Annotated in this window: 54 protein-coding genes (1 of these 54 running past the window's edge); 31 read left to right on the forward strand and 23 right to left on the reverse strand. The window is 62.2% G+C overall.

Going from position 1 to position 57086, the window contains the following annotated elements:
- Positions 1-143 precede the first annotated feature (143 nt).
- Positions 144-608, reverse strand: a complete 465-nt coding sequence (locus EN955_RS12225; protein WP_024504297.1) for a hypothetical protein — start codon at positions 606-608, stop codon at positions 144-146.
- A 574-nt stretch (positions 609-1182) separates the two neighbouring features.
- On the opposite strand from EN955_RS12225, the gene EN955_RS12235 reads away from it, so the two are divergent.
- A complete protein-coding gene (locus tag EN955_RS12235; protein ID WP_013532486.1) occupies positions 1183-1494 on the forward strand; it encodes a transcriptional regulator in 312 nt (103 codons plus the stop codon).
- Positions 1495-1515: 21 nt separating this feature from the next.
- Here EN955_RS12235 and EN955_RS12240 read toward each other — a convergent pair whose 3' ends face one another.
- The 7 genes from EN955_RS12240 to EN955_RS35865 form a co-directional block, all read right to left on the reverse strand.
- Complete coding sequence (locus tag EN955_RS12240) at positions 1516-2130, reverse strand: LysE family translocator (RefSeq protein WP_013532487.1); 615 nt, start codon at positions 2128-2130, stop codon at positions 1516-1518.
- A 101-nt stretch (positions 2131-2231) separates the two neighbouring features.
- Positions 2232-3068 (reverse strand): DMT family transporter, encoded by an 837-nt coding sequence (locus tag EN955_RS12245; RefSeq protein ID WP_024504298.1) that lies wholly within the window; start codon positions 3066-3068, stop codon positions 2232-2234.
- The gene (locus EN955_RS12250; RefSeq protein WP_024504299.1) at positions 3065-3646 is read right to left on the reverse strand and encodes a TetR/AcrR family transcriptional regulator; all 582 of its coding nucleotides are present in this window, start codon (positions 3644-3646) and stop codon (positions 3065-3067) included. The genes EN955_RS12245 and EN955_RS12250 overlap by 4 nt, the downstream gene beginning before the upstream one ends.
- 134 nt (positions 3647-3780) lie before the next feature.
- On the reverse strand, positions 3781-4233 hold the full coding sequence (locus tag EN955_RS12255; protein ID WP_013532490.1) for a hypothetical protein: 453 nt from the start codon (positions 4231-4233) through the stop codon (positions 3781-3783).
- Positions 4234-4427: 194 nt separating this feature from the next.
- Positions 4428-5282 (reverse strand): 23S rRNA (adenine(2030)-N(6))-methyltransferase RlmJ, encoded by an 855-nt coding sequence (locus EN955_RS12260; protein ID WP_024504300.1) that lies wholly within the window; start codon positions 5280-5282, stop codon positions 4428-4430.
- A gap of 62 nt (positions 5283-5344) precedes the next feature.
- Complete coding sequence (locus tag EN955_RS12265; protein WP_013532492.1) at positions 5345-5950, reverse strand: hypothetical protein; 606 nt, start codon at positions 5948-5950, stop codon at positions 5345-5347.
- Between the two features lie 215 nt (positions 5951-6165).
- Positions 6166-6294, reverse strand: a complete 129-nt coding sequence (locus tag EN955_RS35865; protein ID WP_255337192.1) for a hypothetical protein — start codon at positions 6292-6294, stop codon at positions 6166-6168.
- 366 nt (positions 6295-6660) lie between these two features.
- Here EN955_RS35865 and EN955_RS12270 point away from each other — a divergent pair, with 366 nt between their 5' ends.
- Complete coding sequence (locus tag EN955_RS12270; RefSeq protein ID WP_024504301.1) at positions 6661-7698, forward strand: UDP-glucuronic acid decarboxylase family protein; 1038 nt, start codon at positions 6661-6663, stop codon at positions 7696-7698.
- A complete protein-coding gene (galE, locus tag EN955_RS12275; protein WP_024504302.1) occupies positions 7695-8777 on the forward strand; it encodes a UDP-glucose 4-epimerase GalE in 1083 nt (360 codons plus the stop codon). Before EN955_RS12270 ends, galE begins: the two co-directional genes overlap by 4 nt.
- Before the next feature lie 678 nt (positions 8778-9455).
- Here the strand turns inward: galE and EN955_RS12285 are convergent.
- Positions 9456-10073, reverse strand: coding sequence for a DUF995 domain-containing protein (locus EN955_RS12285; RefSeq protein ID WP_245462195.1), 618 nt, complete (start codon positions 10071-10073; stop codon positions 9456-9458).
- Positions 10074-10285: 212 nt separating this feature from the next.
- Between EN955_RS12285 and EN955_RS12290 the strand changes: the two genes are divergently transcribed.
- The 3 genes from EN955_RS12290 to EN955_RS12300 all read left to right on the forward strand — a co-directional run bounded on the left by EN955_RS12290 (position 10286) and on the right by EN955_RS12300 (position 14071).
- Entirely contained in the window at positions 10286-11914 is a 1629-nt protein-coding gene (locus EN955_RS12290; RefSeq protein ID WP_024504304.1) for a glycosyltransferase family 39 protein, read from the forward strand.
- A gap of 184 nt (positions 11915-12098) precedes the next feature.
- The gene (locus EN955_RS12295; RefSeq protein WP_024504305.1) at positions 12099-13025 is read left to right on the forward strand and encodes a lysylphosphatidylglycerol synthase transmembrane domain-containing protein; all 927 of its coding nucleotides are present in this window, start codon (positions 12099-12101) and stop codon (positions 13023-13025) included.
- A gap of 44 nt (positions 13026-13069) precedes the next feature.
- Positions 13070-14071: a glycosyltransferase family 2 protein gene (locus tag EN955_RS12300; RefSeq protein ID WP_245265361.1), complete on the forward strand. Its 1002-nt coding sequence runs from the start codon at positions 13070-13072 to the stop codon at positions 14069-14071.
- A 161-nt stretch (positions 14072-14232) separates the two neighbouring features.
- Here the strand turns inward: EN955_RS12300 and EN955_RS12305 are convergent, their stop codons facing one another.
- Together EN955_RS12305 and EN955_RS12310 are read right to left on the reverse strand one after the other, a co-directional pair.
- Positions 14233-14640, reverse strand: coding sequence for a hypothetical protein (locus tag EN955_RS12305; protein WP_013532500.1), 408 nt, complete (start codon positions 14638-14640; stop codon positions 14233-14235).
- 292 nt (positions 14641-14932) lie between these two features.
- On the reverse strand, positions 14933-16813 hold the full coding sequence (locus EN955_RS12310) for a cellulose synthase catalytic subunit (protein ID WP_024504307.1): 1881 nt from the start codon (positions 16811-16813) through the stop codon (positions 14933-14935).
- A 596-nt stretch (positions 16814-17409) separates the two neighbouring features.
- Here EN955_RS12310 and EN955_RS12315 point away from each other — a divergent pair.
- Both EN955_RS12315 and EN955_RS12320 read left to right on the forward strand, forming a co-directional pair.
- Complete coding sequence (locus EN955_RS12315) at positions 17410-18333, forward strand: glycoside hydrolase family 26 protein (protein WP_024504308.1); 924 nt, start codon at positions 17410-17412, stop codon at positions 18331-18333.
- Between the two features lie 128 nt (positions 18334-18461).
- A complete protein-coding gene (locus EN955_RS12320) occupies positions 18462-18947 on the forward strand; it encodes a DUF995 domain-containing protein (RefSeq protein ID WP_013532503.1) in 486 nt (161 codons plus the stop codon).
- Positions 18948-18976: 29 nt separating this feature from the next.
- Here the strand turns inward: EN955_RS12320 and EN955_RS12325 are convergent, their stop codons facing one another.
- Positions 18977-19426, reverse strand: coding sequence for a DNA polymerase III subunit chi (locus EN955_RS12325; protein WP_013532504.1), 450 nt, complete (start codon positions 19424-19426; stop codon positions 18977-18979).
- A gap of 28 nt (positions 19427-19454) precedes the next feature.
- A complete protein-coding gene (locus tag EN955_RS12330) occupies positions 19455-20966 on the reverse strand; it encodes a leucyl aminopeptidase (protein WP_024504310.1) in 1512 nt (503 codons plus the stop codon).
- A 351-nt stretch (positions 20967-21317) separates the two neighbouring features.
- On the opposite strand from EN955_RS12330, the gene lptF reads away from it, so the two are divergent.
- The 6 genes from lptF (at position 21318) to rsmA (ending at position 28949) form a co-directional block, all read left to right on the forward strand.
- Entirely contained in the window at positions 21318-22520 is a 1203-nt protein-coding gene (gene lptF, locus EN955_RS12335) for an LPS export ABC transporter permease LptF (RefSeq protein ID WP_013532506.1), read from the forward strand.
- Entirely contained in the window at positions 22517-23602 is a 1086-nt protein-coding gene (gene lptG, locus EN955_RS12340; RefSeq protein WP_024504311.1) for an LPS export ABC transporter permease LptG, read from the forward strand. The genes lptF and lptG overlap by 4 nt, the downstream gene beginning before the upstream one ends.
- Positions 23602-26040 (forward strand): LPS-assembly protein LptD, encoded by a 2439-nt coding sequence (locus EN955_RS12345; protein ID WP_024504312.1) that lies wholly within the window; start codon positions 23602-23604, stop codon positions 26038-26040. The genes lptG and EN955_RS12345 overlap by 1 nt, the downstream gene beginning before the upstream one ends.
- 90 nt (positions 26041-26130) lie before the next feature.
- Positions 26131-27069 (forward strand): peptidylprolyl isomerase, encoded by a 939-nt coding sequence (locus EN955_RS12350; protein WP_024504313.1) that lies wholly within the window; start codon positions 26131-26133, stop codon positions 27067-27069.
- Position 27070: 1 nt separating this feature from the next.
- Positions 27071-28099, forward strand: a complete 1029-nt coding sequence (pdxA, locus tag EN955_RS12355) for a 4-hydroxythreonine-4-phosphate dehydrogenase PdxA (RefSeq protein WP_024504314.1) — start codon at positions 27071-27073, stop codon at positions 28097-28099.
- A 10-nt stretch (positions 28100-28109) separates the two neighbouring features.
- Positions 28110-28949: a 16S rRNA (adenine(1518)-N(6)/adenine(1519)-N(6))-dimethyltransferase RsmA gene (gene rsmA, locus EN955_RS12360; RefSeq protein WP_024504315.1), complete on the forward strand. Its 840-nt coding sequence runs from the start codon at positions 28110-28112 to the stop codon at positions 28947-28949.
- Positions 28950-28997: 48 nt separating this feature from the next.
- Here rsmA and gmk read toward each other — a convergent pair whose 3' ends face one another.
- The 7 genes from gmk to fabD form a co-directional block, all read right to left on the reverse strand.
- The gene (gene gmk / locus EN955_RS12365) at positions 28998-29654 is read right to left on the reverse strand and encodes a guanylate kinase (protein WP_013532512.1); all 657 of its coding nucleotides are present in this window, start codon (positions 29652-29654) and stop codon (positions 28998-29000) included.
- 3 nt (positions 29655-29657) lie between these two features.
- Positions 29658-30548, reverse strand: a complete 891-nt coding sequence (locus tag EN955_RS12370) for a YicC/YloC family endoribonuclease (protein ID WP_013532513.1) — start codon at positions 30546-30548, stop codon at positions 29658-29660.
- A 157-nt stretch (positions 30549-30705) separates the two neighbouring features.
- Entirely contained in the window at positions 30706-31971 is a 1266-nt protein-coding gene (mltG, locus tag EN955_RS12375) for an endolytic transglycosylase MltG (RefSeq protein ID WP_024504316.1), read from the reverse strand.
- 102 nt (positions 31972-32073) lie between these two features.
- Positions 32074-33336 carry a beta-ketoacyl-ACP synthase II gene (gene fabF / locus EN955_RS12380; protein WP_013532515.1) on the reverse strand — a complete coding sequence of 421 codons (1263 nt, stop codon included), beginning with the start codon at positions 33334-33336 and terminating at the stop codon, positions 32074-32076.
- 34 nt (positions 33337-33370) lie between these two features.
- Entirely contained in the window at positions 33371-33607 is a 237-nt protein-coding gene (locus EN955_RS12385; RefSeq protein WP_006203723.1) for an acyl carrier protein, read from the reverse strand.
- 211 nt (positions 33608-33818) lie between these two features.
- Complete coding sequence (gene fabG / locus EN955_RS12390) at positions 33819-34556, reverse strand: 3-oxoacyl-[acyl-carrier-protein] reductase (RefSeq protein WP_024504317.1); 738 nt, start codon at positions 34554-34556, stop codon at positions 33819-33821.
- A gap of 59 nt (positions 34557-34615) precedes the next feature.
- Complete coding sequence (gene fabD, locus EN955_RS12395) at positions 34616-35557, reverse strand: ACP S-malonyltransferase (RefSeq protein WP_024504318.1); 942 nt, start codon at positions 35555-35557, stop codon at positions 34616-34618.
- Positions 35558-35834: 277 nt separating this feature from the next.
- Between fabD and EN955_RS12400 the strand changes: the two genes are divergently transcribed.
- On the forward strand, positions 35835-37766 hold the full coding sequence (locus EN955_RS12400; protein WP_024504319.1) for an LTA synthase family protein: 1932 nt from the start codon (positions 35835-35837) through the stop codon (positions 37764-37766).
- A gap of 47 nt (positions 37767-37813) precedes the next feature.
- Here the strand turns inward: EN955_RS12400 and EN955_RS12405 are convergent, their stop codons facing one another.
- Positions 37814-39475, reverse strand: coding sequence for a pilus assembly protein (locus tag EN955_RS12405; RefSeq protein ID WP_024504320.1), 1662 nt, complete (start codon positions 39473-39475; stop codon positions 37814-37816).
- A 452-nt stretch (positions 39476-39927) separates the two neighbouring features.
- On the opposite strand from EN955_RS12405, the gene rpsF reads away from it, so the two are divergent.
- The 13 genes from rpsF to EN955_RS12475 all read left to right on the forward strand — a co-directional run bounded on the left by rpsF (position 39928) and on the right by EN955_RS12475 (position 52066).
- Positions 39928-40428 (forward strand): 30S ribosomal protein S6, encoded by a 501-nt coding sequence (rpsF, locus tag EN955_RS12410; protein WP_013532520.1) that lies wholly within the window; start codon positions 39928-39930, stop codon positions 40426-40428.
- Positions 40428-40676: a 30S ribosomal protein S18 gene (gene rpsR / locus EN955_RS12415; protein ID WP_006203718.1), complete on the forward strand. Its 249-nt coding sequence runs from the start codon at positions 40428-40430 to the stop codon at positions 40674-40676. Before rpsF ends, rpsR begins: the two co-directional genes overlap by 1 nt.
- Positions 40677-40894: 218 nt before the next feature.
- Positions 40895-41479: a 50S ribosomal protein L9 gene (gene rplI, locus EN955_RS12420; protein WP_013532521.1), complete on the forward strand. Its 585-nt coding sequence runs from the start codon at positions 40895-40897 to the stop codon at positions 41477-41479.
- A 301-nt stretch (positions 41480-41780) separates the two neighbouring features.
- Entirely contained in the window at positions 41781-43085 is a 1305-nt protein-coding gene (locus tag EN955_RS12425; RefSeq protein ID WP_024504321.1) for a cyclopropane-fatty-acyl-phospholipid synthase family protein, read from the forward strand.
- A gap of 67 nt (positions 43086-43152) precedes the next feature.
- Positions 43153-43476 carry a YnfA family protein gene (locus EN955_RS12430; protein WP_013532523.1) on the forward strand — a complete coding sequence of 108 codons (324 nt, stop codon included), beginning with the start codon at positions 43153-43155 and terminating at the stop codon, positions 43474-43476.
- A gap of 1 nt (position 43477) precedes the next feature.
- Positions 43478-44455: a small ribosomal subunit Rsm22 family protein gene (locus tag EN955_RS12435; protein ID WP_024504322.1), complete on the forward strand. Its 978-nt coding sequence runs from the start codon at positions 43478-43480 to the stop codon at positions 44453-44455.
- A gap of 220 nt (positions 44456-44675) precedes the next feature.
- A complete protein-coding gene (locus EN955_RS12440; RefSeq protein WP_013532525.1) occupies positions 44676-46166 on the forward strand; it encodes a replicative DNA helicase in 1491 nt (496 codons plus the stop codon).
- 222 nt (positions 46167-46388) lie between these two features.
- Positions 46389-47792, forward strand: coding sequence for a DNA repair protein RadA (gene radA / locus EN955_RS12450; RefSeq protein ID WP_013532526.1), 1404 nt, complete (start codon positions 46389-46391; stop codon positions 47790-47792).
- Positions 47793-47855: 63 nt separating this feature from the next.
- Entirely contained in the window at positions 47856-48554 is a 699-nt protein-coding gene (locus EN955_RS12455) for a CvpA family protein (protein ID WP_024504323.1), read from the forward strand.
- A 105-nt stretch (positions 48555-48659) separates the two neighbouring features.
- Entirely contained in the window at positions 48660-50129 is a 1470-nt protein-coding gene (gene purF / locus EN955_RS12460) for an amidophosphoribosyltransferase (protein WP_013532528.1), read from the forward strand.
- A 43-nt stretch (positions 50130-50172) separates the two neighbouring features.
- The gene (locus tag EN955_RS12465; RefSeq protein ID WP_024504324.1) at positions 50173-50913 is read left to right on the forward strand and encodes an SDR family NAD(P)-dependent oxidoreductase; all 741 of its coding nucleotides are present in this window, start codon (positions 50173-50175) and stop codon (positions 50911-50913) included.
- Between the two features lie 133 nt (positions 50914-51046).
- Complete coding sequence (locus EN955_RS12470; protein WP_013532530.1) at positions 51047-51676, forward strand: hypothetical protein; 630 nt, start codon at positions 51047-51049, stop codon at positions 51674-51676.
- Between the two features lie 168 nt (positions 51677-51844).
- On the forward strand, positions 51845-52066 hold the full coding sequence (locus tag EN955_RS12475) for a hypothetical protein (RefSeq protein ID WP_013532531.1): 222 nt from the start codon (positions 51845-51847) through the stop codon (positions 52064-52066).
- A 3-nt stretch (positions 52067-52069) separates the two neighbouring features.
- On the opposite strand, the gene EN955_RS12480 is transcribed toward EN955_RS12475, so the two are convergent.
- A complete protein-coding gene (locus EN955_RS12480; RefSeq protein WP_013532532.1) occupies positions 52070-52576 on the reverse strand; it encodes an OsmC family protein in 507 nt (168 codons plus the stop codon).
- Positions 52577-52778: 202 nt separating this feature from the next.
- On the opposite strand from EN955_RS12480, the gene aguA reads away from it, so the two are divergent.
- Together aguA and EN955_RS12490 are read left to right on the forward strand one after the other, a co-directional pair.
- Complete coding sequence (gene aguA / locus EN955_RS12485; RefSeq protein ID WP_024504325.1) at positions 52779-53885, forward strand: agmatine deiminase; 1107 nt, start codon at positions 52779-52781, stop codon at positions 53883-53885.
- 45 nt (positions 53886-53930) lie between these two features.
- Positions 53931-55025, forward strand: a complete 1095-nt coding sequence (locus EN955_RS12490) for a polyamine ABC transporter substrate-binding protein (RefSeq protein WP_024504326.1) — start codon at positions 53931-53933, stop codon at positions 55023-55025.
- Between the two features lie 109 nt (positions 55026-55134).
- Here EN955_RS12490 and EN955_RS12495 read toward each other — a convergent pair whose 3' ends face one another.
- Entirely contained in the window at positions 55135-55884 is a 750-nt protein-coding gene (locus tag EN955_RS12495) for a LuxR family transcriptional regulator (RefSeq protein WP_024504327.1), read from the reverse strand.
- Positions 55885-56101: 217 nt separating this feature from the next.
- Between EN955_RS12495 and EN955_RS12500 the strand changes: the two genes are divergently transcribed.
- Positions 56102-57086: the 5' portion of a peptidase S10 gene (locus EN955_RS12500; protein ID WP_024504328.1), read on the forward strand. The gene runs 533 nt beyond the window's last position; 985 of the gene's 1518 nt are visible here — the first part of the coding sequence; the start codon lies at positions 56102-56104; its stop codon lies beyond the right edge, outside the window.

Raw genomic sequence — 57086 nt, forward strand, 5'->3', positions numbered from 1 at the left:
ATGGCGAAGTCCTGGGAGCTGCGAAAAGATATCCTCCGTCCGCCTCTGTTCTCGCCTTCCGACTGCCCAAACAACGAGCGGGGCGCCCTGTGAGGCACCCGCCCTTGACTGTTTCGGCACCGCCCCCGGCGAGGGAAGCGCGACTACTTCTTGCCGGCCTTCGCCGGCGCTGCCTTCGGCTTGGCCGCAGGTGCCGCTTTCTTCACCGGCGCTGAAGATTTCGCTGCCGCAGCCTTCTTTGCCGGAGCAGCCTTGGCAGCCGGCTTCTTGGCTGGTGCAGCCTTGGCAGCCGGTTTCTTGGCAGGTGCTGCCTTCTTCGCTGCGGGTTTCGCCGCGGCTTTCGCTGCAGGCTTCTTGGCCGGTGCCGCCTTGGCAGCCGGCTTTGCCGCTGCCTTGGCGGGTGCCGCCTTCTTCACTGCCGGTTTCGCCGCAGCTTTCGCTGCCGGCTTCTTGGCCGGTGCTGCTTTTGCCTTGGCCGCCGCGGCCTTCGGCTTGGCAGCGGGTGCTGCTTTCTTCACTGCAGCTGCGACCTTTGCCGTCGCTGCTTTTGCGGGTGCTTTCTTTGCCGGTGCCTTGGACGCCGGCGCTTTGGATGACTGCTTAGCCATGCGATGCCCCTTCCTTTGTGCCGACGGCCGTAATGACCCGGCGCGCTCATGCATATCTGACTCGCGGCTTGCTAGCCAGCGAAGCAATAGACTGATTTTCGCAGCTTAAATTTCGGTTACGATCGGCACATGATCGTGCTGATCGTCGCAGAAATTCACTTCTGATCTTCGACCATTGGCTAGAATGTGTCGCCGACATTCTCCACAGTCCGCGGAAGCGCTCCTCTCGTGAAGCTCCGAAGATCAGCGAGCAGCTTTGCGTGTCGATCGTCGGCCGCCGATATCATGACCGCTGCCTCATCGGTGCGATCATCTCGTGCAGGCGGACGATCTATACTGCAATGCGACAGCCGATCGGTGCATCGTCTTGTCAAGCACGAACGCAGATCGGCCTGCTCGTGAATTGACAGATAACTCTACATGGCAGAGTATTCTGTACAGCATGCTGGAGCATTTCAATGTCGATCGCACAGGAGCAAGCGGCGCTGTCGCCGTTCGAGATTGCCAAGACGGTCCGCCACGGCGGCAGCATGGTTGTCGGCGGCCTCCGGCTTGGCTGCGCCGGAGCCAATCGATGAGTGCCGACGAAATCATCCACCAGAGCACTCGGCTCAGGATCATGGCGGCGCTGAGCATGCTGGAAAGGCGGCAAACGCTGGATTTCACCGGGCTGAAAGCCATCGTGGACGTCACCGACGGCAATCTCGGTGCGCATCTCGATACGCTGGCCAGGGCTGGTTATGTCGACATCGAAAAGCTGTTCGTCGGCCGCCGGCCGCAGACGCGCGTCAGGGCGACGACGAGCGGACGGCGCGCGTTCCGCGGCCATGCCGCATTCCTGCGCAAGATCCTCGATCAGGCCGAGGCGGCGGCGCGCAGGAAATAGCGTGATGACTGGGCAATCCGCTCAGCGCGCGGCAACAACGGCAACGCCGGCGCCGATCATCACACCGCCCGCCGCGCGGTTCACCCGGCGTACGATCCTTGGTGTGCGCAACAGGCTGCGGGCGCGACCGGCGAGGACGACATGACCGCCGATCACCACGACCTCGACGGCCACGATCACCATCATCAGCACACCGAGATGACCTGCGTCGAGCGATGCGCCGACGACGCTAGGCAACAGCGCAATGTAGAACAACGGCATTTTCGGATTGCCAAGATTGAGCGCGATGCCGGTGGCAAAAATCATCAACAGCCCTCGCCGTCCTGAGATGGGCTGCAGTTCGGGAATGACGGGCGCCGCCATCCACAGCCTGATGCCCGTCCAGACCAGATAGGCCGCTCCACCATAGCGAAGCACCGTCATGACGATCGCCATCTTGGCGGCGACGATCGACAGGCCGAAGGCGGCGAGGATCAGGAAGATGAGGATGCCGACCACGGTGCCGGCACCGTAGGCGATGCCCGACGCGGCGCCATTGGAGATTGTGCGCGCGACGATCGTCATGTTGTCCGGACCCGGGCTGGCAGCGAACACGAAGAAGGCGGCCGCAAAGGCAAGCGAGGTCGCGAGATCCATGAAAACTCCCGAGGGTAATGCCGCTCTCGGGAGTCCAGACTAGCCGGTTTACCTGTCGGCGCCATCAGGAAAATCGAGAAACTGCGCGATGCGCATTTCCGTCACGGCTGATAGCCGAGGCAGATGGCGCCGAGCGCGACGATGGCGCAGGCGCCGACCCGCCGCGGCGTCAGCACCTCGCCGAGGAACAGACGTCCGATGAAGGCCGCGAAGACGACGCTGGTTTCGCGGATCGCGGTGATCGGACCGGCCGGTCCGAGCGCGAAGGCCGCGACCACGACACCGTAGGCCAGAAGTGCAAACAGGCCGCCGCCCAGCGCCTTCCAGGTTTCCGGCGCACCCAGGTCGACTGTGAGCCGGCCACGGCAGGCGACGAAGGCCGCCGGCAGCAACGCGCCGTAGATCAGCAGCACCCATGCGGTATAGGCGCCGGCGTTTCCCGCCGCCCGAACGCCGAGCGCATCGACCGTCGCATAAGCGGCGATGATCGCTCCCGTTGCCAGCGCATAGAGTATCGATGTCGTGGCGGCCCTGCCCCTTCCGAGAGAAAGGCCCATGATGCCGCCCGCGACCAGCGCGACACCGATGGTCTGCGGCAGAGTGAGCTGCTGGTTGGCCAGGAAGAACCCGCCGAGCGTGACGAGCAGCGGCACGCTGCCGCGAACGATCGGATAGACCTGTCCCAGCTCGCCATATCTGTAGGCGGCCACCAGAAACAAACTGTAGCCAACCTGCAGGCAGGCCGAGAGCACAATGTAGGACCAGGCCGGCGCGGCCGGAAGGGCGTGGAAGAAGGCTAAGGGGATGGCGAGCGCCGTACTGGAAAAGCTCATGACGGTGACGGTCCACAACCTGTCGGCCCCCGTGCGCAGGAACGCGTTCCAGGTTGCGTGCAGGATCGCCGCAAACAATGCGAGCCCGATGACCAGCGGGCTCATTGGGACTTACGCGAAGCAGCGACGATGCCCATGGCCGCCTTGCGGGCGTCGCGAATGGCGGCGTCGGCCGGCCCCATCTGCGCCAGCAAGGTCGCACCTTCGATCAGCATAAGCAGTGTCGCCGCCACGCTTTCGGCGCGGCCGCGCGGCATCATCTCTTCGAGGATAGACCGCATGCGCCGCTTGAGGCCGTTCTTCTGCCTGACAACGGCCTTGAAAACCGGATGCCCGGGATCGCCGAACTCGGCCAATGCATGAGCGAACAGACAGCCATGGAAATCGGCGCTGCGGAACCAGCGTGCATGCCAGTCAAAGATCCTTCCGATTTTCTGTTCCGGCGGAATGCCCTCCTGGGCGAGCCGGTCGAGCTGGCGGTCGAAACGCATAGCGCGATAGTCGAGCACCTCGACGATCAATTCGTCCTTGCTGGGGAAGTGGCGATACATCGTCATCTTGGCCACATCGGCTTCGGCGATGATCCGGTCGATACCCGTCGCATGGAAACCGGCGCGCTTGAACAGCACGTAGGCCGTTTCAACGACGTGCTGGCGCTTATCGGAAACGGGCGATGGTGTCACGGCGCATACCGAGTGATGAGACAGGTCTGTCTCATATCTATGCGACGGATCGCGCCAGCTGTCAACGCAGCACGAAAAACGCCTGCAGCCGATCAAGCCACAGGCGCGAAAGAGATTGGAAGGGGAAACCGGGTTTAGCGCAGAATGCGGCAGCGGCCGTTGTAGACCATCCAGCGGTCGAAGCCCGAGACGCAGAATTCGACATTGTCGCCGATCGAGGCAAAGCCCTGGCCTTCCTCGATCAGGTACCAGATGGTGCGATCGCGGCCGTCGGACAGGCTGACGGTGGCCCCGCAATAACGGCGACCGATCGGCCAGGTATCGTCGGCCGCCAGATAGCGATGCTGGTGAATGCGCCGGAAATCGGTGATCTGCACATCCGGCAGATGTGGCACGTGATGCACCTGATAGGAAAAGCGGCTGGTGATCTTGTTCAGTACCCAAGGCTGACCGCAGACCCCGCTGTCTTCATCGGAATAGACCGTAAGATCGGCGGCCTGCACGGTCTGGGTGATACCGAGAGGCGCGGCAAGCGGGGTGCAGAGCGAAATCAGGGCGGCAAGAGCGGATTTGGCGAAGCGAGTCATGGCAGCCTCTCAAGGTCGATTGTGCGCACTGTGCGGATTCGCTCGGCGGCGGTCAAGCGGTTGCGTTGACAATGGTTTCCCAGTTTGAAACTGCTTTTTGACCAAAGCCGAATTTACACGGCACCGGAATGGCTCTGGCACGTTCATGCCCGGATCCAAAAGAGCGCGGGTCCCGGGTCGTCAATGAGCCCGCCTCAAGCCTGCTCGCCGGCCAGCCATTCCAACGACCAGTGTGCCGGCCGCCCCACCGCAAGCAGCCTGTGCAGGGCCGGCAGCAGCGTCCGCAGCTCGCCCTCCAGCGTGAACGGCGGATTGACCACCAGCAGACCGCTGCCGTCGAGGCTGGGTTCCAAAGAGGCCGGCCTGATCTCGAATTCGATGTCGAGCAGCTTCGGGATGCCCGATTGCTTCAGCGCCTTGCGGAAAGCGATGATCGCCTTGCGGTCCTTGATCGGATACCAGAGCGCGTAGATGCCGCCTGGCCAGCGCTTGTGCGCCCTTATGAGCCCGTCGACGAGGCGATCGAACTCACCCGCTTCCTCGAATGGCGGATCGATGAGAACAAGGCCGCGCTTCTCCTTCGGCGGCAGATGGGCGCCGAGCGCGAGCCAGCCATCGAGTTCGATGATCCGGGCCTGGAAATCGCCGGCAAAGAACGTCCTCAGCCTCGCGGCATCCTTGGGGTGCAGCTCGATCGCGGTCAGCCTGTCCTGCTTGCGCATGAGATGGCGCGCAATCAACGGCGAGCCCGGGTATTTCTGGATGCCACCCTCAGGGTTGAGCGACCGTATTGTCTCCAGATAAGGCGCGAGCAGTGCTGCCACCGGCGCGGCAAACGGGGCATCGATCAGCCTGCCGATGCCGCCTTGCCACTCACCCGTCTTCTGCGCTTCGGCCGACGACAGATCGTAGCGGCCAATGCCGGCATGGGTGTCGACGACCCGAAACGCCTTGTCCTTCTGCTTCAGATACTCGAGCAAGCGCGTCAGCACGACATGCTTGACGACGTCGGCGAAATTCCCGGCATGGTAGGCGTGGCGGTAGTTCATCGTTTTGTGCCGTTATGCATGTCGTTGTCCCAAAACCGCTGCACACTTTTGGGCGACATGCATCAGCCCCTGCCCCAGCGCGGCGGTGGCGGCTGAGAGTTCGGATTTTCCGGCCGACCGCCTCGAGTGCGCAAGGTCAGCAAAAATCCGATCAGGCCGATCGCCATCAGCGCGAAGCCGACCGGCCGTGCACGGCTGTCGATCTCGCCTGCGCCGGAGCGCAGGATGAGATCGACAGCCCGCATCGGTATGTCGTCGGCATCACCCGGTCCGACGGTGAAGACGTAGGGACCCGGGCTGACGGTCGCGATGACGCCGGCCTCGTCGCGAAAGATCTTGTCGGGCAGTTGCGGGCTGGCCTGGCGAGGATTGTCGGAATGGTTGAACTGCAGCGTCGAGGCGAGCACCGTGCGGCCATTGCTGGCGGCGGTCAGCGTCAGCACGGTGCGCTGCTGCGAGACGATGCGCTCGGCTCTTGCGGTCAGGTCGACCAGCACCCGCACCGGCGCATCGCGGCCGGAGAGCGGCACCGTCAGCGGCTTGAAACGGCCTTGCTCATAGACCCGCCAGGTGCCGATCTCGTGCCCGGAGAAATTGCTCATCGCCCAGGGATAGATGACACCGACGCCGGCGCCGACAAGCAGGATCAGGACAAACAGAAAGCGCATTCACATCACCATGGCGTATCGTAACCTTGCCAATAGCGCCCCGACGGCCAAAAGGCGATGGCCAGTTGCGGCAGCCACCCTGGAGGTGGACCGTGCGGGGTGCGAGCGCAACCAGCTTGGCGGCGTGGCTGCGCAACAATGCCGATAACGTTCTACCTATGCGCTCAAAAATTAAGCCGTGTATTTCGCGCGCCGCGCTGAATATTGCTGTCGGCTCATTCTTGGCCGTTCTTGCTGTCAGGTTTTGATTCTACCTCAAGGGACAGCTTGCCGCGTCCGGCAACATATTGACGTCGATCGAGCCAATATGCTGATTCATAAACAGGATTTGCCTTGTGCGCCATGCTTCGGTCCGAGAGGCCGTAGCCGCTTTCATGATTAACCATTCGCGAGCGCATTTGGTTAAGGAATTGCTAATTTAGTTGACTATAATTTCCACAGGTATATTTTCGATGCGTTGGGATGTGCAATTTGGGCGAGCAATCGATGGTGACACCGGGCGTGTGATCGCGATTTCGGGGCGCGGAGAATGCTGAGCGGCAGCACGGAGGTTGTGTAGTCGCACCAGCTTCGCGAAAGCCAAGAACAATTGACGCACATCAGTGATGGCGGTTCCGCAGATGCGGAGGTTTGCCACGTTCTCAGGAACGTGGCCGGGCGATGCTTTGTCCCGGCCCGGCGGTAGCGTGTTCGGTGCGTATGAGGAAAGCATGACTAAGCTTGTCAAGGTTCTGAAACTGGAATCCGGCAGCCAAAAGGACGCCAGCCAAAGCCGACGACGCGCCCTTGTCGCCGGAGGAGCGGGATTTTTAGGTTCGCATCTGTGCGAACGTCTTTTGCGGGACGGATACGACGTTGTCGCGCTGGACAATTTCCACACCGGCAAAAGATACAATCTCAATGCCCTTCAGCGCAATCCGAGCTTCAGCTGCATCGAGCACGACATCGTCGATGCACTGCCTTCGGACCTTCAGTGCGACGAGATCTACAATCTCGCCTGCCCAGCCTCTCCGCCGCACTACCAGGCAGATCCGATCCACACCTTCAAGACAAGCGTGCTTGGCTCGCTGAACCTTCTGGAACTCGCGCGACAGAACAAGGCCAAGATATTCCAGGCCTCGACGTCCGAAGTCTATGGCGATCCCTTCGTGCATCCACAGCCCGAGAGCTACTTCGGCAACGTCAACACGCACGGGCCGCGCTCCTGCTACGATGAAGGCAAGCGCTCGGCCGAAACCCTGTTCTTCGATTATTCGAGAACCTATGGTCTCGATATTCGTGTCGCCCGCATTTTCAACACCTACGGTCGCCGCATGCAGCCCGACGATGGACGTGTGGTTTCGAACTTCATCGTCCAGGCGCTGCGCGGCGAGGACCTGACCGTCTATGGCAGCGGCCAGCAGACGCGCTCCTTCTGCTATGCCGACGACCTGATCGAGGGCTTTATCCGGCTGATGAATGCGCCGAACGCGCCCGCCCACCCGGTCAATCTCGGCAACCCTGCCGAATTCACCATCATGGAACTGGCGACGCTGGTCGTCGATTACACCAACGCCCGATCGAAGATCGTGCATCGGCCGCTGCCCGTCGACGATCCCAGGCAACGCAAGCCGGACATCTCCTTTGCCAGGGCCAATCTCGGCTGGGAGCCGAAAATCAGCTTGAGCCAGGGGCTCGCGCGTACCGTCGAGTATTTTGATACCCTGCTCTACGGAAGTCACACCGCCAGAGGAGCTGCTGCTTCATGAGCCGGCCGGCGGTCCTGGTGACGGGTGGAGCCGGCTTCATCGGCAGCCACACCTGCAAGCAGTTGGCCGCCGCCGGCTACATGCCGGTGGTTTTCGACAATCTGAGCCGCGGCAATGAGAGATCCGTCGCCTGGGGGCCGCTTGTCGTCGGCGATATCCGGGATCGGGATGCACTGCGGCGGGCGATGGAAACGCACCGGCCGACGGCCGTGATCCATTTTGCTGCGCTGGCCTATGTCGGAGAGTCCGTTCGCGAGCCGGCCGAATATTATTCGACCAATGTGACAGGCACCATCGCGGTGCTCGATGCCGCACGCGCGAGTTCGATCGAAAACATCATCTTCTCCAGCAGCTGTGCGACCTACGGCGTGCCGGAGGCGTTGCCGGTTCGCGAGACCTCCTCGCAAAATCCGATCAGCCCCTATGGGCGGCGCACCAAGCTGATCGGCGAACAGATCATCGGCGACTATGCGTCCGCATACGGAATGAAATTTGCGATCCTGCGCTATTTCAACGCTTGTGGCGCCGATCCCGATGGCGAGCTCGGTGAGTGGCATTCGCCGGAAACCCATCTGGTTCCCAGAGTGCTCATGGCCGCATCGGGCATCATCGACGCGATCGAGGTTTTCGGCACCGACTACGACACGTCGGACGGCACTTGCGTAAGGGATTATATCCACGTCACCGATCTGGCCCGCGCCCACCTGAAAGCGCTCATGCATCTCGAGGGTGGCGGGCGAAGCCTTGCGGTCAATCTCGGCACAGGGCGGGGCGTCTCCATCAAGGAGATTGTCAAGGCGGTCGGCCGAATGACGTCGAGGCCGGTTCCGGCAGTGTTCAGGAGCCGACGCCCCGGAGATCCGGCGGAGCTCTACGCCGATCCGGGAAGCGCACGCGAACATCTTGGCTTTGTGCCGGAGCTTTCAGACATCGATACGATTGTCAGGACGGCCGCTCCCTTTTTCGGACTGAAGACCAGGCCCATGAAACTGCCGCCAGTGAGGGCGGCAGCGCCGGTCGTCGCCCGACGGGTCAGAGATAGCGGGGGTGACAGCTCGCGCGCTGGCCAAATCCGCTAGGGCTGCAGATATAAGGCGAGCCGCCCGAGAACGTGCTGCCATCGCCCGGATTGAACGAGATGTTCACCGGCGCCGGCGTGCTGGCTTTGATCCGTTGCGGCGGTGCAAAGGCGTAGGCACTTTCGGTCCCTATTGTGCTTGTCATCTGGATCGGAAGGTCGGCCCGGAGCGAGCGCACGAGAAATCTGGCCTGCACGGGCTGGACCGCGGGCTGACTGCGGACCGGGTGGACGATGGGCCTGATAAGGACCGAACCGGTTTCAGTTGCGTCCATACCTTGACAACCTGCAACCATAGAGCTCAGCGCCACAGCCGCGGCAATAGACACGACATTCTTGCTTGAGCGAAATACGCTCGCGGAATTTCTCATCCTCTGTCCCTTGCTATCAAGTATAAGCCAGGGGCGCATTGCGACATACTATACTTGGGCCGCTTCCACGCCGCATGAGTGACCACTCGCACATCACACGTTATATTAGATATCACTAATTATTAAATTTCATCAAAACCGTATGGCAGGCCATCGTCTTGTCGTCCGGGCGATGCAGTTGAATGCGACTAAATGCGATCGGCGCGCCGATCGCGCCTGCCGAGCCACTCAACCATAAGCGATTCGCGGGTTCCACAACAGGCGCACGGGGAGAACAGCCAAGCCATCTCAGCGCGGCCGGAAGCGGCCTACTTTTTGGCATCGACCAGCTTGCGGGTCACTTCGAACTGCGCGCCCTTGGTGTCGCCTGCTTCGAATTTCTTGTATTCGTCGGAAGGATCCTCGGGAGATCGCTTGAAACCGTACCATTCCCCGTCCGGATCCTTGCGTTGCTCGATATTCCGGCCCTGAATGCGGTGGCTGTAGCAGGTGCGGTGCTGCTCGCCGGTGTAGCCCTTCGATCGCCAGGCGAGCTCCATGCACATCTTGCCGTCCTTGGTCACCAGCCATCTGCCCTCCGCGACAGACGCGGTGTCCTGCCCGGACGTCCAGGCCTGGAGACGTCGATTGCCCTGCGCGAAAAAGGCCGCGCCGTTTTTCCATATCCATGTGCGGTCGGCATAAAGAAGCTGCAGCTCGTAGGCAGTTGGAGCCGGTGCGATGACCATTCCCGCTGGTCTGCCGTCTTTGGCGGCAGCCGCATGCGCCGTTCCCGAAAGCGCCGTCTGGCCGCAGAGGGCCAGGAGAAACATGAGTTGCATACAAGTTGCGAACCCACAATGTTTGCGTCGACCGTCGACACCATGCGGTGGCAATCCGGTCAGAGCTGTCAGTACAATTGGCGTTCGCATGCCCGTTTTGCCCAAGGTAGCACTATCATCGCTCTGACAGCCGTATGAACTATTTAACAGTCGCGAGAACGGTGATGTCAACCTTTGCGAGCGGACGGACAACAACCGTTCCAGATGTGCGCATCCCGCTGTCGTCAAAATTAAGAAATGTGTCATATGCTCTGCCCAACTCTGACAATCGCACTCAAAAGCAACATCCGCAGACGTGAGGGAGGACGCGGTTTCAAATGGCGGGCGACCCGGAATTGAACCAGGCCGAAGGTCAGCAATACCGGCAGCAGTCGACCGTCCGGGAAACGACTGCTCGCAACACCGTGAGCCCCAACATGGCGATCTTGCTGGGGATACTGTTCATTGCGATCCTGTTCAGGTTCCACAACATAACCTTGCCGCTGGTCGATGCCTTCAGCTGGCGCGAAACAAGTACCGCGATGATGGCCGACAATTTCCAGCAGCGCAGCTGGAACATCTTCTTCCCCGAGGTCAGCTGGACCGGGCCCGGGCCAAGCTATCAGGGCCGCGAGTTCCAGATCGTCAGCTATCTGACCGCCATACTCTACCAACTCTTTGGCTGGCACGACTGGTTCGGCCGCATGATTGCGGCCCTTTTCGGCTTGGTGACGGTGTTTTCACTGCACAGACTAACGGCGCTATGCTGGGGCGAGACGCACGCCCACGCCGCGGCACTTGCCTATGCGCTGATGCCGGCGGCGATCATGATCGACAGCTCGTTCCTTCCCGACCCCTCGATGCTGGCTCTGGTAACCTTGGGCGTCTGGCTTTTCACGAAATACTGGACGGGAGGCAGCGCGTGGCTGCTCCCCTTCGCCACAGCCAGCTTTTCCCTCGGTGTGCTTGCAAAACCACCGGGTTTGGCTGCTGGAGGCGTCATATTCTATCTGATGGTTTGCTGGCTTTTGCAAAATCGGCGAAAGCATGCGGCCAAAGTATTCATAAGCGGACTGGTCAGCCTGTTCGTCATCGGCGCCTACTACAGCTGGGCCATTTATCTCGGGCGAACCTATCCGCCCTTTCATGTCGCGGGCAGCGGATACATCTGGGATTCTGGATTCTGGACGTTTTTCAACAACGATTTCTATTTCAAATCTGTTTGGAACACGTCGGTCTGGTGGTTTTATGGCTATCCGTTCATGATTTTGATGGCGGTCGGATTCTGGATGCCGCCCCAGCCAGTCGCGGAATCGAAAGAACGCGCTCTTTCGGCCATACCTTTCATATGGCTTGCAGCGGCCTCTGTTGTTTATCTCGCTGCGGCACGTGAGATCACGACCAATCCATGGAACTATCATATATTCCATGTGCCATTTGCGATGTTTTGCGGCCGTGGCGCGGTCGTCCTGGCGACGCTTGGAGCCAAAACCGTTCCGTCTCCTGGGGTAATTCTGCGGTCGATTTGCATCGCGGCCGCTATGCTTGTCTGGTCGACTTTTCCCCTCGTCCGGACCATGAAGGCGCCCTTCGCCATGAATGGAAAGTTGCTTGGCGACGAGTTGGCGCGCAGGGCCCAACCTGGCGATCTTGTCGTGGCCATCGCTCCGGAGGTGGGAGATCCTGTCGCAGTCTATTACAGCAGGGCGCGCGGGTGGGTGTTTCCGCCTGGTGGCGGCGACGTGGAGTGGTCCAGGTTCGTCGAGGACGATGCCATCGCGATAGCACAGCTTGAGGAACTTCGCACGCAAGGCGCGGATTGGTTCGGCGTGGCAAAGGATGCCGAAGACAGTCAGAAACGGCCGTTCATCGAGCATCATGACGGGGTGATCGACTATCTCAACAAGATCGGGACCAAGCGGCTGGATTCGGACAACCTCCTGATTTATGAAATCAGCCGGCCTTGATCTGGTCAGGCCGTTGGGCTTATGGGCTGGGGATCAGGCAAACGTTGGAAATCCGGCGACGGTCAGCGACCTTGCCGACCCGCCCTCGCCTGCCCAACGCAGCAAGCTAAGCGAGACAAGCCGGCCAGCAAGCTCAAATATCTCTATGGCTGGCGGAATTCGACGGTTGTGACCGGAGGAATTGTTGAAACGAGCGATTTCGATCATTGTGACGCTGGCCCTGCTGGCCTGGCTCGCCAGCGACTCGCGCTGGCGCATGGTCGGCGACGCCTTTGCCCGCATCACGCCCGGCACCTTCGCCGTGGCGACGATCGCGTTCTTCGTCACCTATGTCTTGCGTGCGCTGCGCGTCTGCGACGAGTTCCGCGACGAGGTGCATGGCCGCTTCGGCGCCTGCCTGCGCGTCATTCTGATCCACAATGCGATGATCAATGTCGTGCCCTTTCGCGGCGGCGAGACGGCCTTTCCCCTGCTCCTGCGCCAGGTCTTCGGCATACCGATCATGCGCGCCAGCGCCTCACTGCTGTGGTTCAGGCTGCAGGACGCCTTCGTCGTCGGCGTGCTGGCCCTGGTGGTGTGGCCGGGCCTGCATCTGGCGATTAGGATTGCGGGCGGGGCCGTCTTGATCGTCGCCGCCTGGTACCTGCCGCGCTGGGCGCGTGCGCCGCATGACTGGGCCGGCCGCGGCAAGATCGTGGCGAAGCTCGGCAAGCTCCGAGATGTGTTCACCGAAGCAACCGGGCGCTCGCGCTATGGCTGGTGGTGGACGATCGCGAACTGGTCCCTGAAGCTCGCTGTGCAGGGATGGTTGTTGGCAATGCTGCTGGGGACATCCTTTTCGACCGCCTTTCCAGGCGTCGTTGGGGCCGAAGGAGCCGCCATACTGCCGGTGCAAGGCGTCGCCGGCTTCGGCACCTATGAAGCGGGAGCAGCAGCGGCGCTGCTCACCTCCGGAATCACGATGAAGAATGGCTTGCAGGCGGCGCTGGCGCTGCACCTGTTCATCTTCTGCTCGGCAATCGCCACGGGTGCGATCGCCTGGCTGTTTCCCTCGAAATCGACGCTGCCGGGAAATCCGGCTGTCGGACCTGCAAGGAAGCCATCCCAATGAACATATTGCCCATCCCTGCTTCGGGACTGCCTGACGGCGCGGTAATGCCGAACCATACGCTGTCCATCGTCGTCCCCATGTACAACGAGGCCGAAAACGTCGAGCCGCTGCTGGCACGGATCCACCAGGCGATGGAACGCTACGACCAGCCCTGGGAGGTCGTGCTGGTCGATGACGGCAGCACCGACGCGACGGTGAGCGAGATCAGGCGCCTTGCAGCGCATTACGGCTCGCATGTGCATGCGGTCGAGCTCGTGCGCAACTACAAGCAGACCGCCGCGATGCAGGCCGGCATCGACGCGGCGCGCGGCGACGTCATCGCCACGATCGATGGCGACCTGCAAAATGATCCCTACGACATTCCGCGTATGGTCTACCGCCTGCTGAGCGAGGATCTCGACCTGGTGGTCGGCTGGCGCAAGGACCGGCAGGAAGGGTTTTTCATGCGCAGGCTGCCCTCGCGCATCGCCAACGCGCTGATCGCGCGCGTCACCGGGGTGCGCCTCAAGGATTATGGCTGCAGCCTTAAGGTCTATCGCGGCAACGTCATCCGCAGCGTCAAGCTCTATGGCGAGATGCACCGCTTCATCCCGGCATGGCTGGCCACGGTGACGACCCCCAGACGCATCGCGCAGGAGGTGGTGACGCACCACGCCCGCATCCACGGCCAGTCCAAATACGGCATTTCGCGCACCTTCAGGGTCGTGCTCGATCTGGTGTTCATGTACTTCTTCATGCGCTATCGCACACGGCCGGGACATTTCTTCGGCGGCATCGGCATCGTGCTTGGCGCGCTGGGTTCGCTGATCCTTGCCTACCTGCTTTGCCTGAAGCTGTTTTTCGCCGAAGACATCGGAACACGCCCGATGCTGTTCACCGGCTTCTTCCTGCTCATCGCCGGGGTGCAGATGGTGACGTCGGGCGTGCTGGCGGAAATGCTGGCACGCGTCTATCACGAGGCGAACGGAGCATCGGCCTATGTCGCGCGGCCACGGCCGCCGGCCGGCGACAATGACGGCTGGCACGCCCCGGGCCGAGCATCGTGACCTGATCGGAATGCCACGGAGGTCCGCGCCTAACGAACGCATGGCGGTCGGAGGGCAAGAGGCAAAGCGCAACGTCTGCGCAAACCTCTCGCCCTCCACTCGCGCCCCCCCCGGCAAAGACCCGGCAGCGGTCAAATCGGCCGCGCTTCAGGTCTGATGGCTTAGTAACGCGAACGGCAGCTGGCGCGCTGGCCGAAACCGCTCGGACCACATATCCAGGGCGAATGACCCAGGAGCGGGCCGCCATTGCCCAGACTGTAGGAGACCTTCACCGTCGCCGGCCTGCCGACCCGCTGCGGCCGCACGAAGGCCGCATAGGCCTCCTCCCTCGTACGCGTCACGTTGGTCATCTTGGTGAGCGGTTTGCGGTTGATCAGATGCAGCCGCTTGTCCTTGGCGTAGTGCACCCTCTGGCCGAGCGAATGAACCACGGGCTTGGTGCCGATCGAGCTCGTCTTGGTGGCATCCATGCTTTGGCAACCGGACATCATCGAGATCAATGCAACCGCGGCAAATGCACAGGCATGTTTCTTGCCGAGCCTTGCCCCTCTTTCCATTATTTTGTTCATCGCTATCCCCTGCCATGAAATACAAGTCGCTGGAGCGCGGAGATATATTGCTCTTATTTGCTTTCCGCACCACGCGAGTGACCCATCGCCACTCACATCATGGGCTGTATATTAGGGGAGACTTATTAAATATCATGCAAACGATATGATGAGCGCGGTCTTTCGGCACTCGACCGGATATTATTAAAATTTGACCTTTTGGGATCGTGCCTGGCCCTGCTACAGCTTGCCGGCCGGCTATCAAGGCAAATGCGGTTCAGGGGAGTTGTTTGCGCACGGACGCCTGTCGGCGTCAGCGTGGCGGATTCCAGGCGGGGTCAAGATGGAATGTGCGGGTTCCGCTCCCGCCGCGCCCGGCTCCGGAAACCGGGTAGGCCACGCTGACGATGCGCATACCGCCTGCCCCCTGCTGGAGCCCATATATGCCTTCCAGGCCGCGGTCACAGAACGCGGCGCCCGGGACGAAGAGCGCAACGCCAGCGAGCGAGGCCTGCAAGGCGAGTTTCGCGGCATTGCAACGCAACGAAATTTTGTTCTCCACGAGGTGCCTGGTGATGATCACGACCACAAGCAATCCGTAGACGAACGCATTGAAGGCAGCGAACCAGTAGAAGCCGGTGGCGTCCGAGGCGCGGTCTACAAGAAGGACCGGCAGCGAAGCTCCCATTGCAAGCACCACATAGGGAACAATAACGCGGGCAGGCAGCAGGTTTTTCGGGCCGCTGCCCTTGGGGGTAACGCGAAAATCGACGAACGACTTGGTCAGATAATCGCGGATCGACGACAGCGTGCCCGCCAGCACCCATGGCCAACGAGCGAAGAATGAGAACAACATTCCCTCCCAACTGATCGTCTTGGCGGTCAGTGGGCGCGACAGCCCGAAGGACTTCAACAGCATCACCAGCACAATCAGCGAAATCGAGTTCGGCGCATAGTATAGAAGGAAGTCAATATACGTCACATTGGCGAAATTCTGACCCGTAAGAAGCGCGTATACCGGCATGATGTACATGAGAAGCGAAAATACGGCGAAAAGCGGATACCAGAGCTGGCGAAACAGGAACTGGAATTTCAGCCGTGGCGATACCTTGGAAAGGTATATGGGCGAGTATTCGAGCATGATCGTCATCAGGCTCCGCGACCACTGGAACTCTTGCGTGACAAGATCGGCAAAGGTTTGCGGGCCGTCGCCATGGGCAATGGCGTCTATGGCATGCACACCGCGCCAACCAGCCGCAATGAACAGCATGGACGTCGAGTGATCTTCGGCCAGTTCCGGGCCAAGGCCGCCGACCTGCTTGAGCGCTGCGGTTCTCACGGCATAGTGCGAGCCGATACAGAGCGGCGTTCCGTCGCCCGTGTGGCCGGACTGCAAAGGTCCGTGGAACATCCCTTCCGGGAACAGCCGGCCGCGTGCCGACCAGCTTTCAGCGGCATTGTTGTCGCATATGCTCGGCGCCGATACATAGCCAACCGCCGGGTCGGCAAAGGCGACCAGGATTTCCCTGAGATAGGTTGGTGTCGGGACGTGGTCCGCGTCCATCTGAGCGACGAAGTGATAGCGTTCATAACCATAGTGGTCGTAGAAGAAGGCCAGGTTTCCCTCTTTGCAGCGCGTCCGGCGGGGCCACACCTTGCGGTGATAATCTTCCCGCCCGCGCCGCGTCGAAATCATGACGTTATGGGCATCGCACCAGGCAATCGTTTCCTCGGACGGGTCCTCGTCGGCCAGCCAGGTATCATGCGGACAGTCCTGCGCCAGCATTGCCTCGAGGGTTCGCGCAACCACGGAAAACGGCTCTGACGGAGCCTTGGTCACCACCATCGCGACACGCGAATGCTTCGGGATCGTGTGAAGCCTGGACGGCTTTTTCATCGCATGCACGTTCAAGAGAAAATACATCGGCATGAATGTCAGCCATACGAGCGTCAATGTCGCCAGCATGTATGGGATGACGTGTTCGATGTGCCCGGGCTGCAGCCACCAGAACCAGAAAAATCCGAACGTTACCGACCAGCAGGCAAGTCCCAGCTTCCAGATCCGCTTCTGGGCGGCCGACAGCACGGGCACCAGAAAAGGAGGCTTCTCCGCCGCCTTCCCCGGAGCTGCCCCACGCCCCCGTTTCGGCATGGTCTTACTGCCGATGATCCCCACGTCCGCGGAAACACTCATACACTTAACGCCGCCACCCGAGCATCAGCCAAACGACGGCCGATGAGCCTAACCCAGCAGCAGAATCCGCTCAGGCATCCTTAGAGTCAACTAAATTAGTTATTTCTTAACTATGGTTCTTCAGAACTGGTTAAGGATAGTCCGGTGGAACAGTTTCCACCGACCAGCACGTGAACGATGAGCCGCAAATTTTTCAGCGCTGGAGAATTCGCCGGCCAAAGCTGTCCGGCAAGGATCGAACTTTGAGAGCAGCGTTAACCATGTCGCGCGCATATGGTTAAGCAACCGTTAATTGCACTTGACTCTTGGTCGCGACCGGCTCTTAAATTAGCCAGGGATGATATATCGGGATATTGACGCGAATTTGTGAGTATCGCGGCGAACTTTCTCTCGAGCGCCCCCTGTATAGGGCCTTGAGAGATAATTTTTTGGGTGGCTCTGTGTCAGGTTTCGCACATCCGCCAACGGGTCGCTCCGAAATCCCGCAGATTCTGCAAATAGAGCCGATCGGTTTTGGGTAATCGTGTCGATCAAGCATCGATGCGCACGGGCGAAGCCTTAACTTCCGCAAGAGGTTGGGGCCATGGGAGATCGACATGAAACACTCCACAGTAAAAGCACTTGCAATCGCGCTGGCATTGGGCGGAAGCGCCGCGTTCCCCACGGCAGGAGGCGCTGGCTCAGTAGCCGCGACGGACCCCGTCCAGACGAGCAGCGCCGCCTCGGTGTTCGGATCCTACGATCCCTACGGCGACTTCAGCGCCGACAAGAGTGCCAGCATCGAAGAGCTGTTCCTGCCCTGGGAAGACGTCGACCTGTCGACGCTACCACTCGCTGACGCCTATGCGCTGCAGCGCGGCCGTTCGCTGCTGATCACGGTTGAGCCGTGGACCTGGTCCAAGGACTGGCGCATCACCCCGCCCGAATTGCGCGACGGCATTTTGAGCGGCAAATATGACGCCAACATGCAGGCGATCTGCGACCTGGTGGGACAGATGAAGAGCCCGGTGACCATTCGCTGGGCGCAGGAAATGGAAGACAAGAACGGCCGCTTCACCTGGGCCAACTGGGCTCCCAAGGACTGGATCTCCGCTTACAAGCGCGAAGTCGACATCTGCCGCAAGGCTGCCCCCGCAGCCAAGTACATGTGGTCGCCCAAAGGCGAAGAGGGTTTGGAAAAATACTACCCCGGCGACGACTATGTCGACGTCATCGGCCTGTCGGTGTTCGGTCTGCAGAAAAAAGATGATGACGAGACCGGCCGCGACCGCACCTTCGCTGAGCTGCTGAAGCCCGGCTATGACCGCGTTGCAGTGTTCAACAAGCCGATCGTCGTTGCGGAACTCGGCTATGTCGGGAAGCAGGACTATGTCTCGAAATGGCAGGAAGATTCCCGCAAATCCTACGCGGAGTTCCCGGCGCTGACTTCGGTTGTCTACTTCAACCAGAAGGAAGTGTGGCCGTGGCTGGGTGGCTATGGTCTGCCCGACTGGAGGGTGACCCAGCACGTCCTGCCGTAGACGCATCGTGCTGATCGACCCCGACGCGATCGGGATCGACTTCCAATCTCCTTGTTTGATCGTGATCCATCCCGAACCAGCGGTTCGGGATGAGGATTGAGGCGTAAATCAGTCTGTGGAGAAGTTTCGTGAAGCGGGTAGTGGGAAATTATCTTGGAGCGGCATTCGCCTGCTCCGTTCTTGTTCTTGCCTTCCAGGCTCCTGCGACAGCCAAGACGGCGATGAAAATCGCCGAGCAGGCTCAAGAGGCCACAGCGGTTCCTGACGAAGGCGTCTACCAGATCTATCAGAACCATTCGTGGTTGTGGGGCAAGAAGGGCGCCGGCTTCTTTGCCGTCAAGCAGAGACAGTTCGAGTCCTGGACCCACGACAAAGGCAAGTCGGGCTATGGCGACGGCATGTGGTTCATTCCCGGCGGCGGCAAGCTGTGCTGGCGTGCGCAATGGCACGGTTCCTGGGGCGTGAAGGGCTCGATGACCTGCTTCGAGCACCGCCAGGCTGGCAAAGTAATCTACCAGCGCAAGGCTCCGGATGGCGACTGGTATGTTTTCAAGAGATTGAAACACGGCGACTACGTCACCCGGAAACAGAACCGGATCAAGGCAAGACTGTAGGATCGAGTCATCCGCCACAAGCGGCTGGTCTACGCCTTGCGCTCCCAGCGGCGATCTGGCGTCTGTTGCCAGTAGGTGACGTCGTGGCCAGCGCTCTTCATCACCTTCCAGTGTCCTCGCGCCGCCTCGAGCTGGGCGGCATCGTGGCCATCGAACAGGAACACCGCGCGCTCGTAGCCGCCAAGGTCAGGCGGCACCGCGCCGTCGACCAGGAACCTTATCTTGGCGTCGTTGGGATTGCCGTCGCCGGTGGTCAACAGAATCGGCTGTTCGCCGGGATGAGCTTCACGATCGGTTGCGTGCGCCAGGAACGAATCGTCGCGGAAGGTCCAAAGATGCTGGTCGAGCGCATCGCGGCGTTCCTCGGTGCCTGTCTGCACCACGGCGCGCCAGCCACGGTCGACGCTGCGCTCCAGGAGGCCTGGCAGCGCATCCTCCAGCGTCGATTCGGTCAGGTGGTAGAACAGAACGTCGGCCATCGCTTCAGCCTATAGTGATTGAACCCGTTCACTGCTCATAGTTATCGCGCACCAGCCGGTCGAGCAGCCTGACGCCGAAACCGGAACCCCACGACTGGTTGATCTCGTTCGACGGCGCCCCCATCGCCGTGCCGGCTATGTCGAGATGAGCCCATGGCGTGTCCTTGACGAAGCGCTGCAGAAACTGCGCCGCGATGGTGGCGCCGCCAAAACGGCCGCCGATGTTCTTCATGTCGGCGTTCTTGGAATCGATCAGCTTGTCGTATTCGGCGCCGAGCGGCATGCGCCACAGCCGTTCCTGAGTCGCCTGCCCCGCCACCGACAATTTTTCGGCCAGTTCGTCATTGTTGGAAAACAGGCCGGCATAATGTTGGCCGAGCGCCACCATGATGGCGCCGGTCAGCGTCGCCAGATTGACCATGAATTTCGGCTGGAAGCGGTCGTTGCAGTACCACAACGCATCGGCCAGCACGAGGCGGCCCTCGGCGTCGGTATTGAGCACCTCGATGGTCTGACCCGACATCGAAGTGACGATATCACCGGGACGCTGGGCATGACCGTCGACCGCATTTTCGACCAGTCCGATGATACCGACGACATTGGCTTTCGCCTTGCGGGCCGCCAGCGCATGCATCAGGCCGGTAACGGCGGCGGCACCGCCCATGTCGCCCTTCATATCCTCCATGCCCGAGGCCGGCTTTATGGAATTGCCGCCGGTGTCGAAAGTGACGCCCTTGCCGACGAAGGCGATCGGGCTGTCCTTCGGCTTGCCGCCGTTCCACTGCATGATCGCCATGCGGGCGCCGCGTGGCGAGCCTTGCGCGACACCGAGCAGCGAGCCCATGCCGAGCTTCTTCATTTCCTTCTCAGCCAATATCTCGACCTTGACGCCGAGTGCCTCGAGTTCCTTGGCGCGGGCAGCGAACTCGACCGGCCCAAGCACGTTTGCCGGTTCGTTGACGAGGTCGCGCGCCAGAAGGACGCCGTCGATCACCGCCTCGGCATCGGCGAAGGCCTTCTTCGCAGCGGCCGGATCGGCGGTATGGATGGTCACCTTGACCGGCTTCTTCGGCTCTGCCTTGCCGTCGTCCTTGTCCTTCCTGGTCTTGTACTTGTCGAAGGAATAGCTGCGCAGGAGAATGCCCGCGGCAAGGCTTGCCGCGTCCTTCGCGCTCGGCGAGGCGCCGACCACATCGAGGACTACCGCTACCTCGGTCGCCTTGCGCAGCGACGCGGCAACGGTGCCGCCAAGCTTCAACCACGCATATTCGTCCAGTCCCGACACCTTGCCGGTGCCTATCGCCACCAGTCTGTCGAGCGACGCTCCCTGCGGGGCCAGAACTTCCACCGTGCTGGCGAACTTGCCGGTGAACTCAGCCACGGGAAAAGCCCGCTCCAGTGTCTTGCCGGGATCACTGGGCTTGGCGACGTCGCTCAGGCCGCCCTCATCCGCCGCGAGCACGAAGACCGTGCCCTTCTTGTTCACCGCGCTCTGGGACCCGGAAAATTTGGCGAAGGCGATCGACGGTCTTTGATTCATCATGTCCTGCTTTCAGGGAATGCGCGACTTTTGGGGAAGCGGTTCGAAACGATGCGCGACATTTGGTCGTTTTCCGGCATTTGGCAAGACTTTGCCGATTTGGCATCCCATATGACCTATGGAATCGATGACGATTCGTCGCGGCACGGCCCCGCTTTTTGCCGCAACTTGTTGTTAACCATCGATGTTCGCCCTTTCTTATCCATTCCCGCCGACACTCCGCCCAGCCGGGGGGCGTGATGTGGGACAGAACCCGGATAGACCATCTGATGAGCCAGTTGTGCAGGCGCTGCCGGACAGCTACCTTGTTCGGCGGCATGATGCCGTTCGAAAAAATCGAGAAAAGCCTTCATGAAGGTCGTTGAACGCTACATCATGCGCCGCGCTTTCGTGGTCTTCATGGCCGCTCTTGTGTGGACGCTGGCGATCGTATGGACGACGCAGGTGCTGGCAAAGATCGATCTGGTCACCGACAGCGGCCAGTCGGCGCTGACCTTCTTCGAAGTCGCCGCCCTCATCCTTCCGTCCATCATCCCGATCGTGGTGCCTTTTGCGCTGGTGGTGGCGGTCGCTCAGACACTCAGCGTCATGAATTCGGATTCCGAACTTGCCGTCGTCAACGCCGCGGGGGCCTCGCGCTGGACGATCGTGCGGCCGATCATGTTGCTGGCGCTCGCCGCAGCCGTTTTTTCCTTTGCCGTCGACAACGGCATCGATCCTTACGCACGGCAGAAGAACCGGGCCCTGGTGGCGTCGTCACGCGCGGATCTGTTGTCGCTGATCATCCAGGAAGGCACCTTCCGCAAGATCGACGACGGGTTGTTCCTGCAGGTCGGCGAGCGCCTTCCCAACAATCGGCTGGGCGGCATTTTCGTCGCCGATTCGCGCGAAGAAGGCGTCAACCTCGTCTACTACGCCAAGACCGGCAGCATCATCGAACGCGGCGGTGAAAAGGTGCTGATGATGAATGACGGCGTCATCCATCGCAAAACGCTGACCGGCGATCTCTCCGTCATCCGCTTCACCTCCTATGCCTTCGACATGTCGGCCTTCATGGCGGCGGCTTCAGCGGTGACGCTCCTGCCCAAGGACCAGACGACGCAGTACCTGCTCAACCCGAGCGCCAACGACAAGTATTATCAGCAGAGCCCCTACGAATACCGGGCCGAAGTCAACCAGCGGTTCTCGGAATGGACCTATTCCATGGTTTTCGCGCTGATCGCGCTTGCGGTCGCCGGGGATGCGCGCTCGCACCGCGAGGCGCGCGTCAATCCGCTGATCACGGCGATCACGATATCGCTGTTCGTGCGTTGGCTGGGCTTTTTCGCCGCCAGCAAGGCGGATGAGATCCCGCAATATGCCTATATGGTCTATGGTGTGCCGATCGTGGCTTCCGCGGTGGCGATCTGGTTCATCGTCTCGAACCGGACACTGGAACTGCCCGTGACCTGGGCGGACTGGATGACAAACTTCGCCTCGCGCATCGCTGACAGCTGGAATGCTTTCAAATTGCGTTTGTCCAGGCGCGGCACATCAGGGCAAGGGGTCGGCTGATGGGCTGGACACTGGGCCGCTATTTCTTCTTCCGCTACGTGACGATCACCATCTGGTTCTTCATCGGCCTCCTGGCGCTGGTGTTCCTGATCGATTTCACCGAGCTGTCCGGCCGCACCACCGGCCTGCCCGGCTTCACCTACGGCACGGCGGTAGCCATTTCAGGCCTCCGTATGCCGATGATCATGCTGCAGACGGTGCCGTTCGTCGGTCTCTTCTCGGCGATGGCGACGCTGGTGTCGCTGAACCGGCGCTACGAGCTGGTCATCGCGCGTTCCGCCGGTGTTTCCGCCTGGCAGTTCCTCTTGCCCTGCTGTATCGGAGCCTTGCTGTTCGGCGTCCTGTCGGTTGGCGTCATCAATCCGCTCGCCGCGCACGCATTCTCCTGGTCCGAGCAGATCGAAACCCAGCTGCGTTCCGGCAAATCGAACAAGGTCTCGGCCGATGCCGCGCCCTGGATCCGGCAGAAAACCAGTTCGGGGGACACCATCATCGGTGCGCGGGCCATCCTGAACCAGGGCCTGGAAATGGCCGATGTCGTATTCTTCATTCTCGACCCGCAAGGCAACATCGTCGAGCGCAAGGATGCTGCCCGTGCCTTCCTGCGCGACGGCTATTGGGAATTGCAGGACGTCAAGACGTTCCAGAACGGCACGATCCAGGCATCGGCAACCGATCGCGTACCGACCAATCTGAAGCCCGAATTCGTGCAAGAGCGGCTGGCGCGCCCGGAAACCATCCCCTTCTACGACCTGCCCGGAAAGATCGAGGTTGCCCGCTCCTTCGGCCTCAAGGCAAATGCCTTTGCCATGCAGTTTGATTCGCTCGTGGCGTTGCCGTTCCTTCTCGTCGCCATGACGCTGATCGCGGCAACGGTTTCAATGCGATTTGCTAGGATGGGGCAGTCGGCGACGATGATTCTGGGTGGCATCATCGCTGGCTTTCTGCTTTATGTCGTTTCGGTTCTGGTGAAGGCATTCGGCGTGGCGGGATTCGTGCCGACTGTCGTAGCCGCCTGGGTACCGGTCATGGTGGCTATGTTCTTCGGGGTGACTTTCCTGCTATACAAGGAAGACGGCTAGTGAGGGAGGCGTTTTTGCCCAGCAACAGGCAGGCCGGTTTGGCGCGCCTCTATGCGGCGACCGCCTTGGCGTGCGTGCTTGCCTACGCCGTTCCGGCACCGGCGCTTGCGCAGGACGTCGGCGACATGGCGACATCGGTTCCATCCGGCTCGCAAATGCTGCTGGCGGCCGATACGCTGGTCTATAACAACGACAATCAGACCGTGACCGCCGTTGGCGGCGTGCAGATCGACTATGGTGGCAATCGCCTTGTCGCCCAGCGGGTCGAGTACAACCGCAACACCAAGCGAATGGTCGCAAGCGGTAACGTCGAAGTCATCAACAGCGACGGCACCAAGATCAATTCGCAGCATATCGACATCACCGATGACTTCGCCGACGGCTTCGTCAACGCGTTGCGGGTCGAAACCATCGACAAGGCCTATTTCGCCGCCGAAAGCGCCGAACGCATGGGCGGCGTGCTGACCACCTTCCACAATGGCGTCTACACCGCCTGCGAGCCGTGCGAGGATAAGCCGGACAAAGCGCCGACCTGGCGCGTCAAGGCCAAGAAGATCATCTGGAACGGCGAGAAGAAGACGGTTCGCTTCGAGAATGCGAATTTCGAGTTCTTCGGTTTTCCGCTTGCCTATCTGCCTGCATTCGAAATTGCCGACCCGACGGTGAAGCGCAAGAGCGGCTTCCTGATCCCGAGCATCATCTACAAGAGCGATCTCGGCGTCGGCGTGAAAGTCCCCTATTATCTTGCATTGGCGCCGACCTACGACCTGACCGTCACCGGCACCGGCTATACCAAGCAGGGTTTCCTCGGTGAGGCCGAGTGGCGTCAGCGCTTCAACAATGGCGAGTACAGCTTGAAGATCGCCGGGATACACCAGCAGAATCCCGACGCTTTCCTCGACACCACTGCCTTCCCCTCCAGCTCTGGCCACAACGTCAATTCGGGCAGCGCCGGCGATCCCAACAAATTCCGCGGCATGATGGGTACCCAGGGGCAGTTCGCCATCAACTCACGCTGGAACTTCGGCTGGGACGTGCTGCTGCAGACCGACAAGAATTTCTCGAACACCTACGGCATCGAAAAGTACAATAGCAGCGTCCACCAGTCGTCGGTCTACTTGACGGGTCTCAACGGCCGCAACTATTTCGACGTGCGCGCCATGCATTTCGATGTGCAGGAAGATACACCTGACGACAACGCCTCTGCACGAAGCGGACAACAGCCCTGGGTGCTGCCGTCGCTCGACTACGCCTATATTCCTGATGCGTCGGTGGCCGGCGGCCAGCTGTCGCTCAATGTCAACGCGCGTGTCATCCGCCGCGACGATGTCGATGAGACCTTCGTCGAGCCCTACAATGCCCTCACTCCCACGCAGCGCGTCCGCGGCATCGAAGGCGAATCGGGCCGTCTCACCGCCGAGGCCGAGTGGAAGCGGAGCTTCGTCACCGATGGCGGGCTGGTGCTGACGCCGTTGCTCGCGCTGCAGGGCGACGTCGACTACCTCAACGCGTCGTCGGCTTCGCTGGACGCGATCGACAGAATGGCGACGCATTTGGGCGAGCAGGACGACATGCGCTCGTCATTTGCCCGTTACATGGCAACCGCCGGGCTTGAGATGCGTTGGCCGGTGCTGTTTTCCATGGCCAGCGGGTCCAGCCATGTCATCGAACCGATGGCACAGGTCTTCATGCGTCCGAACGAGCAATATGTCGGCGGCCTCTCAGTGCCCAACGAAGACGCCCAAAGCATGGTCTTCGACGCGACCACCTTGTTCGAACGCGACAAGTTCTCCGGTTACGACCGCGTCGAAGGCGGTTCGCGCGCCAATGTCGGCTTCCGCTATTCCGGCTCCTACAACAATGGCTGGGGCACCAATGCCATTTTCGGCCAATCCTATCAGATTGGCGGCGAGAACTCGTTCGCCGCGCCGGATTTGGTGAATGTCGGCGCAAACTCCGGCCTCGACACGACCAAGTCCGACTATGTCGGCCTGTTCGGCATCAACAGCCCCAACGGCTTCGCGGCCTCGGTCAGCGGCCGTTTTGACGAACAGAGCTTCGAGATCCGCCGCGCCGAGGTGAAGGCCGCCTATTCCGGCCTGCCTGTGTCGCTGAGCGCCAAATACGCCTTCATCCAGGCCCAGCCGCTGTACGGCTTCACCACCGACCGCCACGAGGTCACGCTTGGTGCATCCACGCATCTGGCCGAAAACTGGCGCGTCTTCGGCACAGGAACCTACGACCTGCAGCAGAGCCTGCTGGTCAAGGATGGCGTCGGCTTCGCCTACAACGATTCCTGCTTCACTTATTTGATGACCTACTCGCAGTCGCGCGATCTGAACACCAGGGAGGTGTCGCAGACCATCGGCTTCAATCTGTCGTTCCGCACCCTCGGCGATTTCGGCTCGTCGACCAGTGCCGTCGACACGATCCAGTAACAATCGGCGACATCGTTTCGCCGCATAGGGCTGGCACGGATTTCGCGCACCTGGAAAGATCAAATTGGGCGGGACCGGGATAGAATTGGGATGCCAACGATGAGGAAATACCTCTTTTCAGCAGGTTTCGCGTTGCTCGTGGCGGCGACGTCCGTGTCGATCACCGTAATGGCGCCGCCAGCTTTCGCCAGCGAGATCAAATACGTCGTCAACGACATTCCTGTCACCACCGGCGACATCGCCCATCGCGCCGCTTTCCTGAAGCTGCAGCGCAAGAAGGGCGATGCCGGCCAGGAAATGATCGACCAGACGCTGCGTATGGCCGAGGCCAAGCGGCTTGGTATCCGCATCAGCGACGCCCAGGTCGATGCCGCGTATCAGCGCTTTGCCTCGAGCAACAAGATGCAGCTCAGCCAGCTCGACGGCGTCATGGAGAAGTCGGGCGTCACCAAGAGCCACTTCAAGGAATTCATCCGCGCCCAGATGGCCTGGAACCAGGCCTTGAGCGCGCGCTACCGTTCCGGCGACGGCACCGGCGCCGTCAGCGAACAGGATCTCGTCAGGAAGATGCTCGAAAAAGGCGGCGCCAAACCGAGCGCCACCGAATACATGCTGCAGCAGGTCATCTTCGTGGTGCCGGCGGCTGAACGCAGCGCGACGCTGGGCAAACGCAAGCGAGAGGCCGACGCCATGCGCGCCCGCTTCAACGGCTGCAACACGACGCGCGAATTCGCCAAGGGCCTGATCGACGTCACCGTTCGCGATCTGGGCCGGGTGCTGGCGCCGCAACTGCCGCCGGACTGGGCCGAGCAGATCAAAGCTACCAAAGTCGGCGGTGCCACCGTCACGCGCGAAACCGAACGCGGCGTCGAATTCATCGGCATCTGCTCGTCGCGCGAAGTGTCCGACGACAAAGTTGCCCAGATGGCGTTCCAGGCCGAAGGCTCCGGCGGCGACAAGGATGCCGACGCGCTCAGCAAGAAATATGTCGACGAGCTGAAGGCAAAAGCCCGCATCGTCAAGCGCTGACGTGGGCAACGCAGTGACTGCGCTCGCGTTGAGCGCCGGCGATCCGTCCGGCATTGGGCCGGAGATCGCCATCGCCGCCTTCATGGCGCGTGAAGCTGCCGCCCTGCCCCCCTTCTACCTGCTCGCCGATCCGGCGCTGATCGCCTCCCGGGCGCGCCTGCTCGGCCTCTCGCTGCCGATCGCCGAAGCCACCCCGGCACAAGCGGCGCAGGTCTTTGCCCGCGCCTTGCCGATCGTTCCGCTGGCTGCAGGCTGCATCGACAGCCCCGGCCAGCCGGATCCGGCCAATGCGGCCGCCACGATCGAGGCCATCGACCGCGCCGTCGCCGATTGCCTTGCCGGCGAAGCCTCGGCCGTGGTCACCTGCCCCATCGCCAAGAAGCCGCTCTACGATGCCGGCTTTCGCTTTCCCGGCCACACCGAATATCTGGCGCATCTGGCGGCTCGGCACAGCGGCGTCGAGGCGATGCCGGTGATGATGCTGGCAGGACCCGACCTGCGCACCGTTCCCGTCACCATCCACATAGCGCTGGCCGAGGTGCCGAAGGCACTGACCACCGAACTGATCGTCGCCACCGCGCGCATCACCGCTGCCGACCTTGCCGGCCGCTTCGGCATCGCCAGGCCACGGCTGGCGATTGCCGGGCTCAATCCACATGCCGGCGAAGGCGGCGCCATGGGCCTCGAGGACGAGCGGATCGTGCGCCCGGCGGTCGACATCCTGCGCGCCGAAGGCATCGACGCTTTCGGCCCTTTGCCGGCCGACACGTTGTTCCATGTCCGGGCGCGGGCTGGTTACGACGCGGCCCTTTGCATGTATCACGACCAGGCGCTTATCCCGGCCAAGGCGCTGGCTTTCGACGAGGCGGTCAATGTCACGCTCGGCCTGCCCTTCATCCGCACCTCGCCCGACCACGGCACGGCCTTCGACATCGCCGGCAAGGGTGTGGCGCGGCCCGACAGCCTGATAGCGGCGCTGAAGCTTGCCCGGCGGCTGGCCGACACGAACACCAAGGCGGTTGCCGCATGAGATCTCGGGCATGAGCATCGACGGGCTGCCGCCGTTGCGCGAGGTGATCGAGCGTCATGGGCTGCAGGCGAAGAAGGCGCTCGGCCAGAATTTCCTGCTCGACCTCAACCTCACCGGCAAGATCGCCCGCACCGCCGGCGACTTGTCCGATGCAACCGTCATCGAGGTCGGCCCCGGTCCCGGCGGGCTGACCCGCGCCTTGCTTGCCAACGGAGCGCGCCAGGTGATCGCCATAGAGCGCGACGAACGTTGCCTGGCTGCTCTTGCCGAAGTGTCCGACCACTATCCCGGCCGGCTGGAGGTTGTTTCGGGCGATGCGCTGAAGACGGATTTCACGGGCCTTGCCGGTCGAGCGACCGGCAATGGCGGCCCGGTCAAGATCGTGGCCAACCTGCCCTACAACATCGGCACGGAGCTGCTGGTGCGCTGGTTGACCGTCAGCGACTGGCCGCCTTTCTACACCTCGATGACTTTGATGTTCCAGCGCGAGGTGGCCGAGCGCATCGTCGCTCCCGCCGGCAGCGACAGCTATGGCCGGCTGGGGGTCCTTGCCGGCTGGCGGACGGAGGCGAGGATCGCCTTCGACGTACCGCCACAGGCATTCACGCCGCCGCCAAAGGTCACCTCCTCGGTGGTGCATCTGGTGCCGCGCCTGACGCCCCTGCCCACCGAGGTGAAGAAACTCGGCCGCGTCACAGAAGCCGCCTTCGGCCAACGTCGCAAGATGCTGCGGCAGAGCGTGAAGAGCCTCGGCGGCGAGGCCCTGCTCGACCGCGCCGGCATCGATCCGACACGCCGCGCCGAGACGCTCAGCGTCGAGGAGTTTGTAAGGTTGACAAACGCGGTGTAAGAAGCTGCCGGTCTGCCCCCTCGTGGGGGAGATTGGCGCTTCACCGCCTCAGCCCGTCTTCTCGTCCAACAGTCCCGAGACGAAATCGAACAGGCCTGGCCGGCGGTCGCGTCTCAGCCGCTCGGCGACGACGATGCCGCGCACTTCGGCGAAGGCGCGGTCGAGGTCGTCATTGACGATGACGAAATCATATTCCTTCCAGTGCTCGATCTCGTTGCGGGCGTTTTTCAACCGCGTTTCGATCACCGCTTCCTGGTCTTCGGCGCGGCGCTTCAGCCGTGCCTTCAACTCCTTCATCGACGGCGGCAGGATGAAGATCGAGACGATGTCGGCGCGCATCTTCTCCTTGAGCTGCTGGGCGCCCTGCCAGTCGATGTCGAACAGCATGTCGCGCCCTTCAGACAGCGCCAGTTCGGCAGGCTCGCGCGGTGTCGCATAGCAATTGCCATGCACCTCGGCCCACTCCAGCAGCGCGTCTGAATCACGAAGCCGCTCGAATTCGCGCATCGTCCGGAAATGATAGTGGACGCCTTCGATCTCGCTGCCGCGGCGCGGCCTGGTGGTGACCGAGACCGACAGTTCGAGGCTGGAATCGCTTTCCAGAAGATTGCGCGCGATCGTCGACTTGCCGGCGCCGGACGGCGACGACAGGACGAGCATCAGGCCCCGGCGGCGAATGCGGGACCCCAAATCCTTGGCAACCATCGGCTACTCCAGATTCTGGATCTGTTCACGAAACTGGTCGACCACCGCCTTCAGGTCCAGCCCGATCGCGGTGATGGCGGCGGCATTCGACTTGGAACACAGCGTATTCGATTCGCGGTTAAATTCCTGTGCCAGAAAATCGAGCTTGCGACCGACCGCGCCGCCGCCCACCAGCAGTGCCCGGCCGGATGCGACATGCGTTTTCAGCCGGTCGATCTCTTCGCGAATATCGGCCTTGGTGGCCAGGAACGCGGCCTCCATGTGCAGTCGGGTGGCATCCAAATTGGCGGAAGCGTCCATCAGCAGCCTGACCTGCTCGGCGATGCGTTCCCGGATCACCGCGGTCTCGCGGGATGGATCCACTTCTGCCCGCAGCGTCAGCGCCTCGATTGTGTCGATATGACCCGACAGCAGCAAAGCCAGCGCGGCCCCTTCGCCCTGCCGTGCCTGTTCAAGCCCGTTCAAGGCCACTTCGAGCGCGGCCATGATCGCGGCATCGAGCGCGGCCCTCGCCTCCTCGGTTTCGACAGTTTCGGGAATGTCGAGCACGCCGCGCAGCGACAGCAGTCCATCCGAGGTCGCCGCAGCAACGCCGAACTGCTCCTGCAGCCGCTTGGCGAGCCCGGCCAGGTCCTTCAGGAAGGCTTCGTTGACGACCGGCTGCGCCTGCGCGCCGACGGCACGGCCGATGGTCAGCGTCGCCTGAAAATTGCCGCGTGCGAAACGTTTCTGAAGTATCTGCCGGACAGCCGGTTCCAACCGCTCGAAGCCTTGCGGCAGCCGCAGCCGTACTTCGACGCTCTTGCCGTTGACGGACTTGACCTCCCAGGCGATCGAAGTGCCTTCGTGCTCGGCGACGGCGCGTGCAAAACCGGTCATGCTCTGCAAATTCATATCGCCCCACACGTCCCTGGCACATTGCCCCGAACCGGCTTTCCGGACAGAGCAAGTGCTGCTTGAAAATGACTGCGCCGCAGGCGCGTCGAAATCGGACGCGCGGCGCTCTTGCAAATGTCAGGGCGTCGCCTGTCGGGCAACGCCTTTCTTCATTCTACTGGGCAGCGCCCGCGTCACCGCCGCTGTCGTCGGCACCGTCAGCCGGCGCACTGTCGGCCGGCCCACCGTCCGCCGGCTTGACGGCATCGCTGTCGCCGCCGCCGGTCGTCTTGGCGGCTTTGGCGACGTCATCCGCCTGCTTCTTCTGCAGAGCGCGATAGCGGGCGACATTCTCGTTGTGCTCGTCCAGCGTCGCGGCAAAGACGTGCCCACCGGTGCCGTCGGCGACGAAATAGAGGTCGTCGGTCTTCGATGGGTTGGCCACCGCCTCCAGCGCTGCACGACCCGGATTGGCGATCGGCGTCGGCGGCAAGCCGTTGATCACATAGGTGTTGTAGGGGGTCTGTTTCTGGATATCCGACTGGTAGATCGGCCGGTCCGCCGGCTTTCCCTTGCCGCCGAACAACCCGTAGATGATGGTCGGATCGGATTGCAGGCGCATGCCCTTGGCAAGCCGGTTCAGGAAGACGGCGGCAACCCGTGAACGCTCGTCACCCTTGCCCGTCTCTTTCTCGACAATCGAAGCCAGCGTGACGAACTCTTCGACGTTGGCCAGCGGCAGGTCCGGCGCGCGCCGCTGCCAGACATCGTCAACCAGTTTCTTCTGATCCGCAAGCAGCTTGTCGACCATCTGCTGGCGTGTCGCGCCGCGCGTGAAGCGCAGCGTGTCGGTGGCGAGGCTGCCCTCCGGCGGCGTGGTTGCCGGCATGTCGCCGCTCAAGGCAGTCTCCTCGGCGATGCGCTGCAGTGCCTGGTCGACAGTCAGTCCTTCAGGGATGGTCAGCGAATACATCACCGACTTGCCGCTCTTCAGAAGCTCCATGATATCGCGCATGGAAGCCCTGGGCTTGATCTCGTACTCGCCGGCTTTCAGCGCCGAATCATTGCCGAAGGCGCGCACGCCAAGGCGGAATACCCGGGCATCGCTGATCAGCCCGCGGCGTTCGAGCTGGTCGGCGATATCCTGGACGCCGGTGTTCGGCTTGACCAGGAAGGTATCGCCATTAGCGGAGGGTCCGGGCTCGGTGAATTCCTGCTTGCCGAAATAGACCGCGACGCCGGCCGCCAGAACCACCAGCATCACCGAGGAGATGACGAAGTTCATGAACACGACGACCTGGCTGCGTGACGCACGCGAGCGCTTCGGCGGCGGCGTGCCGGCCTCTGGCCGCAACGCCTCGCTGGCCGTTTTCGGCACGATCGGTCCGGATGTTGCCGACCGTTGCCCGAATTCTCCGTTGCCTGCCGGATTTGTGTTCATTTCGCCCTACCGTTTGATCGCCCAACGAATCCCCAGCGGCAGAGTAGAGGCGAATATGGCAAAATTGACGGCACGCCAAAGCGTCGCCCGGCAGCCGGACGATCAGCCATTGTAGCGCTGGAAGACCAGCGACGCATTGGTCCCGCCAAAGCCGAACGAATTGGACAGCGCCACGTCGATCTGGCGGGCACGCGGCTTGTTCGGCACCAGGTCGATCGCGGTTTCGCGTTCGGGGTTGTCGAGGTTGATGGTCGGCGGCGCGACATTGTCCCTGATGGCAAGGATCGAGAAGATCGCTTCGGCGGCACCGGCCGCCCCAAGCAGATGGCCGATCGACGACTTGGTCGACGACATCGAAATCTTCGATGCGGCATTGCCGACAAGCCGCTCGACAGCGCCGAGCTCGATCGTGTCGGCCATGGTCGAGGTGCCGTGCGCGTTGATGTAGTCGACGTCGGCAGGCGTAAGCTTGGCCCGGTTGAGTGCCGCCGTCATGCAACGGAAGGCACCATCGCCATCCTCGGCGGGCGCCGTGATGTGATGCGCGTCGCCGGTGAGACCATAACCCGTCACCTCGGCATAGATCTTGGCGCCGCGCGCTTTGGCATGTTCGAGCTCCTCGAGCACGACAACGCCGGCGCCCTCGCCCATGACGAAGCCGTCGCGGTCGCGATCATAGGGGCGCGACGCCGTTTGCGGCGAATCATTGCGTTCCGTCGACAGTGCCCGGCATGCGGCGAACCCGGCGATCGACAGCCGCGTCACCGGCGCTTCGGCGCCACCGGCGACCATCACGTCGGCATCGCCCCACATGATCAGCCGGGCAGCATCGCCAATGGCGTGCGCGCCGGTCGAACAGGCCGTGACGACGGCATGGTTCGGGCCTTTCAGCCCGTGCCGGATCGAAACCTGCCCGGAGACGAGATTGATGATCTGGCCCGGGATGAAGAAGGGGCTGATGCGGCGCGGGCCGCGTTCCTTGAGGATCATCGCGTTCTCGGCGATGCCCTCGATGCCGCCGATGCCGGAGCCGATCAGGACGCCGGTGGCGCATTGCTCTTCATGCGTCTTGGGTTCCCAGCCGGAATCCTTCAGCGCCTCGTCGGCGGCGGCAATCCCGTACAGGATGAAGTCGCCGATCTTGCGCAATTCCTTCGGCTCGAGCACGGCCTCGGGATTGAAGGTGGCATTGCTGCCGTCACCACGCGGAATGACGTGGGCGATCTTGCAAGCAAGGTCCTCCACCTCGAACTCGGTGATGCGCTTGGCAGCGCTGCGGCCGGTCAGAAGCTCCTTCCAGCTGTGCTCGAAGCCCATGCCGAACGGCGACAGCAAGCCAAGGCCCGTGACGACGACACGCCTCATCGCAGGTCCTCCCCGGTGATGACTGCAGAAAGCGTCAGGCCGAAGCCTTGTCGATGTACTTCACGGCATCGCCGACGGTCAGGATGGTCTCGGCCGCGTCGTCGGGGATCTCGACGCCGAATTCTTCTTCGAACGCCATGACGAGTTCGACCGTGTCGAGGCTGTCGGCGCCCAGATCATCGATGAAGCTCGCCTGCTCCGTCACTTTGTCGGCATCGACGCCAAGGTGCTCGATGACGATCTTCTTGACGCGCTCTGCGGTGTCACTCATTTGGGCATCCTCGTCTTTTGTTTGTCTGTCTTCGTTAGCGGGCAGAATGCCGCTAATCAAGCTGAAAGATGGTCCTGCCGGAAACGCAACGACTACGGACCGATTTTTGCCCGAACCGCCGGGTTGCGGGCCGCATTACACGAAAAATAGCTGAGGTCCAAGCCGAAATGGTCTCTTTACACAACCCGCCGGCGTTGCTGCAGAACCTCGTTCAAATCATAGCCATGCCGCCATTTACGTGGATGGTCTGGCCGGTGACGTAGGCGGCTTCGTTGGAGGCGAGATAAGCGACGGCGGACGCGACTTCGACGCTGGTGCCCATGCGCCGCGTCGGGATCGCCGCCATGATCGCCTCTTTCTGCTTGTCGTTGAGCTTGTCGGTCATTGCCGATTCGATGAAGCCTGGTGCAACGCAGTTAACGGTGATGTTGCGGGTGGCGATCTCCTGCGCCAGCGACTTGGAGAAGCCGATCATGCCGGCCTTGGAGGCGCAGTAATTGGTCTGGCCGGGGTTGCCGGTCACGCCGACCACCGAGGTGATGTTGATGATGCGGCCATGGCGGCGGCGCATCATCGGATGGGTGAGTTCGCGGGTGAGCCGGAAAACGGCGGTCAGATTGACCTCGATCACGCTGTCCCAATCGGCATCCGACATGCGCACGAACAGCCCGTCCTTGGTGATGCCGGCGTTGTTGACCAGGATGTCGACGCCTTCGAGATCGGCCTCGGCTTTCTGGCCGAGCGCCTTGACCTCGTCACGGTTGGACAAATTGGCCGGGAACAGCTTGACCCGGTCGCCAAGCTCGCTAGCCAGCGCCTCCAGTTTCTCGATGCGGGTGCCATGCAGGCCGACGATCGCGCCTTGCGCATGCAGCATCCGGGCGATCGCCTCGCCGATGCCTCCCGATGCGCCGGTGACGAGCGCCTTGCGGCCAGTCAATTCGAACATTTTTGTCTCCTGATTGAGAAGAGAACACCCCTTTGCAGGGAATGGGATCAAATGGGGCTTTATGCAAGCGCTGCTAGCGTCGCCTCGACCTCAGCCGCTGAGCCGACCGACGCAGTGGCGATGTCGCGGTTGATGCGCCGCGCCAATCCCGAAAGCACCTTGCCGGCGCCAATCTCGTAAAGCGTGGTGACGCCATTTGCGCCGAACCACTCCACGGTCTCGCGCCAGCGTACGCGGCCGGTTATCTGCTCGACCAGGCGGCGGGCGATCTCGTCCGGATCGCTGGTCGGGCTGACCGTGACATTGGAGAGGACGGGAACGACCGGCGCATTCTTTGTCACACCGGCGAGTGCGTCGCGCATGACGTTCGCGGCCGGCGCCATCAGCGCCGAATGGAAGGGCGCGGACACCTGCAGCATCAGTGCGCGCTTGGCGCCTTTCTCAGTGCACAGTTTCGCCGCCAGTTCGACCGCGGCCCTGGCGCCGGAAATGACCAGTTGGCCGCCGCCATTGTCGTTGGCGATCTGGCAGACGGAGCCTTTGGCGGCTTCCGCGCAGGCGGCTTCGACATCGGCCTGTTCCAATCCGATGATCGCCGCCATGGCGCCCTCGCCGGCCGGCACCGCCGCCTGCATGGCATTGCCGCGGATGCGCAGCAGCCTGGCGGCATCGGCAACCGAAACGAAGCCAGCGGCCGCGAGCGCCGAATATTCGCCCAGCGAATGACCGGCGACATAGGCGACCTTGCCTTTCAGCGAGAAGCCGCGCGATTCCAGCGCCCGGATCGCGGCCAGCGACACCGCCATCAGCGCCGGCTGCGCGTTGGCGGTCAGCATCAACGTCTCTTCCGGCCCTTCCCAGATCAGCTTCGACAGGTTTTCGCCGAGCGCGTCGTCGACTTCCTGGAAAATTCTGCGCGCCTCGGGAAAGGCGTCGGCGAGATCCTTGCCCATGCCGACTGCCTGGCTGCCTTGTCCAGGAAAGGTGAATGCAACGGCCATGCGCGGGCTCCCAAGGGCTGGTTTTGCTTGCCTGATAGACGAGTTTTTCTTGCCTGTGACGCAAGGCAGGCCGCCAAGTCAAGCCCGGTTCGACCCTGCTCGACGGCAGCTTCATCCGCCGAGTGCCTGTTCCGAAAGGCTTTTTGGCGATCACTCCTGATGAAAACCGCTCACGATTCGTTTGCTGGCTCTTCTTATTTTGGCCACAGGCGCTAGCTTTGCGTGACAATTCCATGACAATCGAGTGACGTGCTTGTCGCTGGGTGGGGAAGTTAAAGTGGCAAAGAGTTACAAACGCGCCGGCAAGGCCGCGCCACAGTTCCTGGAAGACGACCCCTCCACCGGCTATCTGCCGGGCAGGAGATGGCCGGTCGTGCGCTATGGGCTGATCAGCCTGGCGATCGCCGCCGTCCTGGTGTTTGCCATCGAACTGATCGTGCGCGGCGACTTTGCCGGCACGGTCTCCTTCTTCCTGCAGCCGCTCAAGCCGGGCTGGACCACCATCGTCGTGTTCGCGCTGATCCTGATCGGCCTCGATGCGGTGCTGGGCCGCAGCCATCAGAGCCTGATGATCGTCGCGCCGCTGACGCTATCGCTTGCCTTCGTCGGCCACCAGAAGTCGCATTATCTCGGCGATCCGCTCTATCCGACCGATTTCCTCTATGCCCGCCAGATCTTCGCGCTGTTGCCGCTTTTGGTGCGCGACCGGCCGATGACCGCGCTCGCCATGGTCGTCGGCATCGTCGCCGGCCTGTCGCTGCTCGTCTATGGCTGGCGGATGTGGCGCCGCAAGGTTCCCGCACTCAGCCGCAAGGGACGCCTTGCGCGGCTGACGCTGGCAGTGCCGCTGCTCGCCTTCTTCGTTTCGATCATGGACTATGCCACCTTCTCCTGGACCAGGGACCGGTTGCAGATCATCCCGATCATGTGGGACCAGAAGGAAAACTATGCCTCCAACGGTTTTGCGCTGGCCTTTGCGCTCAATGTGCCGATGGCGCATGTCTCTGCGCCGCCGGGCTATTCCGACAAGGCGATCGCGGCGATCGCCAGGCCCGATGTGACCGCCTCGGTGCCGGCCGAGAAGCCTGACATCATCATCGTCATGAGCGAGTCCTTCTGGGACCCGACCAAGCTGCCCGGCGTCACCATCACGCCCGATCCGATCCCCAATGTGCGGGCGCTGCGCTCCGGCTCGATGTTCTCGCCGGAGTTCGGCGGCATGACCGCCAATATCGAGTTCGAGGCGCTGACCGGCTTCTCCAACGCGTTCCTGCCGGCCGGCAGCATCCCCTACCAGCAATATGTGCGCACGCCGACGCCGTCGCTGGCAACCTTCCTCAAGAGCCAGGGTTATCGGGCGCGCGCCATCCATCCGGGCACCAACTGGTTCTGGAACCGTGGCGCGGTCTACGCCGATTTCGGCTTCAACGATTTCAAGTCGGAAGAGACGCTGCCGCCAATGCAAAAGCGCGGGCCACTGGCATCGGATGCCGCGATGACCGACGAGATCATCAGCGAGGCCGACGCCAGCGAAGAGCCGGTGTTCTTCTTTGCGGTCAGCCTGCAAAACCACGGTCCCTACGAACCGAACCGCTATTACAGTCCCACGCACAGGGTGCAGGCGCCGATCAGCCAGTGGGCGCGCGAATCGCTGCTCAGCTACGCCGAAGGCTCAGCCGATGCCGATCGCGGTCTCGAACGCCTCGTCGAATGGGCAAAGACACGCTCCCGCCCAACCGTGATCGCCTTCTTCGGCGACCATCTGCCGCCGCTCGGGCCGGTCTATGTCGAAACCGGCTTCCTGAAGGACAATGTCGCGCCGCGCAAGGAAGCGTCGCCCGAGGCTGCCCTCGAGCATCATGAGACGCCGCTGGTCATCTGGTCGAACCGCACCGGGCCAGCTGAGCACATGGGCGCCGTCAGCCCGGCCTTCCTGCCCTATCATATCCTGAAGACGGCCGGCATCAGCCATCCCTACTACACCGGCTTCCTGGGCGAGATGAGCGAACACTACCGTGTCGTCGACCGCAATTTGCTGCTGACGCCGGCTGGCGAGGCCACGCCCGATTGGGCGCGGCAGAAGGAGATCGATCCGGCGATCCGCGATTTCCGCCTGCTGCAGTACGATATGATGTTCGGCAAACGCCACGCGGCGCCCGACTTCTTCCCCGAAACGGTCGACAAGATTGTCGCCGCGCATACGAGTTGAGGCCAGCGATTCCCTCGGAGCCTGCTGGTCCGTCTCGGTTCGCGTGTTCAGTTGGTCAATTGCAGCTTCGTGAAATTGTTGGCGATCTGAAGGAACACGTTCGGCAGTTTGGTCGGATCGTTGACGGCATAATAGTTGCTCGGATCCGAGGCGCAGGCGCTGTAAAGCGCACGGTTGGCTGCGGTGTCGGATTGCAGCACCATGGTGTAGATCTGCACGCCCTCGTTCTTCAATTGCGTGCAAACGTTTTTGGTCCAGCCGTCGACATTGCGCGCAGCGGTCGTCTGGTTGTCCGATCCGAAGCGGCCGCCAGCCAGATAGCCATAGGATGTGTAATCCGACTTTGTCGATTCTTGTTCGCTGGCGCCATAGACGACGTTCTCGCCGTCGGTGAGCAACAGCACTATCTTACTGATCCCAGGCGTCTTCCACGGCGCTCCGTCGGTGTAGGGCGCGGCAGGCGACAGCACGCGCATACCCCACGACAGGCCCTCGGAGACATTGGTACCCGAGCCATTCCACTCGGTCATCTGACTGGCCGCCTTGCGCAGCTTGTCGAAATCGTCGGTCAGGGGGACCACCGGGGTCGGACACGCACGGTTCGGGCCGACAGTGATGGGAGAGCCGATCTCGGTGATGAGTTCCTTGGCGGGCGCAACATATTTGGCGATCTTTTCCCTGGCATCCCTGTCATCGGGCGACAGAAGTTCAATGAGATTGCCGAGCAGGTTGCTGAGATCGATGCCCAGAATGTTGATGCCCGACTGGGCAAGCCTGGTTTTGTCGCTGACATCGTTGAGATAGGAGTTGTTGTAGTATTTATCCGAATTGCCATAGGAGCCAGACGGCTTCTGGGCGTCTTCGGGATCATCCGGCGCAAAGTAGGGCACGAACAGCGTGTCGGGCTTGGCCGGGTCGGGTGGCGTGTCGGAGATATTGTAAGCGCCTGGCCGCGCCTCGACGCAACCTTTCCATCCGGTGCCATTCCATCCGGCATCGGCCCATCCGGTCTTCTTGAGCTGTTTGAAAAGCGCCATGTGGTTCGGCCGCTTGCCGTCGATGACGGGAAAATTGACGCCGTTGGTTGAGGACTTGCCGTCCATGTCGATCCAGGACGGGTCGAAGCCGTCGCCATTGACGTTGACGGCCGTCACGAAAGGAACCAGCGAGGCGCGGATCTTGCGCGTTGGCGATTTCGCCGCTTCGAGCGTGTCGAGCAACGATTTTGTCGCCGTCCTCAGCGCCGTCATCCGCGCGCCGGCCATCGAGCCGGTGTTGTCCAGCACCAGCACGACTTCGAGCTGGTTGTTCGATTCGACCGCCGAGGCATCGACCACGATGTGCTTGCTGTCGCCGAACAGGAAGGCGAAGTTGAGATGGACGTCCGCCGAGGCAACCGCCTTGGTCTTGACGAAGTTGACGCCCTTGTCGACAGTCAACGTCGCCTGCGCATTGTCGAGCTCGCCATGACCGACGATGTTGGCCTGGAAATAGCGGTTGAAAGCGTCATTGCGGGTGATGTCGAGATCGCCAAGGTGCGAAGAAGCAAGGTTTGCCGAATCGAGAGCGTTCTGCAAATTGCTCTTGGCCCGCATAAGGGTCGAGACATCGGTTGCGAAAGCGACTGCCGTCAGGATGACCGGCAAACCCAGTCCCAGCACAAGCGTGAAATTGCCGCTCTTCGAGCGCCAGAATTTGTTGAGAAGCATCCTTACCCCCGGAAATGCTTGCCGCTTTTGCGCGGTTGTCCGGGCTTTTGCGCCTTCCATGATGAATCGACCGTTGACGGCCAGGCTTCAACTCCACACAACCTGCTGGTGTGGTTAAGACGTGGTTGCCGGAAACCACGACTCCGGCCGTTGCTGCTTCCCGATCGTCGCCTGCGACACACGGGAATGCCGCTTGCCCTTGCTTTGCGGCCGGATTGCTGTATAGACGCCCGCAATCTGCCGGTCCTTGCTGGGGGCTGAACGGAGGGCCGGAGGTTTTCAGAACCTTCGTGTGAAGCCGGAAGTGCTTCCGCCTCCCGTGTCTCCGCTCTCGACCGTCTCGTCATGCTCCTTTCTTCCCCCTGCCCCTTCGAGGGTTTGCGGGTCAGAGAAGTTGCAGAGGCTTTTGCCGCCGGGAACCGGGAGAGAAACGAAGAAAGGCATAAGACATAATGGCTCTTTACGAACATGTGTTTCTTGCCCGGCAGGACCTCTCGCAGCAGCAGGTCGATGCGCTTGTCGAACAGTACAAGGGTGTCATCTCCGCAAATGGCGGGTCCGTCGGCCGGGTCGAGAACTGGGGACTGAAGTCCCTCACCTACCGGGTCAACAAGAACCGGAAGGCCTACTACACGCTGATGGACCTGAATTGCCCGGCGGCCGCGCTCAACGAGATGGAGCGCCAGATGGGCCTGTCCGAAGACGTGCTGCGTTTCCTGACCATCAAGGTCGAGGCGCATGAGGAAGGCCCGTCGGCCATGATGCAGAAGCGCGAAGAGCGCTCGGAACGCGGCGGCTTCGGCGACCGTGACCGTGGCGATCGTGGTCCGCGTTCGTTCGGCGATCGTGATCGCGGCGACCGTGGCGATCGTCCGCCGCGCTCGTTCGGCGACGCCGGTGCCGATCGTGGTCCGCGCCGTCCGCGCGAAGGCTTTGAAGGGGGTGCAGAATAATGGTCGACATCAATCAGATCCCGACCCGGCGCCCGTTCCATCGCCGCCGCAAGACCTGCCCGTTCTCCGGCGCCAACGCGCCCAAGATCGACTACAAGGACGTGCGTCTGCTGCAGCGCTACATTTCCGAGCGTGGCAAGATCGTGCCGTCGCGCATCACCGCCGTCAGCCAGAAGAAGCAGCGCGAACTCGCCAAGGCGATCAAGCGCGCCCGCTTCCTCGGCCTGCTGCCCTACGTGGTTCGCTAATATCTCAAATGCGGGCGGTTCGCCGCCCGCTCTTCTCCCACGGCGACGGGCGCCGCAGGGTTGAACATCAAATCCCGGGTTGAGGTCAAAACCTCTAACTGCCGCACAGGCAGGACAGCGACACCAGCGCCAAAGGCGCTCAAGCTTCCTGACCTGTTCCCAAGACATTCGGCGCCGATCTCATCGATCGATTGGCGTCCAACCAAAGGAACAAATCCATGGACGTCATTCTTCTCGAACGCGTTTCCCGCCTCGGCCAGATGGGCGATACCGTCAAGGTCAAGGACGGCTTCGCCCGTAACTTCCTGCTGCCGCAGGGCAAGGCGCTGCGCGCCAACGAAGCCAACAAGAAGAAGTTCGAAGGCCAGCGCGCCCAGCTTGAAGCCCGCAACCTCGAGCGCAAGTCGGAAGCGGCCCAGGTCGCTGAAAAGCTCGACGGCAAGAGCTTCATCGCCGTTCGCTCCGCCGGCGAAACCGGTCAGCTTTACGGTTCCGTTTCGACCCGCGACATCGCCGATCTGCTGACGGCGGAAGGTTTTTCGATCAACCGCAACCAGATCCTGCTCAACCAGCCGATCAAGACCATCGGCGTCACCAATGTGGCGATCGCGCTGCATCCGGAAGTCGAGGTCACCGTCACGCTCAACATCGCCCGCACGGCCGACGAAGCCGAGCGCCAGGCCAAGGGCGAGACGCTGACCACCGCCGAAGCCATCTATGGCGACGACATCAACGACAACGCCCGGCCGGAGAACTTCTTCGATCCGAACACCGAGTTCGAGGGCGACGAAGACAACGCCTGATCACACGTCGCAAGCGATTGGAGCCATGGGGCTGATCACGACTTGACGCCAAGCTCCGATCACTTTGCCGTCATCCAGCCATGCTGGACCAATGCCCGGGCCTCGCGCCCGGGCATTTTTGTGCCAAATGGAACTTTTCGAACCCCTATATATTGTTGCAGACTATGGCGTCGCGCGTCCTTTGGCCGCGCAAAGCACGCTGTGCAACTTTGGTTCGGCGCAAGATCTCCGGCGAAATCGATCCCGATTTTCGCGGTCACGCGCCAAGGCAGCCTGTCTGGCCGAGAGGGGACATTTGGTCATGAATATTCTGTTGAAGCGCGTTCTCGACCGCTTGGTGCGCACCGGCAATCTTAGGGTAACCGGCCCCAAGGGCACGGCGGTGGTTTTCGGCGACGGCAGCGGCGAACCGGTGCACATGCACATCAAGACCGCGCATGCCGAGCGCGCCATCACCTTCGATCCGATGCTGGCGGTGCCTGAAGCCTACATGGACGGCGAACTCGACATTCTCGAGGGCGGCGTGCTGGGCGTGATGCGCATCGCCTTCCAGAACATGGGCAGCGGCGGCATCGACGCCACCTGGTCGAAGGCCATCGAAGGCCTGCGCCACGCCTTCCGCCGGCTGCAGCAGATCAACACCGCCTCGCGCTCGCGGCGCAACGTGCAGCGCCACTACGATCTGTCGGGCGATCTCTACCGGCTCTTCCTCGACGAGGACATGCAATATTCCTGCGCCTATTTCGAGCAGCCGGACATGACGCTCGACGAGGCGCAGGCCGCCAAGAAACGCCACATCGCCGCCAAGCTCCGGCTGAAGGCCGGCCAGACGGTGCTCGACATCGGCTCCGGCTGGGGCGGGCTTGGCCTCTATCTCGCCAAGGCGTTCGACGTCGACGTGCAAGGCGTGACGCTGTCGACCGAGCAGCATGGCGTCGCCACCGACCGGGCGCATGCGCAAGGGCTGGAAAGCCGCGTGCATTTCGAGCTGAAGGACTACCGCGAACTCAACGAGCGTTTCGACCGCATCGTCTCGGTCGGCATGTTCGAGCATGTCGGCGTCAACCACTACCGTACGTTCTTCGACAAGAGCGCGACGCTGCTCAAGCCGGATGGCGTCATGCTGTTGCACACGATCGGCCGTTCCGGCGTGCCGTGGGCGACCAGCGCCTTCATCCGCAAATACATCTTCCCGGGCGGCTACATCCCGTCGCTGTCGGAAGTGATGCCTGCGATCGAGAAGTCGGGCCTGGTCGTCACCGACGTCGAGATCCTGCGGCTCCACTATGCCGACACGCTGAAGCACTGGGGCGAGCGCTTCGCCGCCAATCGCGACAAGGCCAAGGCGATCTATGACGAGCGCTTCTGCCGCATGTGGGAATTCTATCTGGCGGCCTCGGAAGCCGCCTTCCGCTGGCAGGATCTGGTGATCTTCCAGATCCAGATCGCCAAGAAGAACGATACGCTGCCGATGACACGCGACTACATGGCCAAATGCGAAAAAGCGCTCGAGATGCGCGATATGGGGCATCGTGAAACGGCTCCCGTCAAAAAGAGCCCGGCCGCCAAGCCGGCTCGCCGCCGCAAGGTTGCCGACCAGGAATAGCATTGCCGCTTGCCATTGCCGGCGCCTGCACTGAAAAAGGTCCCGTGACCGTCGCGGGACCTTTTTCATGACCTTTGTCCTCTATGCCGCCGCCGCTCTGGCCGAGATCGCCGGTTGCTTTTCATTCTGGGCCTGGTGGCGGCTGGAGAAGTCGCCGCTTTGGCTGCTTCCCGGCCTCGCCTCGCTTGCCCTGTTTGGCTTCCTGCTGGCGCTGGTCGACACGTCAGCCGCCGGTCGCGCCTACGCCGCCTATGGCGGCATCTACATCGTGGCGTCGCTTGGCTGGCTGTGGCTGGTTGAAGGCGTTCGCCCCGACCGCTGGGATCTTGCCGGTGCCGCGCTCTGCATTGCCGGTGCTTCGGTGATCCTTCTCGTCCCGCGGGGCGCTTGAGATGGAGTTGCCTGCCTCCCTTCGCCAAGGTGTCGAGCGTCTGCTCGAAAACGTTCCGCTGGCGGTACTCAAGCAAGCGGCAAAGACGCTGTCCGACCGCTACCGCGCCGAGTTGCGCGACGGCCGTCTGCACATGGCCGAGGATCTGGCGGTGAAGGCCTATCTGGCGACGCGGCTGCCGGCGACCTATGCCGCGATCCGTTCCAGCCTCGACGCGCTGAGCGACGCCAAGCCTGCCTTTCAGCCCAGGACCTTGCTCGATGTCGGCGCCGGCCCTGGCACGGTGCTTTGGGCCGCGACCGATCTGTGGCCCGATCTCGAACAGGCGGTGTTGTTCGAAGCCAGTGCCGCCGTGCGTAAGGTCGGCGAGACGCTTGCCGGCAACACTATTGCCGCCCAGACCAGATGGCTGGCCGGTGATGCCACCATCGACCTTGCTGACATCGAGCCGGCCGATCTGGTTACGTGCGCTTATGTGCTCGATGAAATCGCGCCGGCATCGCAGCCGAAACTCATCGACCGGCTCTGGCAACTCACTGGCGACACGCTCCTGATCGTCGAGCCCGGCACCCCCGCCGGCTGGCAGCGCATCCTTGCCGTGCGCCGGCAGCTGATCGAGGCGGGCGCGCATGTGCTTGCGCCTTGCGCGCATCAGGCGCCCTGCCCGCTGGTCCAGCCCGACTGGTGCCATTTTTCCCGCCGCGTCGCCCGCTCGCGCCTGCATCGGCTGGCCAAGGATGCCGACGTGCCGTGGGAAGACGAGAAATTCATCTACGTCGCGGCTTCTCGCGACGGCCCCACATCACACCAGGCACGAGTTCTTGCGCCACCGAAATCCGGCTCCGGCAAGGTTCTGCTCAAGCTTTGCCAGGACGACGGCACCGCCACCGAGCGCTTGTTCACCAAGCGCGACGGCGCCGACTTCAAGTTGGCCCGGCGATTGGACTGGGGCGACAGGCTGGACAACATCGCAAAATGAACAGTGCCATTGTTCTTGCTTTGTTCCGACGAGTCAGATAGAGATCCACGCCCTGTCGAGTCAACCGGAATCGGGGCACGCGAATACTCTCCTGTGGACGATTGGTTGTTCCTGTGAACAACGGGCATCAAGGTTCTTTGGTTGGGTAGTGATGCAGAAAGGTCAGCACCGACTCATCACGTTCTGATATCGAAAGGCCGGGATTGAAATCGGGGATATCATGGCAGAGGCAGCGCGAAAATTCGGCGTCGCGGAAACACCGCTTTATCGTGAAGCGCCAAACAACATCGAGGCCGAGCAGGCGTTGCTCGGCGCCATCCTCGTCAACAACGACGCCTTCTACCGCGTCTCTGACTTCCTCAAGGCCAGCCATTTCTACGAGCCGCTGCACCGCAAGATCTATGAGGTGGCGTCCGAGTTCATCCGTATGGGCAAGGTGGCGACGCCGATCACACTGAAAACCTTCCTGCCGGCCGACGAGAAGGTTGGCGACATGACGATGGCGCAATATGTCGTGCGGCTGGCGGTCGAGGCTGTGACCGTCGTCAACGCCACCGACTATGGCCGCGCCATCTATGACCTTGCGACGCGCCGCGCGCTGATCACCGTCGGCGAAGACATGGTCAACATCGCCTATGACGCGCCGGTCGACATGGCACCCGGCGAACAGATCGAGGATGCCGAGCGGCGGCTGTTCGAGCTGGCCGAAAACGGCCGCTACGATGGCGGTTTCGAAAGCTTTTCCGATGCGTTGAAGAATGCCGTCGACATGGCCAGCGCGGCCTATATGCGCGATGGCCACCTGTCCGGCATTGCCACCGGCCTGCGCGATCTCGACCATCGCATGGGTGGCCTGCAGCCTTCGGATTTGATCATCATCGCCGGCCGCCCAGGCATGGGCAAGACGTCGCTGGCCACCAACATCGCCTACAACATCGCTGCCGCCTATGAGCCTGCCCAACAGGCCGACGGCTCCGTCAAGGCGGCCAATGGCGGCGTCGTCGGCTTCTTCTCGCTTGAAATGTCGTCGGAGCAGCTGGCCACCCGCATCATCTCCGAGCAGACCGAGATTCCATCATCGAAAATCCGGCGCGGCGATTTGACGGAAGCCGATTTCGGCAAGCTTGTCGCCTACACGCAGGAGAACCACAAGCGCCCGCTCTACATCGACCAGACGGGTGGTATCTCGATCGCCCAGCTCGCGGCGCGCGCCCGCCGCCTCAAGCGCCAGCGCGGGCTGGACCTGATGGTCATCGACTATATCCAGCTGATGCAGGGTTCATCTGCCAAGGCGTCGCAGAACCGCGTCCAGGAAATCACCGAGATCACCACCGGACTGAAGGCGCTCGGCAAGGAGTTGGGCGTGCCGATCATCGCGCTCTCACAGCTCTCGCGTCAAGTCGAAAGCCGCGACGACAAACATCCGCAGCTGTCCGACCTGCGCGAATCGGGCTCGATCGAGCAGGACGCCGACGTCGTGCTGTTCGTGTACCGCGAGGAATATTACATCAAGAACAAGGAGCCGGAGAAAGGCACGCCCGAGCATCTCGCCTGGGAGACGAAGATGATCGAGGTCCAGGGCAAGGCCGAAGTGATCATAGCCAAGCAGCGCCATGGACCGACCGGCACCGTCAGCCTTGCCTTCCAGGGCGAGTTCACCCGCTTCTCCGACCTCGCCGAGGAGCATCATCTGCCGGAAAGGTTCGAGTGACCTATTGAGACAGGTCCCATTCCTTGGCGCCCCCCTCTGTCCTGCCGGACATCTCCCCCTCAAGGGGGGAGATCGGATGGCATCGACGCTTTCGCCAATTTTTGGCGTTGAAAAGAAGGCGCAAGCGCTGAAGCTGCAAATCTCCCCCCTGGAGGGGGAGATGGCCGGCAGGCCAGAGAGGGGCGCTGCCCCGCCAGCCTGTCACGGCGTGGCTTCCATCTAATGGCCAAGTCGCGCGTCCAATTCATCTGCCAAAGTTGCGGATCGGTGCATCAGCGCTGGGCCGGCAAATGCGATGCCTGCGGCGAGTGGAACACGCTGGTCGAGGAAGGCACGTCCGGCGGCATCGGCTCAGGACCAGCCAACACGCGCAACGCCCGCAAGGGACGCGCCGTGGTGCTGACCACGCTGTCCGGCGATATCGAGGACGCGCCACGCATCATCTCGGGCATTGGCGAACTCGATCGCGCCACCGGCGGCGGGTTCGTGCGCGGCTCGGCGCTGCTGGTCGGCGGCGACCCCGGCATCGGCAAGTCGACGCTGCTCACCCAGGCGGCCGCGGCGCTGGCATCAAAAGGCCACCGCATCGTCTATGTCTCGGGCGAAGAGGCGGTCGCGCAGATCAGGCTGCGGGCGCAGCGGCTTGGCGTCGCCTCCTCTCCGGTGGAACTTGCCGCCGAGACCAATGTCGAGGACATCCTGGCGACGATCGCCGACGGCAAGCGGCCTGATCTCGTCATCCTGGATTCGATCCAGACGCTGTGGACCGACCTTGCCGATTCGGCACCCGGAACCGTCACCCAGGTGCGCGCTGCCGCCCAGGCGATGATCCGCTATGCGAAATCCACGGGTGCGGCGATCGTACTGGTCGGCCATGTCACCAAGGAAGGCCAGATCGCCGGGCCGCGCGTCGTCGAGCACATGGTTGACGCCGTGCTCTACTTCGAAGGCGAAGGCGGCCACCACTACCGCATCCTGCGTACGGTGAAGAACCGTTTTGGACCGACCGACGAGATCGGCGTCTTCGAAATGTCGGACAAGGGCCTGCGCGAGGTCGCCAATCCGTCCGAGCTTTTTCTTGGCGAACGCCATGCCAAATCGCCGGGGGCGGCGGTTTTCGCCGGCATGGAGGGGACAAGGCCGGTGCTGGTCGAGATCCAGGCACTGGTCGCACCCTCCTCGCTCGGCACGCCGCGCCGCGCCGTCGTCGGCTGGGACGGCGCCCGGCTGTCGATGATCCTGGCGGTTCTCGAAGCCCATTGCGGGGTGCGATTCGGCAGCCATGATGTCTATCTCAATGTCGCCGGCGGCTACCGGATTTCGGAGCCCGCGGCAGATCTCGCAGTGGCGGCCGCCCTGGTTTCCTCGCTCACCGGTCTTGCCCTTCCCGCCGATTGCGTCTATTTCGGCGAAATCAGCCTTTCGGGCGCCGTGAGGCCGGTTGCGCATGCGCAACAGCGCCTCAAGGAAGCCGAAAAGCTGGGTTTTGGAAGCGCGGTTCTGCCCTCGGGCAGCGGGGAACTGGCCGGGGGGATCGGGGCCGGTTCTTTCCAGCCGACCGAGCTTGCCGACCTCGTGGCACGCATAGCCGGCTCACGCCGAAGCCGCGTGGACGAAGAAGACTAGAGCATCGGACCCAGAGCCCGATGTTCGGCGCTATAATGCGGCTCATGGAGTGGGGCGAAAGACATGCCGATTACGCTGCTTGACGGAATTCTCGTCGGCTTCACTCTGGTCTCGGCGATGCTCGCCATGGTTCGCGGCTTCTCGCGCGAAGTCCTGTCCGTCGTCTCCTGGGCAGCGGCGGCAGCGGCGGCGTTCTTCTTCTACAAGCCGGTCGTGCCTTACCTCGCGCCCTACATCGAGAATGAAAAGGTCGCCATGGCGGCCGCCGCCGGCGTGGTTTTCATCATCGCGTTGATCGTCGTCTCGGTCATCACCATGAAGCTCGCCGACTGGATCATCGATTCCCGGATCGGCGCGCTCGATCGTACGCTCGGTTTCCTTTACGGCGCCGCGCGCGGCATCCTGGTCGTTGCCGTCGCCCTGCTGTTCTTCAACTGGCTGGCCGGCGCCAAGGCGCCAGCCTGGGTCACGGAAGCCAAATCGCGGCCGCTGCTCGAACAAATCGGCGCCAAGCTCGAAAGCCTGCTGCCCGAGGATCCGGAAAACGCGATCCTCAAGAAGCTCAATCCGAATCAGCCGGCCGCCGAGACGCCAGCTGCTCCGGACGCACCGGCGGCGGATGCTCCGGCGGCGGACGCACCGGCGGCGGATGCTCCGGCGGGCGGCGACGATACCAACGCGCCGGTGCCTGACGACAATGACGCAACACCACCGGCGAACAACGCCCCGGCCGCTCCGGCACCGGCGGCACCGGCAAACTGACGCCGAAAAACGGCGTCAGGATCTGACGATGGTGTGAACGACTGCACGGCCCGCGTTGCTTTCGGCGCGAACCCGCATTATATGGCGATTTTAGCGGAGCTTAAGATGGCAGACGCAGACGACGTGCTTTCCGCCGAGGCCGACGACCATTTCCACGACGAATGCGGTGTGTTCGGCATTTTCGGTCGGCAGGACGCTGCGGCCATCGTTACATTGGGCCTGCATGCGCTGCAGCATCGCGGCCAGGAAGCGGCCGGCATCGTTTCCTATGACGGCAGCCAGTTCCATGTCGAACGCCATGTCGGCCTGATCGGCGACACCTTCACCAAGCAGCGCGTCATCGACAGCCTGCAAGGCAACCGCGCCATTGGCCATACGCGCTACGCCACCACGGGGGGCGCCGGCATGCGCAACATCCAGCCCTTTTTCGCCGAATTGGCCGATGGCGGTTTCGCCGTCGCCCACAACGGCAATCTGACCAACGCCATGACCGTGCAGCGCGCGCTGCAGAAGCAAGGCGCGATCTTCTCCTCCACCTCCGATACCGAGACGCTTTTGCACCTCGTCGCCACCAGCAAGGAGCGTGATTTGAACTCGCGTTTCATCGATGCGGTGCGGCAGGTCGAGGGCGCTTTCTCTCTGGTGGCGATGACGGCCAAGAAGATGATCGGCTGCCGCGATCCGCTCGGCATCCGGCCGCTGGTGCTGGGCGATCTCGACGGCGCCTGGATCCTGGCCTCCGAAACCTGCGCGCTCGACATCATCGGTGCGCGTTTCGTGCGCGACCTGAAGCCCGGCGAGATGGTCGTCGTCACGTCCAAGGGCATCGAGAGCCTGTTCCCCTTCGAGCCGCAGAAGACCCGCTTCTGCATCTTCGAATATGTCTATTTCGCGCGGCCGGATTCCTCGGTCGAAGGCCGCAACGTCTATGAGGTGCGCAAGCGTATCGGCGCCGAGCTGGCGGTCGAAAGCCCGGTCGAGGCCGACATCGTCGTGCCGGTGCCGGATTCGGGCACGCCGGCGGCGATCGGCTTCAGCCAGGCGGCCGGCATTCCCTTCGAGCTCGGTATCATCCGCAATCATTATGTCGGCCGCACCTTCATCCAGCCGGGCGATTCGATCCGCCATATGGGCGTCAAGCTGAAGCACAATGCCAACCGCCGCATGATCGAAGGCAAGCGCGTGGTTCTGGTCGACGACAGCATCGTGCGCGGCACCACCAGCCAGAAGATCGTGCAGATGGTGCGCGACGCCGGCGCCAAGGAGGTGCATATGCGCATCGCCTCACCGCCGACACGCGCCTCCTGCTTCTACGGTGTCGACACGCCGGAGAAATCGAAGCTCCTGGCATCGCGCATGTCGATCGAGGAGATGGCCGAGTTCATTCGCGTCGATTCGCTTGGCTTCCTCACCATTGACGGGCTCTACCGCGCGGTCGGCGAGGCCAGCCGCGACAACGACCAGCCGCAATTCTGCGATGCCTGCTTCACCGGCCAGTACCCGACCCGCCTGCTCGACTTCGAAGGCCACGACAATGTGCGCACGCTGTCGCTGCTGGCGACAAGCGGGACGTAGGCCGGACCGCCATCAGCGTTAGTCAATTCCCGGAATCCATCGCATGACCCTCGACCTTTCCGGCCGCGTTGCGGTCGTCACCGGCGCCTCGCGCGGCATCGGCTATTTCATTGCCAAGGAATTGGCTGCCGCCGGCGCGCATGTCATTGCGGTGGCTCGTACTGTCGGCGGGCTGGAAGAGCTCGACGACCAGATCAAGGCGGCCGGCGGCCAGGCGACACTGGTGCCGCTCGACCTCGCCGACATGGCCGGCATCGACCGCCTGGGCGGCGCCATCCACGAACGCTGGGGCAAGCTCGACATTCTCGTCGCCAATGCCGGCGTTCTCGGCGTCATTTCGCCGATCGGTCATGTCGAAGCAAAAACCTTCGAGAAGGTGATGACCATCAACGTCACCTCGACCTGGCGGCTGATCCGCTCGGTCGACCCTCTGCTGCGGCTCTCCGATGCTGGCCGCGCGATCATCCTGTCTTCCAACGCCGCGCACTCGGCGCGCGCCTTCTGGGCACCCTACGCGGCATCCAAGGCCGCGGCGGAGACGATGATGCGCTCCTGGGCGCATGAGACGCAGAGCCTGCCGCTCAGGGTGAACGCCGCTGACCCCGGCGCCACCCGCACCGCCATGCGTGCCCAGGCAGTGCCGGGCGAAGATCCCGAGACGTTGCCGCATCCCTCCGAGATCGCCAAGCGGATCGTGCCGCTGGCCAGCCCGGACCTGAAAGAGACCGGATTGATCTTCCAGGCCAAGCACAATCGCTTCGTCGCCTATAGGCAGCCGGAATAAACTTGAGCCTTTTTTTGACGCATGTCGGTTTCCCAAAAACCGCTGCGCACTTTTAAGCGACATGCGTAGGGATTAAACAGGCCTCCGGAAACGTTTCTTCGACGTAGTCGAAGCCCAAACCGGAGGAACCACCATGCGCAAACTGCTTCTCGCCACCGCGGCCATCCTGATCGCAGCCGCGGGCGCCGCTTACTCGCAAGATGCCAAGATGAGCTTCTTCGTCACCAGTGTCGGTTCCGGCAAGGGTGCCGACCTCGGCGGCCTCAAGGGTGCTGACGCGCATTGCGCATCGCTGGCGGAAGCCGCCGGCGTCACCGGCAAGAGTTGGGCCGCCTATCTGTCGACCAGCGACACCGACGCCCGCGACCGTATCGGCAAGGGGCCGTGGGTGAACGCCAAGGGCGTCAAGATCGCTGACGACGTCGCCTCGTTGCACAGCGATGCCAACGGCATCACCAAGCAGACGGCGCTCAACGAGAAAGGCGAAGTGGTCAACGGCCGCGGTGACACGCCGAACCGCCACGACGTGCTGACCGGCTCCAAGCCCGACGGCACCAAGATCGCCGACCAGACCTGCGGCGACTGGACGATGAGCGGGGCGGAAGGCGCCGCGATGATGGGCCATCACGACCGTACCGGCCTCGACGATTCGGCAGCCGCCAAATCCTGGAATTCCTCGCACGCCTCGCGCGGCGGCTGCAGCCAAGAGGCGCTGAAGGGCACCGGGGGCGATGGCTTGTTCTATTGTTTTGCCACCAACTGAGCCGATTGCGCTTCGAAATCGGGCTGGGAAACCCGCCGTCACATCACGCGGCTGTGATTTGGCGGCGGGAAGCTGTGCGGCGGTCATGCTTTCGTCATTTCCATGGAGTTGGTAGGGTCACAGCGACTCCCACAACAAGCGCCCAACTGGCAGAACAAGGAAATCCCCATGGCTACGACCGCAGCAGCGTTGGTCTGGTATCTGGTAATCGCCGGCCCGCAAGGCGGCATGGTCGTGCTGCCCAGCACCTTCGACAAGCGCGAACAATGCACCGCCGCCATCACCGAATATCAGAAGCAGCCGACACCGGCCGGCTGGTCGGTGCAATGCGTGCCGAGCGCCTCGCCCTTCACCGACGAGGGTGACGCCGAAGAACCGTCAGCACAGTAGGCGTCAGCGGCGTGCGCTGACCGTCAGTTCCGGCTTCTGGCTGATGGTCTGGAATACCACGCAATAACGCTCGGTCAGCTTCAGCAGCGAGTCTATCCGCTCCTGCGGCTCATCGGTATCGAGGTTGAAATTGAGCCGGATGGCGCGAAAGCCGACCGGCGCATCCTTGGCGACACCGAGCGTGCCGCGAAAATCGAGATCGCCTTCAGCCTCTACCGCGGCGGCGCCGAGTTTGAACTCGAGCGCCGTCGCCACCGCCTTCAGCGTCACCCCGGCGCAGGCGACCAACGCCTCCAGCAGCATGTCGCCCGAGCAGAGCTCAAGGCCTGAGCCGCCTGTTGCCGGATGCAGGCCGGCGATGGCGAGCGCCCTGCCCGTCTCCACCTTGCAGGCAACCGACTGGTCGTCGATCGAGCCCTTGGCGCGAAGCGTGATCATGGCCTGCGAAGCGTCGTCACGATAGGCCTGCTTCAGCGGCGCCTGCATGGCCTTCAGTTCGGTCGCATCCATCCGCTTTCCCCTTTCGTCGACTGCTTGCGTCACCGGCATGCGCCGTCCGGTCAAGATTTGCGCCGATCACCTTGGGAAGGCAATGCCATTCCGCAACAGGTGCCAGCCGCCTACACCGATATCCCAAATGGGACATTGACGGACAAGGTCCCAAAAAAGTCTGATCCGGGCAAGTCATCACTCCATTTCCCGGCGGTCCCCGATGCCTCGAACCCTCTCGACAAGGCCGAAACAGGATGGGTTTCGCGCGCCCGGCGAATTCGAACCCAAGTCAGGCTGCTGGATGATCTGGCCGGAGCGGCCGGACACCTGGCGCCTCGGCGCCAAGCCCGCGCAAAAACTGTTCGCCGATGTCGCCGCGGCGATCGCGCAAAGCGAGCCGGTGACGGTGGCGGCTTCTGCTCGCCAGTGGCAGAATGCCCGAGCGCGATTGCCCGGTCATGTGCGCGTCGTGGAAATGTCCACCAACGATTCCTGGCTGCGCGACAGCGGTCCCAATTTCGTCGTCAACGATCAAGGCGACGTGCGTGGCGTCGATTGGATCTTCAACGCCTATGGCGGTTTTGACGGCGGCCTCTATTCGCCATGGGACCTGGATGACCTTGCGGCGCAAAAAGTGCTCGAAATCGAGAACATGGATCGCTACCGCGCACCTCTGATCGCCGAGGGTGGCGGGTTGCAGTGCGACGGTCAGGGCACGCTCATCACGACGGAGCAATGCCTGCTCAACCGAAATCGCAACGCTCATCTCGGCAAGGCCGAGGTGGAGCGCCAGCTTGGCGACTATCTCGGTGTCGACACCGTCATCTGGCTGCCACGCGGCTTTGCCTTCGACGAGACCGACGGCCATGTCGACGACGTTTGCTGCTTCGTGCGCCCCGGTGTGGTCGTGCTGAGCTGGACCGACAATCGGGAAGACCCGCAATACGATATCGTGCGCGAAGCCGAAGAGGTGCTGCGTTCGGCTCGTGATGCGAAGGGCCGCGCGCTGGAAGTTCACCGGCTGCCCCACCCTTTGCCGATCGAGATGACGCCGGAAGAAAGCGACGGCGTGGACCGGCTGGATTCGACCTGGGCGCGACCGGCCGGAAACCGGATCGCGGCGAGCTACATCAACTACTATCCGGGCAACAGCGTTGTGGTGGTACCGCAGTTCGGCTGCGATCTCGATGTGAAGGCCAAGCGGACGCTGGCCGATCTGTTTCCCGACCACCGAATAGTCGGGATCGAAAACTCGCGAGAGATCCTGCTGGGCGGCGGCAATGTCGCCTGCATCACCTTGCCGGTCTATGCCCCGCAACGACGTTGAGGGACGGAGCATGCCGAGAACACATAGCGAAAACGGAGGACATTCATGCGCGCTCTGATCTTCTCAACCCTGCTTGCCTGCGGCGTCTGCGCAAATGCGGCTTCGGCGGACGAGGAAAAGATCGTCAACGTCTACAACTGGTCCGACTACATCGCGCCGGACACGGCCGAGAAATTCGAGAAGGAAACGGGAATCAAGGTTCGTTACGACGTCTATGACGGCAACGAGGTGCTTGAGACCAAGCTGCTCACCGGCGGCTCGGGATATGACGTGGTCTACCCTTCAGCCTATCCGTTCCTCAAGAACCAGGTGAAAGCAGGGGCTTTCCTGGAACTCGACAAATCGAAGCTTGCGAACCACTCGAAGATCGATCCGCAAGCCCTCGCGCTGATCGCCGGCGCCGACCCGCAGAACCTGCATGCAGTGCCCTATATGGCGGTCACCGACGGCATTGGCTACAACGTCGCTGCGGTGAAGCAGCGGCTGCCGGACGGGCCGACAGATTCCTTCGCCATGGTCTTCGACGTCGATGTGGTCAAGAAGCTGTCCGATTGCGGTGTAGCTATCATCGATGCGCCGGCTGAAGTCATCCCGATGGCGATGAACTACCTTCACATCAACCCCAAATCGACCAGTCCCGACGACCTCGCCAAGGTCGAGGACCTGCTGGTCAAGGTGCGGCCCTACATCCGCTATTTCCATTCGTCGAAATACATCAACGACCTCGCCAACGGTGACATCTGTGTGGTGTTGGGCTGGTCGGGCGACATACTCCAGGCAAGGACCCGTGCGGCGGAATCCGTAAAGAAGCTGGAGATCGCCTATTCCATCCCCAGAGAAGGCACGCTCATCAACTTCGATACGATGGCGGTACCGAAAGATGCGCCGCATCCCGACAACGCCCAGGCCTGGATCAACTTCAATCTGCGGCCCGATATCGCCGCGGCCAATTCCAGCTATGTCTCCTACGCCAATGCGATACCGGAGTCCCTGCCGCTGATGGACAAGGCCATAGCCAGCGATCCCGGCGTCTTTCCGCCTGATGCCGTGAAGGCCAAGCTGTTCGTGGTGGACAACAACGACCCAAAGCTGCTGCGATCCCAAAACCGCATGTGGACGCGCATCGTGACGGGACAATAGAGCAATTCCGGAAAAAGTGCGCAGCGGTTTTCCCGGGAAAAGCGCGTAGCGCTTTCCCTTGGGAATTGCGTCAAAGCAAAAAGACAGAGCCGGGCGGAAGCCGTCAGGCTCAAGCGGCTTCGCGGATGGCCGCCAGCAACTCGACCTGGGAGTGCACGCCGAGCTTGCGATAGATCTGCTTGATGTGGTTGCGGACGGTCCCGGGCGAGATGGCGAGGCATCGCGAAATCGTCTTGGCGTTGCCACCATCGACCAGATGTCGCGCAATCTCGGTCTCGCGCCTGCTCAGCCGCGAGCGAGCGTCACCGATTGCGGCGCCCTTGTGCCGGAAGCGGCACAGATGGAGCAATCTTTCCAAAATGAGCCTTGTCGCGCTGCTTGCCGCGCAAGCCGTCGCCAGATCCTGCTCGCCAAAGGGTGCCGCCCCGTTTCGCCTGAGAAAAGTGACGTAGCCAGCGGTCAGCCGGTCGAGATTGAACACGCCGGTGATCTCGTCGAAACTGTCGGAAGGGCCGAAGAATTCGCGATAGTAGGGAGTCCGCTGGAAGTCGCCATTGCGGAGTGCCGACAGCGGCAACAGGAAATCCTGCCTTGTGCTGGCGAACCTCTGGAAGAAGGGATCCTGGCGATACAGTCGTGCATCGTAGTCGCGGTTCCAGCGATCGGGACCGGCATCGTCGATGGTCAGGGATGTGATGTCGCGACGGTAAAAGCCGACATAGGCGCGGTCGGAGCCAAGCAACTCGCTCGCCGCTGCCGTGAAGCGAGCCGACAATTCTTCGGGTGTCACGGCAACGGCCGCAGCGGCGACACCGCCGCTCCAGCGCCCAAACTGATCGAGGGAAAGGTTCGACTGCATTCCAATTCATACTAGGCATGATGCCGAAAAGTGTGAAGCGGTTTTCGGACGGCATCATGCTCCATCTGTTTGATTTAGAGCCGGATTCAGATTTCAGGTCGATCGACCTGAAATCATCCGGCTCTAGCGCAAGCCGTTGCAAGTTCAAATCAGCCATTTCCTTTGACTTCGACCCTCTCGGCCATACCTATGCGGGAGTCGTTGTCGCGGAGCCATCATGCCGGTCAAATTGAAACTGATCTGCCTTATCCTGCCGATGCTCGCCGTCCTGGCGCAGCCCGTCCTGGCTGAAACGGCGGAGCGGCCAGCGCCCTCGGGCGGCGTGCTATCCCTGCTGCCGCCGCCGCAGACCACCAACCATTCGATCACGCTGGCCGGGCGCAAGCTGGATTACCAGGCAAAGGCGGCGACCCTGTCGCTGCTATCGGGCAAGGGCGACGTCACGGCGGAGATCTTCTACGTCGCCTACACACTGGAGCCGCCGGCAAGCGGGGCCAAAGACCAGCAGCGGCCGATCACCTTCGTGTTCAACGGCGGCCCTGGAGCAGCGTCCACCTATCTGCATATCGGCGCACTCGGTCCACGGATAATCGCGACGGGAGCCGACGGCGAATTCCTGCCGTCACCGCAAAGACTGATCGACAATCCGGACAGCTGGCTCGACATGACCGATCTCGTCTTCGTCGATCCGGTGGGAACAGGCTATAGCCGCGAGGCACCGGGTCAGGACACGCGCGATTTCTGGGGCGTAAACCAGGATGCCGGCTCGATAGGCGCCTTCATCCGGCTCTATCTCGCACAGAACGGCCGCACCGGGTCGCCGCTGTTCCTCGCCGGCGAAAGCTATGGCGGGTTCCGCGCAGCGCTGCTCTCCAGGACGTTGCAGGAAGATATCGGCATCAGTCCGAACGGCATCGTGCTGATCTCCCCGGCGCTGGAGTTCACGCTGGTGCAGCCCGACGAATTCGAGCCGCTGCATTGGGCGCTCGAACTGCCTTCACTGGCGGCGGTGCGCCTGCGCGCCGAAGGCGTCAGCGGCGACGCGTTGCGGGAGAAGCTGGCAGACGTCGAACATTATGCGATGGGCGATTACCTCACGGCAATCACCAGCGGACTGGAGCAAGGCAGGCGGCTGGCCAGCCAACGCGTGGCTGACATCACCGGCCTGCCGCTCGACCTGGTGCAGCGGAACTCCGCCCGCA

Source organism: Mesorhizobium sp. M7A.F.Ca.CA.001.04.2.1, assembly GCF_003998485.1.
Lineage (GTDB): Bacteria > Pseudomonadota > Alphaproteobacteria > Rhizobiales > Rhizobiaceae > Mesorhizobium > Mesorhizobium ciceri.

Excerpts from the sequence above, each read along its gene's own strand:
- EN955_RS12225 (WP_024504297.1), bottom strand. The coding sequence starts at position 608 with ATGGCTAAGCAGTCATCCAAAGCGCCGGCGTCCAAGGCACCGGCAAAG.
- EN955_RS12235 (WP_013532486.1), top strand. The coding sequence starts at position 1,183 with ATGAGTGCCGACGAAATCATCCACCAGAGCACTCGGCTCAGGATCATG.
- EN955_RS12240 (WP_013532487.1), bottom strand. The coding sequence starts at position 2,130 with ATGGATCTCGCGACCTCGCTTGCCTTTGCGGCCGCCTTCTTCGTGTTC.
- EN955_RS12245 (WP_024504298.1), bottom strand. The coding sequence starts at position 3,068 with ATGAGCCCGCTGGTCATCGGGCTCGCATTGTTTGCGGCGATCCTGCAC.
- EN955_RS12255 (WP_013532490.1), bottom strand. The coding sequence starts at position 4,233 with ATGACTCGCTTCGCCAAATCCGCTCTTGCCGCCCTGATTTCGCTCTGC.
- EN955_RS12260 (WP_024504300.1), bottom strand. The coding sequence starts at position 5,282 with ATGAACTACCGCCACGCCTACCATGCCGGGAATTTCGCCGACGTCGTC.
- EN955_RS12265 (WP_013532492.1), bottom strand. The coding sequence starts at position 5,950 with ATGCGCTTTCTGTTTGTCCTGATCCTGCTTGTCGGCGCCGGCGTCGGT.
- EN955_RS35865 (WP_255337192.1), bottom strand. The coding sequence starts at position 6,294 with ATGGCGCACAAGGCAAATCCTGTTTATGAATCAGCATATTGGCTCGAT.
- EN955_RS12270 (WP_024504301.1), top strand. The coding sequence starts at position 6,661 with ATGACTAAGCTTGTCAAGGTTCTGAAACTGGAATCCGGCAGCCAAAAG.
- galE (WP_024504302.1), top strand. The coding sequence starts at position 7,695 with ATGAGCCGGCCGGCGGTCCTGGTGACGGGTGGAGCCGGCTTCATCGGC.
- EN955_RS12290 (WP_024504304.1), top strand. The coding sequence starts at position 10,286 with ATGGCGGGCGACCCGGAATTGAACCAGGCCGAAGGTCAGCAATACCGG.
- EN955_RS12300 (WP_245265361.1), top strand. The coding sequence starts at position 13,070 with ATGCCGAACCATACGCTGTCCATCGTCGTCCCCATGTACAACGAGGCC.
- EN955_RS12305 (WP_013532500.1), bottom strand. The coding sequence starts at position 14,640 with ATGAACAAAATAATGGAAAGAGGGGCAAGGCTCGGCAAGAAACATGCC.
- EN955_RS12310 (WP_024504307.1), bottom strand. The coding sequence starts at position 16,813 with ATGAGTGTTTCCGCGGACGTGGGGATCATCGGCAGTAAGACCATGCCG.
- EN955_RS12315 (WP_024504308.1), top strand. The coding sequence starts at position 17,410 with ATGAAACACTCCACAGTAAAAGCACTTGCAATCGCGCTGGCATTGGGC.
- EN955_RS12325 (WP_013532504.1), bottom strand. The coding sequence starts at position 19,426 with ATGGCCGACGTTCTGTTCTACCACCTGACCGAATCGACGCTGGAGGAT.
- EN955_RS12330 (WP_024504310.1), bottom strand. The coding sequence starts at position 20,966 with ATGAATCAAAGACCGTCGATCGCCTTCGCCAAATTTTCCGGGTCCCAG.
- lptF (WP_013532506.1), top strand. The coding sequence starts at position 21,318 with ATGAAGGTCGTTGAACGCTACATCATGCGCCGCGCTTTCGTGGTCTTC.
- EN955_RS12350 (WP_024504313.1), top strand. The coding sequence starts at position 26,131 with ATGCCAACGATGAGGAAATACCTCTTTTCAGCAGGTTTCGCGTTGCTC.
- rsmA (WP_024504315.1), top strand. The coding sequence starts at position 28,110 with ATGAGCATCGACGGGCTGCCGCCGTTGCGCGAGGTGATCGAGCGTCAT.
- gmk (WP_013532512.1), bottom strand. The coding sequence starts at position 29,654 with ATGGTTGCCAAGGATTTGGGGTCCCGCATTCGCCGCCGGGGCCTGATG.
- EN955_RS12370 (WP_013532513.1), bottom strand. The coding sequence starts at position 30,548 with ATGAATTTGCAGAGCATGACCGGTTTTGCACGCGCCGTCGCCGAGCAC.
- mltG (WP_024504316.1), bottom strand. The coding sequence starts at position 31,971 with ATGAACACAAATCCGGCAGGCAACGGAGAATTCGGGCAACGGTCGGCA.
- fabF (WP_013532515.1), bottom strand. The coding sequence starts at position 33,336 with ATGAGGCGTGTCGTCGTCACGGGCCTTGGCTTGCTGTCGCCGTTCGGC.
- EN955_RS12385 (WP_006203723.1), bottom strand. The coding sequence starts at position 33,607 with ATGAGTGACACCGCAGAGCGCGTCAAGAAGATCGTCATCGAGCACCTT.
- fabG (WP_024504317.1), bottom strand. The coding sequence starts at position 34,556 with ATGTTCGAATTGACTGGCCGCAAGGCGCTCGTCACCGGCGCATCGGGA.
- fabD (WP_024504318.1), bottom strand. The coding sequence starts at position 35,557 with ATGGCCGTTGCATTCACCTTTCCTGGACAAGGCAGCCAGGCAGTCGGC.
- EN955_RS12405 (WP_024504320.1), bottom strand. The coding sequence starts at position 39,475 with ATGCTTCTCAACAAATTCTGGCGCTCGAAGAGCGGCAATTTCACGCTT.
- rpsF (WP_013532520.1), top strand. The coding sequence starts at position 39,928 with ATGGCTCTTTACGAACATGTGTTTCTTGCCCGGCAGGACCTCTCGCAG.
- rpsR (WP_006203718.1), top strand. The coding sequence starts at position 40,428 with ATGGTCGACATCAATCAGATCCCGACCCGGCGCCCGTTCCATCGCCGC.
- rplI (WP_013532521.1), top strand. The coding sequence starts at position 40,895 with ATGGACGTCATTCTTCTCGAACGCGTTTCCCGCCTCGGCCAGATGGGC.
- EN955_RS12425 (WP_024504321.1), top strand. The coding sequence starts at position 41,781 with ATGAATATTCTGTTGAAGCGCGTTCTCGACCGCTTGGTGCGCACCGGC.
- EN955_RS12430 (WP_013532523.1), top strand. The coding sequence starts at position 43,153 with ATGACCTTTGTCCTCTATGCCGCCGCCGCTCTGGCCGAGATCGCCGGT.
- EN955_RS12435 (WP_024504322.1), top strand. The coding sequence starts at position 43,478 with ATGGAGTTGCCTGCCTCCCTTCGCCAAGGTGTCGAGCGTCTGCTCGAA.
- EN955_RS12440 (WP_013532525.1), top strand. The coding sequence starts at position 44,676 with ATGGCAGAGGCAGCGCGAAAATTCGGCGTCGCGGAAACACCGCTTTAT.
- radA (WP_013532526.1), top strand. The coding sequence starts at position 46,389 with ATGGCCAAGTCGCGCGTCCAATTCATCTGCCAAAGTTGCGGATCGGTG.
- EN955_RS12455 (WP_024504323.1), top strand. The coding sequence starts at position 47,856 with ATGCCGATTACGCTGCTTGACGGAATTCTCGTCGGCTTCACTCTGGTC.
- purF (WP_013532528.1), top strand. The coding sequence starts at position 48,660 with ATGGCAGACGCAGACGACGTGCTTTCCGCCGAGGCCGACGACCATTTC.
- EN955_RS12465 (WP_024504324.1), top strand. The coding sequence starts at position 50,173 with ATGACCCTCGACCTTTCCGGCCGCGTTGCGGTCGTCACCGGCGCCTCG.
- EN955_RS12470 (WP_013532530.1), top strand. The coding sequence starts at position 51,047 with ATGCGCAAACTGCTTCTCGCCACCGCGGCCATCCTGATCGCAGCCGCG.
- EN955_RS12475 (WP_013532531.1), top strand. The coding sequence starts at position 51,845 with ATGGCTACGACCGCAGCAGCGTTGGTCTGGTATCTGGTAATCGCCGGC.
- EN955_RS12480 (WP_013532532.1), bottom strand. The coding sequence starts at position 52,576 with ATGGATGCGACCGAACTGAAGGCCATGCAGGCGCCGCTGAAGCAGGCC.
- aguA (WP_024504325.1), top strand. The coding sequence starts at position 52,779 with ATGCCTCGAACCCTCTCGACAAGGCCGAAACAGGATGGGTTTCGCGCG.
- EN955_RS12490 (WP_024504326.1), top strand. The coding sequence starts at position 53,931 with ATGCGCGCTCTGATCTTCTCAACCCTGCTTGCCTGCGGCGTCTGCGCA.
- EN955_RS12495 (WP_024504327.1), bottom strand. The coding sequence starts at position 55,884 with ATGCAGTCGAACCTTTCCCTCGATCAGTTTGGGCGCTGGAGCGGCGGT.